This window comes from Guyparkeria sp. (assembly GCF_046540515.1).
Classification (GTDB): domain Bacteria; phylum Pseudomonadota; class Gammaproteobacteria; order Halothiobacillales; family Halothiobacillaceae; genus Guyparkeria.
Genome location: NZ_JBKHFB010000001.1, coordinates 1 through 57390, shown reverse-complemented (window position 1 = coordinate 57390; position 57390 = coordinate 1). Strand labels below are relative to the sequence as shown.

Annotated in this window: 49 protein-coding genes, 3 tRNA genes and 1 other RNA gene (1 of these 53 only partly in view); 14 read left to right on the top strand and 39 right to left on the bottom strand. The window is 67.4% G+C overall.

Going from position 1 to position 57390, the window contains the following annotated elements; genetic code table 11:
- From ACLFRM_RS00265 to rnpB, 7 genes are all read right to left on the bottom strand, one after another.
- Positions 1–258, bottom strand: the start of a protein-coding gene (locus ACLFRM_RS00265; RefSeq protein WP_410753560.1) for a UDP-N-acetylmuramoyl-tripeptide--D-alanyl-D-alanine ligase. It extends 1197 nt beyond the left edge of the window; 258 of the gene's 1455 nt are visible here — the first part of the coding sequence; the start codon lies at positions 256–258; its stop codon lies beyond the left edge, outside the window.
- Positions 255–1772, bottom strand: coding sequence for a UDP-N-acetylmuramoyl-L-alanyl-D-glutamate--2,6-diaminopimelate ligase (locus ACLFRM_RS00260; protein WP_410753559.1), 1518 nt, complete (start codon positions 1770–1772; stop codon positions 255–257). Before ACLFRM_RS00260 ends, ACLFRM_RS00265 begins: the two co-directional genes overlap by 4 nt.
- Before the next feature lies 1 nt (position 1773).
- A complete protein-coding gene (locus ACLFRM_RS00255; RefSeq protein WP_410753557.1) occupies positions 1774–3543 on the bottom strand; it encodes a peptidoglycan D,D-transpeptidase FtsI family protein in 1770 nt (589 codons plus the stop codon).
- The gene (gene ftsL / locus ACLFRM_RS00250) at positions 3540–3800 is read right to left on the bottom strand and encodes a cell division protein FtsL (protein WP_410753555.1); all 261 of its coding nucleotides are present in this window, start codon (positions 3798–3800) and stop codon (positions 3540–3542) included. The genes ACLFRM_RS00255 and ftsL overlap by 4 nt, the downstream gene beginning before the upstream one ends.
- Positions 3797–4720 carry a 16S rRNA (cytosine(1402)-N(4))-methyltransferase RsmH gene (gene rsmH / locus ACLFRM_RS00245; RefSeq protein ID WP_410753553.1) on the bottom strand — a complete coding sequence of 308 codons (924 nt, stop codon included), beginning with the start codon at positions 4718–4720 and terminating at the stop codon, positions 3797–3799. Before rsmH ends, ftsL begins: the two co-directional genes overlap by 4 nt.
- On the bottom strand, positions 4717–5169 hold the full coding sequence (gene mraZ, locus ACLFRM_RS00240; protein ID WP_410753551.1) for a division/cell wall cluster transcriptional repressor MraZ: 453 nt from the start codon (positions 5167–5169) through the stop codon (positions 4717–4719). Before mraZ ends, rsmH begins: the two co-directional genes overlap by 4 nt.
- Before the next feature lie 332 nt (positions 5170–5501).
- Positions 5502–5858: RNase P RNA component class A (rnpB, locus tag ACLFRM_RS00235), an RNA gene on the bottom strand.
- A gap of 131 nt (positions 5859–5989) precedes the next feature.
- Here rnpB and ACLFRM_RS00230 point away from each other — a divergent pair.
- Positions 5990–7162, top strand: a complete 1173-nt coding sequence (locus ACLFRM_RS00230) for a hypothetical protein (RefSeq protein WP_410753549.1) — start codon at positions 5990–5992, stop codon at positions 7160–7162.
- 96 nt (positions 7163–7258) lie between these two features.
- Here the strand turns inward: ACLFRM_RS00230 and ACLFRM_RS00225 are convergent, their stop codons facing one another.
- The 9 genes from ACLFRM_RS00225 to ACLFRM_RS00185 all read right to left on the bottom strand — a co-directional run bounded on the left by ACLFRM_RS00225 (position 7259) and on the right by ACLFRM_RS00185 (position 17078).
- Positions 7259–7582, bottom strand: a complete 324-nt coding sequence (locus ACLFRM_RS00225; RefSeq protein ID WP_410753548.1) for an H-NS family nucleoid-associated regulatory protein — start codon at positions 7580–7582, stop codon at positions 7259–7261.
- A 362-nt stretch (positions 7583–7944) separates the two neighbouring features.
- Complete coding sequence (locus ACLFRM_RS00220) at positions 7945–9663, bottom strand: flagellar hook-length control protein FliK (protein WP_410753546.1); 1719 nt, start codon at positions 9661–9663, stop codon at positions 7945–7947.
- On the bottom strand, positions 9660–10127 hold the full coding sequence (gene fliJ / locus ACLFRM_RS00215; protein ID WP_410753544.1) for a flagellar export protein FliJ: 468 nt from the start codon (positions 10125–10127) through the stop codon (positions 9660–9662). The genes ACLFRM_RS00220 and fliJ overlap by 4 nt, the downstream gene beginning before the upstream one ends.
- A gap of 14 nt (positions 10128–10141) precedes the next feature.
- Entirely contained in the window at positions 10142–11506 is a 1365-nt protein-coding gene (gene fliI, locus ACLFRM_RS00210) for a flagellar protein export ATPase FliI (RefSeq protein ID WP_410753542.1), read from the bottom strand.
- Positions 11499–12353 carry a FliH/SctL family protein gene (locus tag ACLFRM_RS00205; RefSeq protein ID WP_410753540.1) on the bottom strand — a complete coding sequence of 285 codons (855 nt, stop codon included), beginning with the start codon at positions 12351–12353 and terminating at the stop codon, positions 11499–11501. The genes fliI and ACLFRM_RS00205 overlap by 8 nt, the downstream gene beginning before the upstream one ends.
- Complete coding sequence (gene fliG, locus ACLFRM_RS00200) at positions 12340–13380, bottom strand: flagellar motor switch protein FliG (protein WP_410753539.1); 1041 nt, start codon at positions 13378–13380, stop codon at positions 12340–12342. Before fliG ends, ACLFRM_RS00205 begins: the two co-directional genes overlap by 14 nt.
- 6 nt (positions 13381–13386) lie before the next feature.
- Complete coding sequence (gene fliF / locus ACLFRM_RS00195; protein WP_410753537.1) at positions 13387–15102, bottom strand: flagellar basal-body MS-ring/collar protein FliF; 1716 nt, start codon at positions 15100–15102, stop codon at positions 13387–13389.
- A 120-nt stretch (positions 15103–15222) separates the two neighbouring features.
- A complete protein-coding gene (gene fliE, locus ACLFRM_RS00190; RefSeq protein ID WP_410753535.1) occupies positions 15223–15576 on the bottom strand; it encodes a flagellar hook-basal body complex protein FliE in 354 nt (117 codons plus the stop codon).
- A gap of 83 nt (positions 15577–15659) precedes the next feature.
- Positions 15660–17078, bottom strand: a complete 1419-nt coding sequence (locus ACLFRM_RS00185) for a sigma-54 interaction domain-containing protein (RefSeq protein ID WP_410753533.1) — start codon at positions 17076–17078, stop codon at positions 15660–15662.
- Between the two features lie 285 nt (positions 17079–17363).
- Between ACLFRM_RS00185 and ACLFRM_RS00180 the strand changes: the two genes are divergently transcribed.
- Positions 17364–18878 (top strand): flagellar hook-length control protein FliK, encoded by a 1515-nt coding sequence (locus tag ACLFRM_RS00180; RefSeq protein WP_410753531.1) that lies wholly within the window; start codon positions 17364–17366, stop codon positions 18876–18878.
- Positions 18875–19234, top strand: coding sequence for an EscU/YscU/HrcU family type III secretion system export apparatus switch protein (locus ACLFRM_RS00175; protein ID WP_410753529.1), 360 nt, complete (start codon positions 18875–18877; stop codon positions 19232–19234). The genes ACLFRM_RS00180 and ACLFRM_RS00175 overlap by 4 nt, the downstream gene beginning before the upstream one ends.
- A gap of 97 nt (positions 19235–19331) precedes the next feature.
- On the opposite strand, the gene ACLFRM_RS00170 is transcribed toward ACLFRM_RS00175, so the two are convergent.
- From ACLFRM_RS00170 to ACLFRM_RS00150, 5 genes are all read right to left on the bottom strand, one after another.
- Positions 19332–19407 (bottom strand) — tRNA-His (locus ACLFRM_RS00170).
- Between the two features lie 37 nt (positions 19408–19444).
- Positions 19445–19521, bottom strand: a tRNA-Arg gene (locus ACLFRM_RS00165).
- A gap of 18 nt (positions 19522–19539) precedes the next feature.
- A tRNA-Pro gene (locus ACLFRM_RS00160) sits at positions 19540–19616 on the bottom strand.
- A 160-nt stretch (positions 19617–19776) separates the two neighbouring features.
- Positions 19777–22068: a phosphoenolpyruvate--protein phosphotransferase gene (gene ptsP / locus ACLFRM_RS00155; protein ID WP_410753527.1), complete on the bottom strand. Its 2292-nt coding sequence runs from the start codon at positions 22066–22068 to the stop codon at positions 19777–19779.
- Positions 22058–22636 (bottom strand): RNA pyrophosphohydrolase, encoded by a 579-nt coding sequence (locus tag ACLFRM_RS00150; protein ID WP_410753525.1) that lies wholly within the window; start codon positions 22634–22636, stop codon positions 22058–22060. Before ACLFRM_RS00150 ends, ptsP begins: the two co-directional genes overlap by 11 nt.
- A gap of 402 nt (positions 22637–23038) precedes the next feature.
- Here ACLFRM_RS00150 and ACLFRM_RS00145 point away from each other — a divergent pair, with 402 nt between their 5' ends.
- Entirely contained in the window at positions 23039–23713 is a 675-nt protein-coding gene (locus ACLFRM_RS00145) for an HAD family hydrolase (RefSeq protein WP_410753523.1), read from the top strand.
- Positions 23714–23788: 75 nt separating this feature from the next.
- Here ACLFRM_RS00145 and dcd read toward each other — a convergent pair whose 3' ends face one another.
- Complete coding sequence (dcd, locus tag ACLFRM_RS00140; RefSeq protein WP_410753522.1) at positions 23789–24370, bottom strand: dCTP deaminase; 582 nt, start codon at positions 24368–24370, stop codon at positions 23789–23791.
- 286 nt (positions 24371–24656) lie between these two features.
- On the opposite strand from dcd, the gene ACLFRM_RS00135 reads away from it, so the two are divergent.
- Together ACLFRM_RS00135 and ACLFRM_RS00130 are read left to right on the top strand one after the other, a co-directional pair.
- Entirely contained in the window at positions 24657–25316 is a 660-nt protein-coding gene (locus tag ACLFRM_RS00135; RefSeq protein ID WP_410753520.1) for a DUF1134 domain-containing protein, read from the top strand.
- 168 nt (positions 25317–25484) lie between these two features.
- A complete protein-coding gene (locus tag ACLFRM_RS00130; RefSeq protein WP_410753518.1) occupies positions 25485–26078 on the top strand; it encodes a DUF3365 domain-containing protein in 594 nt (197 codons plus the stop codon).
- A gap of 90 nt (positions 26079–26168) precedes the next feature.
- Here ACLFRM_RS00130 and ACLFRM_RS00125 read toward each other — a convergent pair whose 3' ends face one another.
- From ACLFRM_RS00125 to ACLFRM_RS00090, 8 genes are all read right to left on the bottom strand, one after another.
- The gene (locus tag ACLFRM_RS00125; RefSeq protein ID WP_410753517.1) at positions 26169–28538 is read right to left on the bottom strand and encodes a mechanosensitive ion channel domain-containing protein; all 2370 of its coding nucleotides are present in this window, start codon (positions 28536–28538) and stop codon (positions 26169–26171) included.
- Between the two features lie 191 nt (positions 28539–28729).
- Complete coding sequence (gene uvrC, locus ACLFRM_RS00120; protein ID WP_410753516.1) at positions 28730–30571, bottom strand: excinuclease ABC subunit UvrC; 1842 nt, start codon at positions 30569–30571, stop codon at positions 28730–28732.
- Positions 30572–30587: 16 nt separating this feature from the next.
- Positions 30588–31214 (bottom strand): response regulator, encoded by a 627-nt coding sequence (locus tag ACLFRM_RS00115; protein ID WP_410753514.1) that lies wholly within the window; start codon positions 31212–31214, stop codon positions 30588–30590.
- A 163-nt stretch (positions 31215–31377) separates the two neighbouring features.
- Positions 31378–31845, bottom strand: a complete 468-nt coding sequence (locus ACLFRM_RS00110; RefSeq protein WP_410753512.1) for a CYTH domain-containing protein — start codon at positions 31843–31845, stop codon at positions 31378–31380.
- Between the two features lie 39 nt (positions 31846–31884).
- On the bottom strand, positions 31885–32859 hold the full coding sequence (locus ACLFRM_RS00105; RefSeq protein ID WP_410753510.1) for a beta-ketoacyl-ACP synthase III: 975 nt from the start codon (positions 32857–32859) through the stop codon (positions 31885–31887).
- Positions 32856–33878, bottom strand: a complete 1023-nt coding sequence (plsX, locus tag ACLFRM_RS00100; RefSeq protein WP_410753508.1) for a phosphate acyltransferase PlsX — start codon at positions 33876–33878, stop codon at positions 32856–32858. The genes ACLFRM_RS00105 and plsX overlap by 4 nt, the downstream gene beginning before the upstream one ends.
- 121 nt (positions 33879–33999) lie before the next feature.
- Positions 34000–34185, bottom strand: coding sequence for a 50S ribosomal protein L32 (gene rpmF, locus ACLFRM_RS00095; RefSeq protein WP_410753506.1), 186 nt, complete (start codon positions 34183–34185; stop codon positions 34000–34002).
- 90 nt (positions 34186–34275) lie between these two features.
- A complete protein-coding gene (locus ACLFRM_RS00090; protein WP_410753504.1) occupies positions 34276–34842 on the bottom strand; it encodes a YceD family protein in 567 nt (188 codons plus the stop codon).
- Between the two features lie 107 nt (positions 34843–34949).
- Between ACLFRM_RS00090 and ACLFRM_RS00085 the strand changes: the two genes are divergently transcribed.
- Complete coding sequence (locus tag ACLFRM_RS00085) at positions 34950–35543, top strand: Maf family protein (RefSeq protein ID WP_410753502.1); 594 nt, start codon at positions 34950–34952, stop codon at positions 35541–35543.
- A gap of 93 nt (positions 35544–35636) precedes the next feature.
- Positions 35637–36503, top strand: a complete 867-nt coding sequence (locus tag ACLFRM_RS00080) for an undecaprenyl-diphosphate phosphatase (RefSeq protein ID WP_410753500.1) — start codon at positions 35637–35639, stop codon at positions 36501–36503.
- Between the two features lie 45 nt (positions 36504–36548).
- On the opposite strand, the gene ACLFRM_RS00075 is transcribed toward ACLFRM_RS00080, so the two are convergent.
- From ACLFRM_RS00075 to parE, 5 genes are all read right to left on the bottom strand, one after another.
- Positions 36549–37319: an inositol monophosphatase family protein gene (locus ACLFRM_RS00075; RefSeq protein ID WP_410753498.1), complete on the bottom strand. Its 771-nt coding sequence runs from the start codon at positions 37317–37319 to the stop codon at positions 36549–36551.
- Positions 37320–37411: 92 nt separating this feature from the next.
- Positions 37412–38095 (bottom strand): zinc metallopeptidase, encoded by a 684-nt coding sequence (locus ACLFRM_RS00070; RefSeq protein ID WP_410753577.1) that lies wholly within the window; start codon positions 38093–38095, stop codon positions 37412–37414.
- Between the two features lie 5 nt (positions 38096–38100).
- Positions 38101–42021, bottom strand: coding sequence for a translocation/assembly module TamB domain-containing protein (locus ACLFRM_RS00065; RefSeq protein ID WP_410753497.1), 3921 nt, complete (start codon positions 42019–42021; stop codon positions 38101–38103).
- Positions 42021–43775 (bottom strand): autotransporter assembly complex protein TamA, encoded by a 1755-nt coding sequence (locus ACLFRM_RS00060; protein ID WP_410753495.1) that lies wholly within the window; start codon positions 43773–43775, stop codon positions 42021–42023. The genes ACLFRM_RS00065 and ACLFRM_RS00060 overlap by 1 nt, the downstream gene beginning before the upstream one ends.
- Positions 43776–43780: 5 nt before the next feature.
- A complete protein-coding gene (parE, locus tag ACLFRM_RS00055) occupies positions 43781–45685 on the bottom strand; it encodes a DNA topoisomerase IV subunit B (RefSeq protein WP_410753493.1) in 1905 nt (634 codons plus the stop codon).
- Between the two features lie 255 nt (positions 45686–45940).
- Between parE and trxA the strand changes: the two genes are divergently transcribed.
- The gene (gene trxA / locus ACLFRM_RS00050; RefSeq protein WP_410753491.1) at positions 45941–46804 is read left to right on the top strand and encodes a thioredoxin; all 864 of its coding nucleotides are present in this window, start codon (positions 45941–45943) and stop codon (positions 46802–46804) included.
- A gap of 386 nt (positions 46805–47190) precedes the next feature.
- Positions 47191–48081, top strand: coding sequence for a cation diffusion facilitator family transporter (locus ACLFRM_RS00045; protein ID WP_410753489.1), 891 nt, complete (start codon positions 47191–47193; stop codon positions 48079–48081).
- 15 nt (positions 48082–48096) lie between these two features.
- On the opposite strand, the gene ACLFRM_RS00040 is transcribed toward ACLFRM_RS00045, so the two are convergent.
- On the bottom strand, positions 48097–48612 hold the full coding sequence (locus ACLFRM_RS00040) for a GlcG/HbpS family heme-binding protein (protein WP_410753488.1): 516 nt from the start codon (positions 48610–48612) through the stop codon (positions 48097–48099).
- Positions 48613–48685: 73 nt separating this feature from the next.
- Between ACLFRM_RS00040 and ACLFRM_RS00035 the strand changes: the two genes are divergently transcribed.
- The 3 genes from ACLFRM_RS00035 to ACLFRM_RS00025 all read left to right on the top strand — a co-directional run bounded on the left by ACLFRM_RS00035 (position 48686) and on the right by ACLFRM_RS00025 (position 52992).
- Positions 48686–50563 (top strand): DUF294 nucleotidyltransferase-like domain-containing protein, encoded by a 1878-nt coding sequence (locus ACLFRM_RS00035; protein WP_410753486.1) that lies wholly within the window; start codon positions 48686–48688, stop codon positions 50561–50563.
- A gap of 382 nt (positions 50564–50945) precedes the next feature.
- Entirely contained in the window at positions 50946–51206 is a 261-nt protein-coding gene (locus ACLFRM_RS00030; RefSeq protein WP_410753484.1) for a DUF4212 domain-containing protein, read from the top strand.
- A 22-nt stretch (positions 51207–51228) separates the two neighbouring features.
- Complete coding sequence (locus tag ACLFRM_RS00025) at positions 51229–52992, top strand: sodium:solute symporter family protein (protein WP_410753482.1); 1764 nt, start codon at positions 51229–51231, stop codon at positions 52990–52992.
- Positions 52993–53094: 102 nt separating this feature from the next.
- Here the strand turns inward: ACLFRM_RS00025 and ACLFRM_RS00020 are convergent, their stop codons facing one another.
- Positions 53095–53397 carry a hypothetical protein gene (locus tag ACLFRM_RS00020; protein WP_410753481.1) on the bottom strand — a complete coding sequence of 101 codons (303 nt, stop codon included), beginning with the start codon at positions 53395–53397 and terminating at the stop codon, positions 53095–53097.
- Between the two features lie 236 nt (positions 53398–53633).
- Between ACLFRM_RS00020 and ACLFRM_RS00015 the strand changes: the two genes are divergently transcribed.
- Positions 53634–55160 carry a leucyl aminopeptidase gene (locus tag ACLFRM_RS00015; RefSeq protein WP_410753480.1) on the top strand — a complete coding sequence of 509 codons (1527 nt, stop codon included), beginning with the start codon at positions 53634–53636 and terminating at the stop codon, positions 55158–55160.
- Between the two features lie 114 nt (positions 55161–55274).
- Here ACLFRM_RS00015 and ACLFRM_RS00010 read toward each other — a convergent pair whose 3' ends face one another.
- Positions 55275–55796: a MarR family winged helix-turn-helix transcriptional regulator gene (locus ACLFRM_RS00010; RefSeq protein WP_410753478.1), complete on the bottom strand. Its 522-nt coding sequence runs from the start codon at positions 55794–55796 to the stop codon at positions 55275–55277.
- Between the two features lie 228 nt (positions 55797–56024).
- Positions 56025–57026 carry an RNA polymerase sigma factor RpoS gene (gene rpoS, locus ACLFRM_RS00005; RefSeq protein WP_410753476.1) on the bottom strand — a complete coding sequence of 334 codons (1002 nt, stop codon included), beginning with the start codon at positions 57024–57026 and terminating at the stop codon, positions 56025–56027.
- Between the last annotated feature and the right edge of the window lie 364 nt (positions 57027–57390).

Sequence of the window (57390 nt, the reverse complement as noted above, 5' to 3'; positions counted from 1 at the left end):
GTCGTCGACGATGACCTGAGGCAGGGCGCAATCCGCCTGTTCGCGCTCGACCAGCGCGGCTACCGCTCCCTGTCGGGCCGCCTGGTCGATAAAGTCATGGGCATCGAAGTTCGGCCCTTTCAGGGCGACGAACAGGCGCCCACCCAAGTCGGCTCGGCTGTCGGTGCCCACGCCGGCTACCGGCAGTGAGCCATCGGCATCCGCGACCAGGCGCCCCTCGGCCCAGCGGACAATCTGGTCGAGCGTGGCCCGGATCATGGCCCCACCTCCCGTGCCTGCTCGCGAACCACCTGGCGATCGTCGAAGGGCCGAATCTCGTCGCCGACCTCCTGGCCGGTCTCGTGGCCCTTGCCCGCCACCAGCAGGCAGTCGCCCGGCCGCCCCTCGGCCAGCCGGCGAATGCCGGTGGCGATGGCCTCGTGACGGTCGATCAGCCGGTCGGCCGCGTCGGGTGCGCTCATGCCGGAGACGATGGCGTCGATGATCGCCTCGGGCGATTCGCTGCGTGGATTGTCACTGGTGACGATCACCCAGTCGGCCAGTCGCTCGGCCACCTCGCCCATCAAGGGGCGCTTGCCGGTATCGCGATCACCGCCGCAGCCGAAGACCACCCCGAGACGGGCGCCCTCGGGCAGCCCCTCGCGCAGACTGGTCAAGACGTTCTCGAGCGCGTCGGCGGTGTGCGCGTAGTCGATCACCACGGTCATGCCGCGCCCGACCGTGACGGTTTCCATGCGTCCCGGCGGGGTCTTGAGTCGCCCGACACGACCGGCAAGCTCGTCGAGCGTTTCACCCACCACCAGGCGCGCGGCCAAGGCGGCGAGCAGGTTCTCGGCGTTGAACCGGCCGGCGAGCGCCGCCTCGAGTTCGGCGCGTTCGCCTAAACCGCTCACGGTCAGGTGCATGCGACCGCCCTCCGGGGCACCGATCCGACCGCTCAGGCAGGGGCGGCAGTCGGGCAGGCTCACGGCCGGGGTCAGCGAGAAACACAGGGTGCGGGGCGCGTCCGGGCGGGCGGCGAGTGTCGCGAGCATCCGCTCGCTGGCCGGCTGGTCGGCGTTCAGCACCGCCTGGCGCAGGCTCGGCAAGGCGAACAGTCGGGCCTTGGCCCCGAGATAGGCCTCGATGTCGCCGTGATAGTCGAAATGATCCCGACCGAGGTTGGTGAACACCCCGGTACGAATGGGCAGCCCTTCCACCCGGCCTTGGGTCAGCGCATGCGAGGAGACCTCCATGACGATCTCGCGCGCGCCCTCGCGAACCAGCTCGCCGATCCGATGCCAGTTCTCGATCAGCCCGGGCGTGGTGTTGGTCGTGGCCCGATAGGCCGACCGCGCCGACCACAGCCCCCAGCCCAGCGTACCGATCACGCCGACCGGGTTGCCGTCGAGGCCGATCAGCCCGGCGATAAGGTGGCTGACGGTGGTCTTGCCGTTGGTGCCGGTGACCGCGGTGATCGCCACCGCCTCGTGTCCCCAGCCGTGGGCCTGGCGGATGGCGTCGGCGATCGCCTCTTCGGGCCGGTCGAGCAGGACCACGCCCTCGGCCGGGGTCAGCCGCCCGCCGATGACCGCCGCGGCACCCCGTGCCAGGGCGTCGGCGACGAAACGATCGGCATCATGCGACTGGGTCTCGCGGGCATAGAAGATGGTGCCGGCATCGAGCTCGCGGCTGTCGTCGCTGATCGCCCACACGCGCCGGTCCGGGGCACCGGCATGGCGCAGGACGGGAACCTCCCGCAGGCCGATTTCGGGAAAGGTCATACGCGCCATGTCAGCCGGCCTCCCGAGTGCGGGTGGAGTTGGCCACGGTGGACGGCAGCTCGCCGGCGATCTGCCCGGCGGGCAGTTCGGGCAGGTTGTCCGGGCGGATGTTGAGCATGCGCAAGGCGCCGCTCATCACGCGCTGGAACACGGGCGCGGCGACGTCGCCGGCGTAGACCTTCCCGGCGTTGGGCCGATGCAGGACCACCACCAGGGCCAGCCGCGGATCGCTCGCCGGGGCCAGCCCGGCAAAGACCGTGTTGTAGTCGGTGCGGGAATAGCCGCCCTTGCCGAGCTGCCGCACGGTGCCGGTCTTGCCGGCGACCTGGAAGCCGGTCACGGCGGCCTCGGGCGCAGTGCCGGTCGGCGAGACCACCGAACGCAACATGCCGACCACGCGGTCGGCCACCTCGGGATCGAACACCGGCCGGGTCTCGGGCGGCTCGTCTTGCCGCAGCAGGCTGGGGGCGACGTACTGCCCGCCGTTGGCCAGCGCGACATAGGCACTCGTCAACTGCAGTGGCGTCACCGCAAGACCGTATCCGTAGCTGTGCGCGGCCGTGTCGGCTACCCGCCAGTCGCGCCACAGGCTGAGCGACCCGCCGGCCTCGCCGGGGAACCCAACCCCCGTGATCTGGCCGAAACCCAACCCCCGGTAGGTGTTCCAGAGGGTCTGGGCGCCGAGGTCCTCGGCCAGCATGCTGGCCCCCACGTTGCTGGATTTCTCCAGCAGGCCGGTCATGTCCAGCGTGCCGTAGTTGCGGTGGTCGTGGATGGTGAAACCGCCCACGCGGCGGTAGCCCGGCGCGGTATCGAGCGTGTCCGAGGGCTGCCAGCGACCGCTGGACAGGGCGGCGGCCACGGTGAAGGGCTTGACCGCCGATCCCGGCTCGAACTGGTCGACCACCGCGTGGTTGCGGGTGACGCTCGGATCGATGGCGGCACGATTGTTGGGATTGAACGAGGGCGCGCTAGCCATGGCCAGCACCTCGCCGGTGGCGACGTTCATCAATGTCGCCGACCCGGCCAGCGCGTCGTGCTCTTCGAGCGCACGCGACAACTCGCGGTAGGCGAGGTACTGCAGACGACGATCGATGGACAACGCCAGGTCCTGACCCGGGCGCGCGGCCTGAATGACGCCAAGATCGACGATCTCGCGACCATCGCCATCCTTGAGGATGCGTCGCTTGCCCGGGGTGCCGGCGAGCAGCTGATCGAAACTCAGCTCGATACCGGCAAGCCCCTCGTCGTCGATGTTGGAAAACCCCAGCAGCGGGGCGGTGACGTCGGCGGTCGGATAGAAGCGCTTGTACTCGCGCTTGAGGCCCACGCCCGGCAGCTTGGCCTGGCGGACCGCCTGGGCCAGGCTCGGGCGCACCTGGCGGGCGACGTACAGGAAACGACGCGAACCGTACTCGCGCACCCGACGCTGCAACTCGGCGGCCGGCTGCCCGAGGATCCGGGCCAGCCGATCGATCGCCTCGGGATGGGCGGCAATCATCTTCGGGTCGATCCAGACCGCGTGCATGGCCACGCTGATCGCCAGCGGTTCGCCGTGACGGTCGGTGATCATGCCGCGATGGGCGGCGATCGTCTGGACGCGCTCGTGGCGATCACCGCCCTGCTCGGCGTAGAAATCTCGCTCGGTAACCTGCAACTGCACCGCACGGCCCAGCAGGACCACGGCGGCAAGAGCGAACACCATCAACACGACGCCGGCGCGCCAACGCACACCGAGCCAGGCGGCCCACCGGGTGATGACTGCCCAGGCCGCCTTCATCGGAACACCACCGTGATCTGGTCTTCATTCGGCGGGAGCATGCCGAGCTCCTCGGTGGCGATGCGCTCGATCCGACCCTGGGCGGTCAGGGTGCCCTCCTCGAGCTGCAACTCCGCGTAGGTGCCTTCAAGGCGTTCGACACCGTCGCGAGCCACCGCGAGCTGCTGGGTCAGGCGCCGATCCTCGGCCACCAGGACGACCACCGCCAGCGCGCTGGCCACCGCGAATGCCGACAGGAAGACGTTGAGCGCCCTCATGCCGCCCGCTCCGCGACTCGCATGATCGCGCTGCGCGCCCGCGGGTTCCTGGCGGTTTCCTCACGATTGGCCCGGATGGCCTTGCCGACCTTCTTCAGCGCCACCTTGCCGACCGGGTTGCCGAAGAAATCCTTGCCGGCGGTGCTGTGATCACGGATGAACCGCTTGACGATGCGATCCTCGAGAGAATGGAAACTGATCACCACCAGCCGGCCGCCAGGCGCGAGATACGCAAGGGCCTGCTCGAGCGCCTGGGTGATCTCGTCGAGCTCCTTGTTGATGTACAGGCGGATGGCCTGGAAGGTGCGCGTGGCCGGGTGCTTGTTGGGATCGCGCTTCGGGATGGCGGCGACCACGCAGTCGACCAGCTCGCTCGTGCGCGTCAGGGGGGCCTGCTCGCGGCGGGCGACGATACCGGCGGCAATCCGGCGGGCGAAGCGCTCCTCGCCCAGGCGGAACAGCACGTCACGGATTTCCTCTTCCTCGGCAACCGCCAGCCAGTCGGCCGCCGATGGCCCCTGGCTCTGATCCATCCGCATGTCCAGCGGACCGTCGAATCGGAAGGAAAAGCCGCGCTCGGCCTGGTCGAGCTGCGGCGAGGACACGCCCAGATCGAACATCACGCCATTGACCGGCTGGTCGACGCCGTGCGCGGCCAGGGCCTCGCCCCAGCCGGAGAATGCCGACTTGATAAAGGAGAAGCGCGGGTCCTCGGCGGCCAGCCGGGCGGCGTACTCGGCCGCCTCGGCATCACGATCGAAACTCACCAGGCGCCCCTGGGGCGACAGTCTGGCGAGAATCGCACGACTGTGGCCACCTCGGCCGAAGGTGCCATCGACGTAGGTGCCGGCCGGGTCGATGACCAGGCAGTCGACCGCCTCGTCGCGCAATACCGTGTCATGGGCGGCATCGACCGTCATAAGGACAGGGTCTCCAGGGCACTGGGCAACTGGTCGTCCTCGTCCGACTGGTCGAGGAATTCCTCGGTCATCTGGTTCCACAGCGGCTGCGACCAGAGCTCGAGCTTCTTGCCCTGCCCGACCAGCACGGCCGGCTTCTCCAGCTTCGCGTGGGCGCGCAGTGCGGGGGGAATGACGATGCGTCCGGCGGAATCGAATTCCACCTGAGTGGCGTGACCGATCAGCATCCGCTTGATGCGGTTGGCGGTCTTGTTGAACGACGGCAGGGCATCGATCTGCTTCTCGATCTCGAGCCAGGTCGCCAGCGGGTAGATAAGGAGGCAGTGCTCCTGGGTATCGATGGTGAGGATCAGCTGGTTGTCATCCTGGGCAAACGCCTCCCGGTGACGCGTGGGCATGGCCAGGCGTCCTTTGGCGTCGAGATTCAGGTTGGTGATGCCCCGGAACACTTTTTCCCACTTTTTCCCACTTTTCTACACCTGCGCGCACTATAGCCCCACCCATCTGGGCGATCAAGAAATAGCCGGGATTTTTCTTTTGACCACAAGGAGTTAGCCAACAAACAATGGGAAAGTGTGGATGTGTTTTCAGATAAAAACAGAGGGTTACCGCGCATAGATAACAAAGCGCACGAGGATACGCGGGGCCGCATCCCGGCCGCACTCGAGTGCCGGTGGGGGAAAGTGGGGGAAAATACGGGTGCGCGCGGAAGGATCGAGCATTACCGCCGTGCCGACGGGTCCCAGGGAAACGGGAGCCGTTCCGTCGGCAACAGGAAATGGGGTGGAGTCAGCCGGTAAGCCGGGTTCTGTCGTGGATTGCCATTCATCTGGGCGCGACGTCACCGTCGCGCTCGAGCAGCCTACCCGGGAACAGCGCGGGCCACGCCATCGTTCCCCTATTTGGCCTTGCTCCCGGTGGGGTTTACCGTGCCACGACGTGTTGCCACGCGTGCGGTGCGCTCTTACCGCACCCTTTCACCCTTACCTGTGCCACCTCGCGGTGGCCATCGGCGGTCTACTCTCTGCTGCACTTTCCGTCGGCTCGCGCCGCCCAGGCGTTACCTGGCACCGTGCCCTGTGGAGCCCGGACTTTCCTCGACGTTCACGAGGAACGCCGCGACAATCTGGCCAACTCCGGCGGCGGAGTATAAAGAAACGAGAGGCCGTGTCGAGACGAGCGTGATTCGCACCCCGTCATTGGACGGGGAGTCGGGTAGACTTCGACCGTCACAACCGTTCCGATCACACTCCCGTCTCGAGCCCAACCATGCCCGAATCGCTCCCCTCGTCCCTCGACACCCTGCACGCCCAGATGGCCGAACCGGCCGCCAGCGCCGTCGACTGCGACCGGGCGCGCGCCGTGATCGACTGGTACTACCGGAATGCCTGGCAAACCGACACGCTCGACCGCGAGGAACTGCCCTGGCTGCTCGACTGGATGCGCCACTGCCACGATCCGCGCCGCTTCGAGATCGGCGACGCCCTCGCGGTGAGCCTGATCGGGGAGGGCCGGCTCGAGGAGGCAACTGCGCTGGCCGAGGCACTGCTGGCCGAATCCCGGGACCCGGGGCTCACTCACACCCTGGCCCTCGCTCTGGCCGCCCGCGGCCAGAGCGGCGAGGCAATCGGGCGCCTTCGCGAGCTCGTCGACCACCCGGAGTTCTCGATGCTTCCGGCCGAGATCGCCGTCCAGGCGCAACTGGATCTGGCCACCCTGCTACGCCAGCAGGGCAGCCTGTTCAAGGCGATCCGGCCGCTCACCGAGGCGGTGGAGACCGCGGCGCGCTGCGACGATCCGGTCTGGCTGGAACAGGCGGCCGACATGCTGATCGAGCAACTGGTGGAACAAGGGGGAGCCGAGGAGGCACTCGAGATCCTCTCGCCCCACCTGGACACCGGCGGCGAGCCACGCCTCGGGCTATGGCGACGGGTACTCGACGGCCTGGGCGACCACCTGAGGCCCGAGATGCGTGAACGCGGCATGGCCCTGATGATCGAGGCCGGCGACTATCGCACCGTACTCAACCGTCTGGTCGACGAGGCCGGCCACGATCCGGACCGGTTGCTGCTGGCCTTCACGGCGGCCCTCGCCCTGCGGGCCCCGGCCGAGGTGACCTGCCCGCTGGCCGCCCGTTTGCTGGCTAGCGAGGAGACGCGCCGGGCGGAAGGGGCGCCGCTGATCGCCGCCGCCTCGGTGGCCGTGGCCGAGAGCCAGGAGGAGAAGAGCGCCTCCCAGGCCAAGTGGCATCGGGACGGTGTGGTCCAGCTGATCAGCGTCGCCAAGCACCACGGCATTCCGGAGGGAGATGTCCGCGACTGGGCGGAGAAGGAAGGGCTTTATCACGAACACGGCGTAATCGATCGGGCCGCCCGATACTGTCTGGGAAAAATCGCCCAGCCCCCCGAATGGCTGATCCGTCGACTGCAACCGTCGACCTGATATCACGCAAAACAAAAAGGCCTTGCCACGCGACAAGGCCTTTTGGATACATCCGACAGTGCCGTTCGTGAACCGAACGGCAATCCGAGGTTACCGTCAGATACGGAAGTCCTCGAGCTTCTTGCCCTTATTGAGCTCGTCGACCAGCCAATTGGGGCGCTTGCCTCGGCCCGACCAGGTCTGAGACGGGTTGGCCGGATTCATGTACTTGGCCGGCAGTTTCTTGCCCGCCTGCTTGCTGCCCTTTTCCACGCCGAAGATATCGGCCACGGTGGTGTTGAGCTCGCTCGCCAACGCCTCGGCTTCGCGGCGCAGCTCCATCACGCGTTGCTTGCTCCGCTCACGCAGGGCCTGCTCGGCGTCATTGACCAGTTTCTTCAGTTCCTCGGCGGAAAGGTTCTTTACGTCGAATTGGCTCATCTGGATAACTACCCCTTTAATCAGGAATGGGCGAAATGGAAATCACTAGAATCGGCATACTTTGCCATGAAAGCCGCGCTTTCCCTGGCCCGGACCAATGCCCAGAAAATCTAGCCCATTAACACAGGCCGGTCAATACCGACGACATAATCACCGGCGTCCCAAAACCAATCCGGCTGAGTTCCTTCCGGTCTCCCCTAGCGAAATCGAGAAAACCGACAAAAAACGAGAACCCGAGTCACTCGTTTGCCGGAATGCGGGAATGTATTGGCGGATTCGCCACGAATCACGCGACCGGAGAACGCGAAAAGGGGCCGCCCGGGCGGCCCCTTTGAAAAACGCAGGCAGGCGCTGAAATGCGGTCAGGCAAACAGGTCGAGGACCAGGCGGCCTTCCTCCGTGGTGTCCCCACCATCGCTCCCGTCGGCAGCCAGGGCGATCTGCTCACCCCCACTGGAGTCGGCGCCACCACCGGCGCCGCCGGCACTGCCCTGGCCGCCCTCGTCGGCATCGGCCAGCTGCTGACCGAAATCGCTCTCCTGGCCGAGGCCGACCTCGACCTCGCTATCGGCAAGCCCGGCTTCCTGCAACCATTCCTTCAGGCGGGGCAACTGCTGCTCGAGCAGCCCCTGCGCGGTGGCATTGGTCGCCGTCAGCGCGATACGCGTCTCGTCGCCCTGGGTCTCGATCGCGATCTTCAGCGGTCCCAGATCGGCTGGCCGCAACTCGATGTTCGCTCGGGAAACCCCCTTGCCCACCATCCACTGGATCTGCTGACCCAGCTGCGCGGGCATCTGCGGATTGGGCGCGCCCGTCGCTGGCTGACCTGTGAAGATCCCGGTTGACGGGCTGCTGCCGGAGAGCGGTGCTGACGGGCTGCCACCGACCCCGGTCGCGGCAGCCGACCCGCCCGCCGGGAGCGAATCCGGCTCGCCTCGCCCGACCGCCTGGCCCTCCAGGCCGTTGAGCACCGACCAGCGCGTCAGCGAAGCGCGCTCGAGCGCGGGCGACTCCCGGCCAGTCAGCCCCAGCGCAGCACTGACCGGCCCACCGGACCAGTCGGCATCGCGACCGGCATCGGCGGCCGCCACACCACCCAGGCGCGCCGACTCGGCATTCCCTCCCGAACGTCGCCCCGTCTCGGCAAAGCGCCAGTTGCCGTCCCGGACCGACTCCTCGCCACGTGCACCCGCGCCCCGGGCTGCCTGCGCGGTCTGGGCAAGCTGGGCCTCGCCACCCGCGGCCGACTGGGCCCGCTGCAGGGCCTGCTCCAGTGCCTGCAGTTGCCCCGGCAGTCCGGCTGGCATCGCCGAACGCCCCGCTCCGCCTTCACGACGGGCCTCGAGCACGCTCTCACGCAGGCTCGACAGGCGCTCGGTCAACTCGGTGAGCGACAAGGCCACTTGCGGTTGCCCTGACTCGACCGATTGCTCCAGACCGGAAAGGGCCTCGGTCAGGGCCTCGACCTCGTCACGCAAGGCCGTGATCGTCTCGGCGAGTTCGCCGTTCGACGACTCGCTGACATCGCCCCATGCAGACGACTCCAGACCCGGCCAGTCGTCAACGGCAGCGCGATCCGTCTTCCCCTGAACCGGCCCCCGGCCCATTTCATCACCCGCATCCCAGTCCCCGGCCTTGCCGGCCATCTCCTCGAGGCGGACGAGGCGACCTTCGATGTCGTCGGAAAGATCGTCCAGTGCCGAACGCAGGGCATCCATCCCCTCCAACTCGGCCTCCCCGAGCAACGATTCGCCGGCCGCCCCACCGTCACCGGACTTGCCACCGAGGGCCTCGCGCAACTGGGCCAGTTGCTCGGCCAACCCCGCCAGCGCCTCGGCAAGCTCCTCGCCCCCCTGATCAAGCTGGCCAAGCTGACCGGCTATCGACGACCGGGACACGGGCATCTCGCCGGCCTTGCCGTCAGTGGGAAAGCGGCCCTGAGCCGAGGCCATCAGTCGGGCGAATTCCTCACGCGCTCCACCGCCAAGGCCGGCGGGCAGTCGCCCCGCCTTGCCCTCGCCTGCGCCCAGCAGGCGACCGAGGCCCTCGATCGCCGCCTTGCCTTCACCGATCTGACTCATCGCACACCCCCTGTTCCGCCCCCGTGCGCGGCCTTGGCCGCGCCATGCTGATCCATCACCTGCTGCTCGGCCCGATCGGCCCGCCGCCGGATCGAGTCGCGGTAACGCTGACTCAGACGGTCGACCGATTCGTTGCGCGCATGCGCCTCGCGGGCGTCGTTCGCCCGTTTGTTCAGCCGCTCTTCGAGATCGTGGACCACCTTGCGCTGATGCTCGATGGTCTCCTCGATCCGAGCCATGAACTGGCGGTAGTTCTGCAACGCGAAGGCGCGATTACGTCCCTCGGCGGCGAAGCCCAGGTTATTGGTGTATTCGGTGAAGTAGCCTTCCAGGTCCGCCAGGCGCTGGCGCTGGGCGTCGAGCTCGCGCTGCGCCTCGCGACGACGACGGCTGGCGAGATCCGCCTGATGGCCCATCACCCGCCCGGCGTTGCCCAGGGATTTCAATCGCTGCGTGTCACTCATGCCCGTTTACCCCGTCAATCCGAATGCAGCAGGTCGACCAGCGCGTCGATGCTCGAGGCCATGTCGGCCGGTTCGTCCATCGGTTGCGACAGGAACGCCTCGAGATCGGGCTGGATGTCGATCACCCGGTCGAGACGCGCGTCCTGACCACGGCGGTAGGCGCCGACCGCGATCAGGTCGCGGTTCTCGCGGTAGGTGGACGCCAACTCCTTGAATCGTCTCATCAAGGATAGATGATCCGGGTCGACCAGCTTTGGCATCAGCCGGGAAATCGACGCCTCGACGTCGATCGCGGGGAAGCGGCCCCGCTCGGCGATCTCGCGCGAGAGCACGATGTGCCCGTCGAGGATCGCGCGGGCGGCGTCGGCCACCGGGTCGTTCAGGTCGTCGCCCTCGACCAGCACCGTGTAGAACGCGGTCAGACTTCCCTGGCGGTTCTCGCTGTTGCCGGCCCGCTCCACCAGCTTGGGCAGGTGGGCGAACACAGACGGGGGGTAACCCTTGGTCGCCGGCGGCTCGCCGATCGCCAGCCCGATCTCGCGCTGGGCCTGGGCGTAGCGGGTCAGCGAATCCATCAGGAGCAGCACGTCGAAGCCCTGGTCGCGGAAATGCTCGGCGATCGAGCTGGCGAGGTTCGCCCCGTGCAGGCGCATCAGCGCGGAACTGTCGGCCGGTGCGGCCACCACGACCGCCCGCTGGCGGGCCTCGTCATCCAGGATCTCGCTGACGAACTCGGCCACCTCGCGGCCCCGCTCGCCGACCAGCCCCACCACGATGATCTGGGCCCGCGTGTAGCGGGTCATCATGCCGAGCAGCACACTCTTGCCCACGCCCGAGCCGGCAAAGATGCCCATGCGCTGCCCACGGCCGACCGTCATCAGCGCGTTGATCGCCCGCACGCCCACGTCGAGCGGCTCGGTGATCTCGCGTCGCTTCAAGGGGTTTATCGGTCGCCCCTGCAGGTTGACCGAGGCATCGCCGGTAAGGCGATCGCCATCGTCGATCGGCCGGCCGCGGGCATCGAGGACCCGGCCGAGCAGTTGTTCGCCCATCGGCACACGGCTGGCCGCACCCAGATTCTTCACCCGGCAGCCCGGACCGACCCCCTGCGTGGTCTCCAGCGGCATCAGGTAGGTCGCCTCCTCGGCGAACCCGACCACCTCGGCCTCGAAGCGCCGCCCCTGCGGGTCGGTTACCTCGCACTGGTCCCCGATGAGCGCCGAGAGTCCACGCGCCTCCAGCGCCAGGCCCACGACCCGGACGATCCGGCCCTCGGAGGCCGCCGCCGGGGCGTCGACGCGCGCGGTCGTGCCCATCAGGCGTCGCGCCCAGTTCAGGGACACATCCATGGTGGGATCGCGCAAGCCGGGATCAGTCATCGCCGCGCTCCTCGGCCGGGGGTTCATCGCGTTCCGGGGTCGAGCTGGCCGCTGGCGCCGACTCGCCCCTGGGGCTCGCCGGCTGGTCGGATGGAGCAGCCTCGTCGGGCCGGTCGCCCTGCGCCGTCGCCCGGGCCGCCCGGGCCGTGTCGCTCGCGGGGACCGGCTGCTCCGGTCCCGGATAGACCCGACCGATCAGGTGATCCAGGGTCGCCGCCCAGCGGTTGGCCAGGCTGGCATCCACGCGCGCATCGCCCGATTCGACCACCACGCCACCGGCACTGACCGTTGCATCGGCACGCAGGTCGATCGACTCGAAACGCGGGTCGTCCAGGATCTCGTGCAGGGCCGACTCATCGGCCGGGGCACACCGCAGGGTCACCGAGCGCACCGACACCGGCAGGGCCGACAGGGCCTCGCGGGCGATCGCCGGCAGCCCGCTGTTGTCCACCTGCACCTCGCGGGCCACCATCACCCGGGCGATCTGGGTAGCCAGCGCCGTGAGCTGCTCGGTGACCTCGTCGTCGAGCAGCGCCAATGGCCGCTCCAGGTGCGAAAGCCAGCCGCGCAGCCGGTTCTCGATCGCCTCGATCTCTTCCCGGGCGGCGGCCATGCCCTCCCGGTAGCCCGCGTCGCGTCCCTTCTGCAGTCCCGCCTCGTAACCGCGCGTCTCGGCCTCGGCACGGGCCTTGGCGAGCTCCTCGGCGGTGGCCGGGTCGAGCTCGTCGGCCGACTCCTCGGCCGGCTCGACACTGAAATCCGGCAGTTCCCAGGCGTCCACCAGTTCCTGCCAGTCGTTGGCCTCGAGCGGACGGGTGAGCGTCGGGGCGTCGTCAGATGAACTCATCGCCACCTCCGCCACCCAGGGCAATCTTGCCTTCGTCGGCCAGCGCACGGGCCACCTGCAGGATCTCCTTCTGCGCAGCCTCCACATCGGCCAGACGTGTCGGGCCGAGGGTCTCGAGATCGTCGCGCATCATCTCGGCGGCACGCCGGGACATGTTGCCGAAGATCTTTTCCTTGAGCTCCGAATCGGCGCCCTTCATCGCCAGCAGCAACTTGTCGGCCGGCACCTCGCGCAGCAGGATCTGCAGGCTGCGGTCCTCGACGTCAACCAGGTTGGCGAAGACGAACATCAGGTCCTCGATCTGGGTGCCCAGCTCCTCGTCGGTCTCCTTGACGCGTCCCATCAGCTCCTCTTCGACGTTGGACTCGAGGAAGTTCATGATGCCGGCCGCGATCTTGACGCCACCGACCTTGGAGGACTTGCCGCCCTGGGTGCCGGAAGCCTGGCGCTCCATGATGTCGTCGAGCTCCTCGAGGGCCTGCGGCGAGACCCCCTCGAGATGCGCGATGCGCAGCACGATGTCGGTGCGGGTGTTCTCGGGCAGCATCTGCAGGATCTCGGCGGCCTGGTCGCTTTCCAGGTGCGAGAGCACGATGGCGATGATCTGCGGGTGTTCGTAACGGATGATCTCGGCGATCGAACGCGCATCCATCCACTTGAGGAACTCGAGGTTGCGCCGATTGCCCTGCGACGAGATCCGCTCGAGTAGGCCGGCGGCCTTGTCCTCGCCCAACGCGCGAGTCAGCACGTTGCGGATGTAGTCGTTCGAGCCCAGTGCCAGACCGGTCTGGTTCTCCAGGTCGTCGGAAAACTCGTCCAGCGCGGCTTGGATCTGCGGGCGGGTGACGGTTTTCAGCACGGCCATCGCCTGGCCGATCTTCTGCACCTCGCGTGGGTCGAGGTGAGCGAAGATATGCGCCGCGGACTCCTCGCCCAGCGCCATCATCAGGATGGCGGCCTTTTCCGGTCCCTTCAGGCCGGCCAGCGGGCTTTCCTGCGGGAGATTGGTATCGAGTGCCTGGGCCATGGGAAATCAGTTCTCCTCGTGGGTCCACTGCTTGATCACGGCCGCGACCGCCTTGGGATCGTGATTCACGCTCTTGCGCAACTGGCGCAGCTTGTCAGTGTAGCTGGCATTGCCGATCAGCTCGGGCACGTTGGAGAGGTCATCCTCGTCGTATGCCTCACCCTCCGACTGGGCACGGCGCTCGTCCGGGTACTGCGTCGGCATAGTGTACTGCGAGCCCTGCTGCCCCGACTGATCGGTGAGCTCGGTCGAGGAGGCGACACGTTCGCGACGACTCTCGGCAAGCATCTTGAGGAGGGGGCGGGCCACCAAGAGGAAGACCAGCAGCATCGCAAGGCCGATGCCGGCGTTCTTCAACGTGGCCCAGAACCAGCCCTGTTCCCAGACCGGCGTGGTAACCGGCTCGATGTCCTGGTCGACGAACGGGAAGGTGCTCAGGGTGACCTCGTCGCCACGCGCGTCGTCGATACCGACGGACTGGGCCACCAGCGCACGCATCTGCTCGAGGCGCTCGGCGCGCTCCTCGGCAGCGGCCTCGGCGGCCTCCTCGTTCTCGTCCTCGGCTGCGTCACCGCCGCCGGTCGCGTTCTCGTCGAGCAGGACGGCGACATTGAGCTTCTCGATCTTGCCACTGGCGAACTGGGTGTGTTCGATATTGCGATCGACGTTGTAGTTACGCGTCTCGTTGCGGTCGCTGTCGATCGGCGTCTGCGCCAGCGTCTGGAACTCCTCGACGCTCAGGTCCTGCGGGGGCACCAGGCCACCCTCGCCCCCATCCGGATTGACCTCGCCACCGCCTGGCGGCTGGTTGGCGATCGCGCCCGGCACACCCACGATGCCCTCGCCTCCACCCAGCGAACGGATGGTTTCATTGATCTGCTCGCTCAGCAGGACACCCTCGTCCGGTCCATAGGTCTGACTGGTTCCCTCGCGGCGTGAAAAATCGATCTCCGCAGAGACCTGGGCCCGAACGCGGTCCGAGCCCACGATCGGTGCGAGCAGCGATTCGATCCGGCGGGCGTAGGCCTGCTCAAGATTCTGACGGTACTGGAACTGGCGGCTGGTCAGCCCCATGCCGGCGGCATCGTCACCATCGTTGGTCAGAAGGTTGCCGCCCTGGTCCACCACGCTTACGTTCTCGGGGGAAAGGTCGTTGATACTCGAGGCAACCAGGTGGACGATGCCATTGACCTGGCCTCGACCGAGGTTGCTGCCCCCCTTGATGTCGACCACCACCGAGGCAGTCGGTGTCTCACGATCACGCACGAACACCGACTTCTCGGGCTGGGCGATGTGCACGCGCGCGGCACGGATGGCACCGATCGTCTGAATGGAGCGGGCCAGCTCGGTCTCGATCGCCCGGCGATAGCGCGCTTGCTCCATGAATTGGCTGGTACCCAGCGACTGATCCTCGTTGAGCATTTCCAGGCCCACGCCATCACTGCCCGGCAACCCTTGCTGCGCCATCAGCATGCGGATCTCGGGCAGTCGATCCGCGCCCACCATCACCGTGCCGTCGTCGGCCAGCTCGTAGGGTTCGCCCGCGGCCTTGAGCGCTTCGACCACCTCGGCGGAGGACTGGGCGTCCAGAGACTGATAGAGCGGCACCATCGACTTGCCGCTACCCCAGAGGAAGAAACCGACCATGAACGAAATCACCGCCGCCAGTGCGATCAGCAGGAGCAACTGCCGGAAACTTGACGACTGCGTGAACGCATCCATCTGGCGGATCCAGCGGGGGCTCTCGCCGCTTCCGGTCGGGGTGGTGGTGATAGCTGAACCTTGGGCCATGACGTTACGTCCGAATCAGGGAAACACGGGTGACGGGAGTGGAACGCGGCATTAAAGCGGCATGTTCATGACCTTCTCGTAGGCCTGAACCAATCGGTTGCGTACCTGCAGGGTCGCCTCGAAGGCCACGGAAGATCGCTGCGAGGCGAGCATGACCTCGGTGAGCGTCACGTTGTCGTCGCCCGCCTGGAGCCGGTTCCTGAGATCAGCGGCCGTCTGCTGGGACTCGTTGACCTGGCCGACCGCCTGGGTGAGCGCATCGGCGAAACTGCTGCGCTCGACCTCATTGACGCCCTGCGCCGCGGGATTGACGGCCTCCGGACCGGCCGGCCGCTGGGTCGCCTGGGTGCGCAGCTGCTGCATCTGGGAAAGGATCTGGTCGACGGACATGTCGTTGCCGCTCATGGACCCACCTCGTTGACTGTCGCGAATTGACGTGCGCAGTCACTTGCACGAGGTGTGCCAAATCCAGGCCAGCCACTCGGCGGTCAGCCGATCTGGTACTTGCGCATCTTCTCGACCAGCGTGGTACGACGGATGCCGAGCAGCCGCGCGGCGCGGGCGACCACGGCATCGGCCTGAGACAGGGCGGCCTGGATCCAGGCCTGCTCGATCGCCTCGAGCTGCCCTTTCAACGAAATGCCGTCCTCCGGCAGGGTCAGATCGCAGTCCTCGACCTCCTCGGGGGTAAGCGGCAATCGCGGCCCGAGATTCTCTGTCAGCGACCAGATGCTGCGCGGGTCCGGATCAAGGCGCTCGGCGGCGACTTGATCCGGTTCGTGGCTTGCGTTGGGTGCCGTTTCGAGCTCTGCCGGACCGAGATGCTGCAGGTGGGCGGGCAGATCCGAGATGCGGGCCGGGCGGTCTGCCGCGAGGATGCCGATGCGCTCGAGCACGTTGGCCAGTTCGCGCACGTTGCCGGGCCAGTCATGTTGCTTGAGCGTCGAGACGACGGCGTCGGTCAGTTCCGGGGCTGGACGCCCGTCGCGACGCAATCGCTCGACCAACGCAGTGGCGATCTCCGGCAGGTCGTCCCGCAGTGCGCGCAGCGGCTGGGTCTGGATCGGGAAGACGTTGAGGCGGTAGTAGAGATCCTGGCGGAACTTGCCCTCATCGACCATCGAGAGCAGGTCGCGGTGAGTGGCCGCCACGATCCGCACGTCGGCATCGAACGACATGCTGCCACCGACGCGTTCGAACTTGCGCTCCTGGAGCACTCGCAGGATCTTGACCTGCATGGAGAACGGCATGTCGCCGATCTCGTCGAGGAAGATGGTGCCACCCTGGGCGAGTTCGAAGCGCCCCTTGCGTTGGGTGATCGCCCCGGTAAAGGCGCCCTTTTCATGACCGAACAGCTCGGACTCCAGCAATTCGCCCGGAATCGCGCCGCAGTTGACCGGCACGAACGGTTTGTCGGCGCGATCGGACAGCATGTGGATCATGCGCGCGACCACCTCCTTGCCCGTGCCGGTCTCGCCCAGGATCAGCACGGTGGCATCCGTCGGCGCGACCTGGGCCACCTCGTGGCGCACGGCCTCCAGCGCCGGACTGCGACCGATCAGCCCCCGATTCTCCTGCCGCAGGCGCTCGCCGTGCCAGCGGCTCTTCATGGGCGCGATCACCGCTTGCAGCGTCTCCAGCGGTACCGGCCAGGGCAACTGGGCCTGCGGCCGAACGGACGGACTGGCATCCATCTCCCCCAGCAGGATCCACGGGACGGACTCCCTCCGTCGACCCGCCCCGTCCATGCCGTCGGTGGAGAACGTCAGGCGACACAGGGGGGAATTCGTTTCGCACGAATCCGGGCCTACACAGGTATCGAAGCCGAGCAGCATCAATTGCTCGTTGAGCAATGACGCCTCGGGGGCCTCGCTGTCGATCCAGCACAGGGGTTGCGGCCGCGGCATGCGTTTCTCCTGGGGGCGTGGCCGTCGGTGTCCACGCCGATTCTTGTTGTTTCTCGCTCGCATTTCCGAGCAAACTGTGGTCACCCCGGCGACACGGACCTGTCGAGGCGGTCAATGGAATCACGGAGCCAAAAGGTTTCTCGGAATCGCCGTGAAAACTAGCGTGACCCTCGAGACATGTCAAAACATTGTCACTCGTGGTGAATTCCCGTGAGCCCGCCTGTGGCTTGTGAGCGACATCGGCCCGCCCTACCATCGATGCCAACCGCCCCGACCGGAGCACATATGAAGATTCTCAAGGTCGAACAGCCCGGTCAGACGACCACCAGCGGGCCGGTCCTGCGCCTGCAGACCGGCCAGCGGCTTGCCGCGATCTCGCTGTCGGACGCCCGGCCCGGCGAGCGAGCCACCCTTTCGGTCGCCGGCGGGCAATTGCAGGTCACCACACATCACCCCCTCAAGGCCGGCCAGGCCATCGACCTGGAGGTGATCCGTCTGGGCGAACAGGTCCATCTGCGCCCCCTCGGCCCACCGCCGGACCCTCGTCAGCTCGACCAGGCCCAGCTCACGCGCAACCTGCTACAGGCCTTGGCACGGCTGGGCACGGCGGGCACCGGCTCGACCCCGTCGTCCGCCAATTCACCACCGGCCGCCAACCCGGGGAGGGCGTCCGCCCCTGCGACGGGCACGCCCACTCCCGGCGCGACGTCCTCCGGTGCGGTGGTCACAGCACCTGGCGGCCGACAACCGCCTGCTCCAACGCCAGCCGGGCCGCCCAATCCGACGACGCCTCCCGGCCCGGCCGCGGCCACCGCGAACTCAATCCCGGCCGCCATCCTCCAGGGGGCTCGACCGGGCGGCGGGACCGCGGCGACCGAATCGCTGATGCGCGCGGCGCTGACCCAGGTCGGCTCGGCGACAATGCAGCCGGGGCAAACAGCGCCACCGACCACCGCGCAATCGGCGGCGGCTGCCGCCACGCCACCGCTGGCGGCGACGACCGCCTCGGCGGTGCCTCCGGGGCTCAACGGGCTGCTGCCGCTGCTCTCCGCGTTACGCGAGCCGCGGCTGATCCAGGGGCTGGTCGCCGGCTGGCTCGCGACGGCGGACAACCCGGCCCGACCGCCGAACCCGCTGGCCGGCGTGGGCGGCCCCATGCCGGCACCGACCGGCCAGGGACTGACCGAGACCCCGCTGGGCAGCCTCCTGCAACAGGCCGCCCGGAGTCTGCGCGCCCAGCCCGACCTCGCGCCGCGCGACCCGGCCGCCCGCCAGGCCACACTCGAATTCATGCAGCGGATCGGCGAACAGGTCGAGCGCAGCCAGCTGGCAACCGCCCTGTCGCAGGGTGCCGCGGGAGCCGCAGCCGGCACGCAGACCGGCCCCACCCAGCCCACCTGGTTGCTGGAGATCCCCCTGCAACTGGCCAACGAGGCCCACTCGTTGCGCCTGGGCATTCGCGAGGAGGACACATCGGGCGAAACACGTAACGGCGGTGGGCGCTGGCGCATCGATCTGGCGATGGAATGGCCCCGTCTCGGTCCCCTGCACGCCGCCCTGATCATGCAGGGCGACCGCATCGACGTCGACCTGTTCGCCGATCGCCCCGATTCGGTCGCCCTGCTCGAGACCACGCGCCCGACGCTTGCCCGGGCACTGACCGATGCCGGCCTCACGCCGGGTCGGCTGGGCGCCTACCCGGGGCCCGCACCGGCCAGCGCACGCGCCCGGCTCGAACCCGACACCGCGAGTGCGGCAGGCGACTCGGCTCCGGACGGTTTTCTGAGTGAGCAGGCATGAGCGATTCGAACGACTCGAACCGCCGCTCGTCGGCGCCGCGACGCGCCATCGCGCTGGCCTACGACGGCACCGACGTGCCGCAGGTGGTGGCGACCGGGCAGGACGAGCTGGCCCGACGCATCATCGAGGTGGCTCGCGAGGCCGACGTGCCGGCGGTGGAAGACCCGATGCTCGCCCGGGCCCTGGCCGAGATCGACCTGGGCGAACGCATCCCGGAACAACTGTTCCGCGCGGTCGCCGAGGTGCTGAGCTACGCGCTCTACGTCAATGACCGGCACGAGGAGGTACTTCGCCGGGCCCGAGAGCGGGTGGACGAACGCAGCCGGAGCCACGGAAAGGAACAAGGCGAGGACTGATGCACGCCCGACAGGCCGCCACCGACCACTGACGAATCAGGCAACGACTGGACACGAAAAGGCCCGCCGTGGGAGGCGGGCCTTTTCGTGGCTATGGTGGGGTGACTGATGGGATTCGAACCCACGACCACCGGAATCACAATCCGGGGCTCTACCAACTGAGCTACAGTCACCATCGAAAGGTTTTCACCGTTCATCCTGGTGCGCTTATGGCGCGCCCGGCAGGACTCGAACCCGCAACCCTCGGCTTAGAAGGCCGATGCTCTATCCGGTTGAGCTACAGGCGCAAGTTTCGGCTTGTTCACTGGTCGGAGTGGAGGGATTCGAACCCCCGACCACCTGGTCCCAAACCAGGTGCGCTACCAGACTGCGCTACACTCCGTTCGCCGTCATCGCGCAACACGCGCCTCGTCCGCCGGAGCGGTTCGACCCGTGCCGGTGACGAAGGTGCGCCATGATAGGCATCGGCCGGGGTCAAGTCAATCGCCCCCAGCGGCTCCGTCAGGGCGAGCCAGCCTGATCCCCTTGCGACGTTGCCGAAGTCAGTAACGACCGGCGCGAATCAAGCCGCCCAAACCACGGTCGTCCAGTGCCTGGTTGAGCAGTGTCCGTATTTCGGCCGGTCGCTCGCAACGCATCGCCTGATCGACCAGCGCCTCGGCATCGGCATGCGAGAAGCTGCGGATCACCCACTTGATCCGCGGCAATGACCCGGCGCTCATCGAGAGCGAGTGGATACCCATCCCCAGCAACAGCACGGCGCCCAGCGGGTCGCCGGACAACTCCCCGCAGACGGCCACCTCGCAATCCTGACGTGCGCCGGCGGTACAGACATCGCGAACCGCGGCGAGCACCGCCGGGTGCAGGGCGTCGTACCGCGAGGCGACCCGTTCGTTGTTGCGATCGATCGCCAGCAGGTACTGGGTCAGGTCGTTGGTGCCGATGGAGAGAAAATCGCAGCGGCTGGCCAGCGCGTCGGCCTGGTAGACCGCCGAAGGCACCTCGATCATCACGCCGATCTTCGGCCGCTCGATCTCGCCGATTTCCTCGGAGACCTCGTCGAACGCCTGGGCGATGTACGCCAGCGACTGATCGACCTCGTCCACCGCGGAGATCATCGGAAGCAGGATGTGCAGGTTGTTCAGCCCCGCCGAGGCCTTGAGCATCGCGCGGATCTGGGTGAGGAAGATCTCCGGATGATCGAGTACCAGCCGGATGCCCCGCCAGCCGAGAAACGGGTTGTCCTCACGGATCGGGAAGTACGACAGCGGCTTGTCGCCACCCACGTCGAGCGTCCTCAGCACCACGGGCTTGCCGGCGAAGGTCTCGAGCGCCTCGCGGTAGATGTGGGCCTGCTCCTCCTCGCCGGGAAACTGCTTGCGGATCTGGAACGGCACCTCGGTGCGATACAGGCCGATACCCTCGGCACCGACGGTCAGCGACGGCGCCATGTCGGAAAGCAGGCCGATATTGACGTGCATGGCGACACGCACGCCATCGGAGGTCAGCGCCGGCTCGTCGCGCAGGGCGGCGAGCTCCTCGGTCAGCTCTGCCTCCTCACGGGCCAGCCGCTGCATCTCCTCGCGCAGCGAGCCCCGCGGTCGGACCATCACCAGACCGCGGTAGCCGTCGACCACCACCTCCTTGTTGCGCAGCCGCGAGATCGGCAGATCGGAGACGCCCATCGCCGCCGGCACGCCCAGCGCCCGGGCGAGGATCGCAAGATGCGAGGAGCCCGAGCCGGTCGACGAGACGATACCCACCAGCCGCTCGGTGGGCACTTCGGCCAGGTGCGAGGCGGACAGGTCGTTGCCGACCAGCACGATCTGATCGGGCCACTCGGTCGGCTCGGCGCTCTCGGCGTGCAGTTTCTGCAGCACCCGGTTGCCCAGATCGCGGATGTCCTGGGCACGCTCGCGCAGGTAGGCGTCGCTCATCTGCTCGAACACGGCCGCGTGTTCGGCGATCGCATCGCGCAACGCCGCCCCCGCCCACTGGCCGGCGCGGATGTGCTGCTCGATCGCCTCGACCAGCGACCCCCCCGACAGCATGCGGATGTAGGCGTCGAACAGCAGGTTCTCTTCCTCGCTGCCCGAGGCCCGCGAGAAATCGATCTTGAGCTGCTCGAATTCCTGGCGAACCGCCTCGATCGCGGAATCGAGCACCCCCAGCTCGTGGTCGATGTCCTCGACCACGCGATCCTCGACCATCTCCAGCGACTGGCCGTCGGCCACCACGACCGCAGTGCCGAACACCACCCCGGGCGAGCCGGGCAACCCGCGCGCCGAGAAGGCCGAGTCGAAAGCGCCGGGCTCGTTGCCGGTGCGCATCAGCTCACCGCTGGCGCGTGCATGGCGAATGGCCGAGGCAAGCTGGGTAGCCAGGGTGACGACGAAGGATTCCTGGTCATCGGAGAACCGACGCCGCTCGCGGGCCTGCACCACCAGCACGCCCAGCACGTCGCCGCGGTGGATGATCGGCACGCCGAGAAAGCCGTGATAGGGCTCCTCGCCGATATCGGTGACGAACTTGAAGGCCGGGTGCGTCGAGGCATCCTCGAGGTTGATCACCTCGGCGCGACGCGCGACCAGCCCGACCAGCCCCTCGTCCATGGCGAGCGAGACCTGGCCCACCATCGACTTGTTCAGACCCTCGGTGGCCTGCAGCACCAGGCTGGGCTCGACCGCCTCGGCCTCGTCACCACCCAGCACGTAGACCGAGCAGACCGAGACGTCGAGCGCCGACTGCACCCGACGGGCGATCAGGTCGAGCGCGGCCCGCAGATCGGCGGACTTGGATACCTCGGTGACGATCTGACGCAGTTCATCGAGCATCGCGGTTCCCCGCCGCGGCCAGGTCGGCCGATGGTGCCTGCCCGACACGCCGCTCGAGCTGCTCCGGCAGACAGTCGTCCGGGCACTCGGCGGGCACGCTCTCGAGGAAGGGCGCCAACTGGTGGAGGGCCTGGAAATAGACGGTGCGCTTGAAGTAGATCACCTCGGGCAGGATCGACCAGAAAGGCCGCCACTCCCAGCCGTCGAACTCCGGCTTGTGGGAGGCGTTGAGGTCAAAGGCGCTTTCCTCGGCGCGCAGGCGCAGGAGAAACCATTTCTGCTTCTGACCGATGCAGACCGGTTGGACGTGACGCCGGACCATGTTGCGCGGCAGGCGGTAGCGCAGCCAACCTCGGGTCCAGGCCATTACCGAGACATGCTCGGGCAGCAGGCCCACCTCCTCGCGCAGCTCGCGATACATTGCCTCCAGCGGCCGCTCCTCGGCATTGATGCCGCCTTGCGGAAACTGCCATGAACGATGACCGACCCGCTTGCCCCAGAAGACCTCGCCTCGCTGGTTGCACACGATGATGCCGACATTGGGTCGAAAGCCGCTACGGTCAATCACGATTCCACTCTTGCAAAAGTCAGTCGGTATAAATGGCGGGACACGCGGCCCCGCAGGGGTGACGGCGTGCCGCACGCCGGCCGATGACCGTCACCCAAGTGTCATTGATTCTTTCATAAAACCCCGGGGCGATAAACCGACGCCTGCGGCAATCCCGGCAGGCGCCGCGCGCCGGGCACGACAACCGAACCAGTCGGCCATAGTGAGCGGCAAGACCCGGCCGGACGATCTTGCTGGCGCCTTCTCGCCGCATGGACACCCTCCAGCCAGGGCGGCTGGAAACGCCCCGGGTCAACAACCGGCCGGTATGGGGTATCATGCGCGCCCGTCGACCCGGCCAAGGCCGGAGTCAAACGCGATCATGACGGCAGGCCCAGCGGCCCTGTCGCCAGGAGGCCTTTCGTGAAACTCGCCATCTTCGACCTCGACAACACCCTGCTCGCCGGTGACTCCGATCACGCCTGGGGGGCCTTCATGACCGAACACGGCATTGTCGACGCCGAAGATTACGCCCGGCACAACGACGAGTTCCTGCGTCACTACCAGCAGGGCACGCTCGATATCGATGCCTACCTGCGTTTCGCGCTCGCGCCCCTGGCCGAGCACCCGGCCGAGGACCTCGATACCTGGCGCGCCGAGTTCATCGAGAGGGACATCCGGCCGCTGATCACACCGGCGGCCCGCGAGCTGGTCGAATCCCACCGGCGTCGGGGCCACACCCTGATGCTGATCACGGCGACCAATGCCTTCGTCACCGGGCCGATCGCCGAACTGTTCGGCATCCCCCATCTGCTGGCCACCGAACCCGAGCGACGCAATGGCCGCTACACCGGGCGCTACACGGGCACGCCGACCTTCCAGCACGGCAAGATCCTGGCACTCGAGGAGTGGCTGGAGACCCAGCAGGCGCGTCCGGAGGAGACCTGGTTCTACTCGGATTCGCGCAACGACCTGCCGCTGCTCGAGCAGGTCGACTACCCGGTGGCGGTCGATCCCGACCCGGTGCTGCGTCGCGAGGCCGAGGCACGCGGCTGGCCGGTGCTGGCGCTCAACGTGGTCGAGGAGACGGCGGAGTAGAACGAAAACCGCCCCCGGCGTCGTCGTGCCGGGGGCGGGGGGAACGGACCGGCTCTGGCCGACGCTCGGGGGCGATCAGGCCGTCGGCAGGGTGACGCCGCGCTGGCCCTGGTACTTGCCGCCACGGTCCTTGTAGGACGTCTCGCAGACCTCGTCGGACTCCAGGAACAGCATCTGCGCCACGCCCTCGTTGGCGTAGATCTTCGCCGGCAGCGGCGTGGTGTTGGAGAACTCGAGGGTCACGTGGCCTTCCCACTCGGGCTCGAGCGGGGTGACGTTGACGATGATCCCGCAGCGGGCGTAGGTCGACTTGCCCAGGCAGATGGTCAACACGTTGCGCGGAATGCGGAAGTACTCGACCGTGTGCGCCAGGGCAAACGAGTTCGGCGGGATGATGCAGACGTCGGAATGCACGTCGACGAAGCTGCGCTCGTCGAAGGCCTTGGGATCGACGATCGTGGTGTTGATATTGGTGAACACCTTGAAGTGATTCGAGCAACGCACGTCGTAGCCGTAGCTCGAGGTGCCGTAGGACACCATCGGCTCGATCTTGCCGTCTGGACCCGGCATGCTGCGCACCTGGCCGGCCTCGAACGGCTCGATCATGCCCTGCTCCTCGGCCATGCGACAGATCCAGCGATCGGACTTGATACTCATTCGGTCATCCCGTTGAAAAGACGGTGCCGTCGGGCCTACCCGCGGCAAAGCGCGTATGCTTGCGACAAAACAGCAGGTTGTCAACCGGATGGCCGGAGATCAGGCCCGCGCAACTTTTGCCGGGTGCATGGGTCTGCTTAGGGAACCTCTGCACGAATCCGATGCCGTTCGGCGCATGCGGACGACGAACGGCTCGCAAGGCCGGGGTAACATCCGATTGGTACACCCCTCCCTAAAGCCATCCATTCAACACGCCGTTTCACTCTGAACAAGGGACTTTCGAAACATGCAAGGCTCCATTCCCGACCTCACCGGCTTTTCCCTCCCGCGGTTCGGCTTCCGAACGATGCCCCTGCTCGCGGCACTGGCAATGGCCCTGCTCCTGGGTGGCTGCGCCAGCGCGCCGGCCAGCCAGGACGGAGACAGCGACCAGTCGAGCGAACAGGGCTCCAACGATCAGGACGAGGGCTACGACAAGTACGAGACCACCCAGGAGGCGGTCGACTTCCTGGGCGGCTCGGCCGAGGGCATCGCCCGCGCGGTCGACCGCGCCTTTGACGACTACGGTCGGCCCAACGCGATCATCAAGGGCGAGGAAGGCGGTGGTGCCATCGTGGTCGGGCTGCGCTACGGCAAGGGCGAGTTCATGGCAAAGTCCGGCGAAAAGCAGACCGTTTACTGGCAGGGCCCGTCGGTCGGCTGGGACTTCGGCGGCGATGCCGGCCGGGTGTTCATGCTGGTCTACAACCTGCCGCGCCCCGACCTGATCTTCCAGCGATTCGCCGGGGTCAACGGGTCGGCCTTCGTCGTCGGGGGGGTCGGCATGCAATATCTGCGCAGCCAGTCGATCGTGGTCGCGCCGATCCGCGTCGGGGTCGGCCTGCGACTGGGCGCCGGCGTGGGCTACATGCAGTTCACCCAGGGCAAGTCCTACAACCCGTTCTGACCGGGCTCGACCTCGATCACGACACCTCTCCACGCCGGCCTCACACGAGGGCGGCGTTTTTGTTGGCCGACACCCTTCCGTCTTGCAAGGACCCCGGGGGTCTAATATAAGCTTGGTGCTTACCCGGATAGTCGTTATTTATCCATTGGCACACCCAGGGAGTCACCGATGACAAAGCCAACCGTACGCATCCCCTCACTGCTGGCCGCCACCGCGCTTGGCCTTGCCTCGATGTCGGCGCACGCCAACGCCAACGAGGAGGCCGTGAAGGCGCAGCTCCAAGACTACAAGGCAACCATGCAGACCTTCGGCAAGACGCTCAAGGGCGAGCTTCAGGCCGCCATGAAGGAAGGCGGCCCGATGGCCGCCGTGCAGATCTGCAACGAACGCGCCCCGGAGATCGCCGCCGACCTGAGCGAAGAGAGCGGCTTCACGCTTCGCCGGACCAGCCTCAAGCCACGCGCGACCGAACCCACTGACTGGGAGCGAGCGGTCATGCAGGATTTCGAGAAGCGCAAGGCCGACGGCACGCCGATCGACGAGATTGCCTGGCACGAGGTCAAGAAGGTCGACGGGGAGAAGCAGCTGCGATTCATGAAGGCGATCGGCACCGAAGGCGTCTGCCTCAACTGCCACGGCCAGGACGTCGACCCGAAGCTCAAGGCGGAAATCGATCGCCTGTATCCCGACGACCAGGCTACCGGCTACGCGAAAGGCGACATTCGAGGTGCCTTCTCCATCACGGCCGAACTGGACGACTGACGCCCGGCTTCTTCAGCGCCTTCCAGAACGAAGCCCCGACGTGGCGACCACGGCGGGGCTTTTTCGTGTCCATCCGAAACAGTGGACGAATCAGTCTTCCGGCAGGTCGACGTCGTCCTTGTCCGGCACGTTGCCGCTCGATCGATCGGGCTTCCTGCCGCGCCGCTTGTTGCGAACGGATTCGGTCTCGAAATCCTCGACCGCCTCCTCGCCTTTCAGCAGACGCAGGTTGGCCGGCGGCGCCTCGCCGTCCTTGTCCACGCCGAAATACAACGTGGTGTGCGGGAACGGAATCTCGATACCGGCCTTGTCGAAGTAAATCTTCACCAGGCGGTTGTAGGCCCGACCGACCGCCCATTGCTTGCCCGGTGTGGTCTTGATCATCACGCGGATATTCACCGAGTTGTCCGCCAGCGCGACCACACCGGGGATATCGACCGGCTCGAGGATGCAATCCTTCCAGTCGGGATCGGCGGCCAGTTCGTCGAACGCTGCCTTGAGTTGTGCGATCGCATCGTCGACATTCTCGCGATAGGCGATGCCGTACTCTCCCTTGTGGAAGGCGTACTCGCGCATGTAGTTCGAGACGATATCCACCGACGAGAACGGGACGACATGCACGGTCCCCGACAGATCCCGGATCGAGACCGAGCGGATCGACAGCCGCTCGGCCGTCCCGGTCACGCCGGCGACGGTGATCACGTCACCGGTGTTGATAGCGTTCTCGATCTGGATGAACACCCCGGTGATCACGTCCTGGACCATCTTCTGCGCGCCGAACCCGATCGCCAGGCCCAGCACGCCGGCGCCGGCCAGCAGCGGGCCGATGTTCACGCCCAGCTCCGAGAGAATGATCATCGCCGTGATGGTGACCAGGGCAATGGCGATCGCGTTGCGGAACAGCGACAGCAACGTCTGTAGCCGCGCCGAGGGGATACCGGCATCGCTGTTGAGCTTCGCCTCGATCAATCCGGTCGCCACCAGCCAGACGATCAAGGCGATGATCAGCACGATGGAGATGTCGATCACCGCCGCGAGCATCCAGCGGCCGCTGTCGCTGCCCATCCAGGCGAACATGTCGGCCAGATTCCAGACCGTCAACACACCGAAAAACGCCACGATGCCGATGACGACCCGAAGGATCCGCAGGATCAGCGGTACGTAGGTGTTCAGACGCAGCTGCAGGGTCGGCATGCGATGAAGCAGCCGCTCGGGCACGCGCACCCCGCGACCGATCCACTGGGTCAGCATGGCGGCGACGAAGATGGCCGCGCCGACGATGATCACGGTTTTGACGGTCGCGAGGGCCACGAACGGCAGCGAGTCGCTCGGCCGGGTGACCGCCACCACGAACACGCCGGTCGCATAGATCATTGCCAGCCAATGCCAGCTCACCGCCAGCAGGCGCAAGGCCCAGGACGATACCGCCAGCCGGCTGCGGTCGGCGCGCACCAGGAGCGCATCACTCACCATGCCGCGGGCCTTCCACAGACGGCTCCATGTGTAGGCGAGCGCCAGCACGGCCACGCCCCATCCCACCGCACTGGCGAGATCATCACGGTCGGCCAGCTCGATCACCGGCACCAGGAAGATGCCGGCATAGCCCGTGAGCCAGATCACACGCGACAGCCAACCGGCCCAGAAGCGGGAATCCTCCCTAGACAGGCGAAACAGGCGCAGGGCGGGCGTGGCCGGCGCGAACGCCGTCCCGACCAACAGCCGGGTTACCTCGACCAGGATGAATGCCTGCAGCGCGAGCCCCAGCACGGCACCGGCCGTCTTGTTCCCGTCGGCCAGCCACCACACGCTGGCCTGGGCGGCGATGTAGGCCAGCGCCAGCAGCGCCAGGCCCAGAGCGAAGCTGGCCAGCGCCGCCGCGCCGGTACGGAACAAGCGGTGCCGCGAGGTGGCCGACTGCGCGAAGGCGTCCAGGCGTCGCCAGGCACCACCCAGAAGCCACCGGCCGATCGCCAGCACCAGGTAGGCGATCAGCAGCGCGGCCACCACTCGCCAGGCCAACTGGCCGACCGCGACCCAGTCGATGTCGACCCCGCCGGCGGCGAGACGCGACGCCGCTCCTGCCATGTCCTGCATGGTACCCGAGACCACGCCCACCAGGCCGGAGGCGATGCCGTCGGAGATCCCTGAGGCGTCCGCGTCCTGAGCGGATTCGTTCCCGGCCGCCCCGTCCTGCCGGTCGCCTGATGAGAGCCGCTCGAGCTCGGCGATCAGCTCGTCCCGCTTGGCCGGGTCCTTGAGCAGCTCGAGCAGGCCCGCGTAGGGGCCGTCGGCCCCGGAGGACTGACCGGACTCCGCGCTCGAGCCGCCCCCCGACGACGCGCCATCCTGCTGGGCAAGACCGGGCACCGTGAAGAGAAGCAGGAGCGAGACCAGGAGGGCGCGCCAGGCCGGCACGCAAAAAGCACGACAGCGAGCGGGTTCGGCGGGAGGTGCGGGCATGGAAGGTGTCTCCGGCGTGGGTCGGTGGTCGACGGTCGATAAGGAAACACTGCACGATTCGTGCGTTCATCGAATCGTGCAGTGTTTCCATAATCAGGTCATGACCGGGCGCAAGCCTAGCAAAGGATCTCCCCGACGGCCGGAAACCCGGAATCAGGCGCACGTTCTGGTGGACGGACGTGCCCGCGGGCTCACGCCGTCCCTCCCTCGTGGAACCACTCGTGGATGCGAGTGGCGAGCGCGGGCGAGATCCCGGGCACCTTTGCCAGCTCGGCGACGCTCGCCCCCCTGAGCCCACGGATGCCGCCGAAGTGCTTCAGCAATGCCTGGCGGCGCTTGCCGCCCACCCCGGGAATGCGTTCCAGGTCGGACTGGGTGCGGGCCTTCTGCCGGCGGGCACGATGGCCGGTGATCGCGAAACGGTGCGCCTCGTCGCGAACCTGCTGGATCAGGTGCAGGGCCGGGTCGTGCGGGCCGAGGTGGTCCTCGGTGTACAGCCCCGGCGCACCGGCCAGCGGCTGGATCAGCGTTTCCTCGCCGGGACGACGCTCCGGCCCCTTGGCGACCCCGATCACCCGAACCCGGTCGGTCAGCTCGCGCTCGGCCAGCACGTCGATCGCCTGGGCGAGTTGACCCTTGCCGCCGTCGATCAGCAGCACGTCCGGCAGCACGCCGGACTCGCGCACGGCCCGATCGAAACGCCTTGTGAGAGCCTGATGCATGGCGGCGTAGTCGTCGCCCGGCGCGATGCCCTCGATGTGGTAACGGCGGTACTGGTCCTTGCGCGGACCCTCCGGACCGAAGACCACGCAGGAGGCTACCGTCAATTCGCCCTGGGTGTGGGAGATATCGAAACACTCGATCCGCTCGATCCGGTCCATGGCGAGCCATTCGCCCAGCGCCTCGAAACGACGCGTGAGACCCCGGCGGCTGACCAGCCGCTCGTTGAGCGCGATCCGGGCGTTCTCGCGCGTGTCCTCCAGCCAGGCCCGCGCCTTGCCACGTCGAGGCACCAGCAATTCGACGCGATGGCCGGCCTGCTCGGCGAACACCCCGGCCAGCCACTCGGCATCCTCCGGCAGGTAGTCGCAAAGGATGCGCCGTGGCAGGTCGCGGTCGCTGTAGTACAGACCCAGAAAGCCGCTGATCACCTCCGCCGGGGCGGCGTCGGCCGGCACGTCCGGGAAGAAATGCCGGGTACCCAGGTGCCGACCATCGCGGATGGTGGCCACGCCAACGGCGGTGGTGCCCTGCTCGCTGATCTGGGCGACGACGTCGGCGTCTCCGGACATGCCGGTAATGCCCTGCTGCTGGCTGACCGCGCGCAGCATGCCGATCTGGTCGCGCAGGGCGGCGGCCTGCTCGAAATCGAGTTCGACGGCCGCCTTTTCCATGCGCGCGACCAGATCGTCGATCAGTTTCTGGCTGCGCCCGGAGAGGAACGCCATGGTGTCCTCGACGTCCTGGCGATACTCGGCCTCGTCGACGTAGTCCACGCAGGGCGCCTTGCAGCGTTCGATCTGGTACTGGAGGCAGGGGCGCGAACGGTTCCTGAACACGCTGTCCTCGCACTGGCGGACCTTGAAGACCTTCTCGAGCAGGTTGAGGGTCTCGCGTACGGCGCCGGCGGAAGGGTACGGTCCGAAATACCGCCCGGGGCGCTTGCGCGAGCCGCGGTGATAGGCCAGGCGCGGGAAGCGGTCGTTGGTCGAGACGTAGATCCAGGGATAGCTCTTGTCGTCGCGCAACAGGACGTTGTAGCGCGGCCGATGGGCCTTGATCAGGTTGCTCTCCAGGAGCAGCGCCTCGGCCTCGGTCTGGGTGGTGGTGATCTCGACGTCCGCGACCTGCTCGACCAGACGACGGGTCTTGATCGCCGCGGGCGTGCCACGGAAATAGCTGGAAAGTCGATTCTTGAGGTTACGTGCCTTGCCGACGTAGAGGATCTCGCCGTCGGCATCCAGCATGCGGTAGACGCCGGGACGCTCGGTCACGCGGGCCAGAAAGGCCTTGGCATCAAACCGGTCGGTCATCAAAACGGGAGGAAGATCAGGCGGACAGGACCGTGCGACCGGCCTTGACCGCCAACCGCAGCAGGTCGATGTCGGTACTGACCCCGAGCTTCTCGTGGATGCGGGCGCGGTAGGTGCTGATCGTCTTGGGGCTGACGCAGAGCGCCTCGGCGATCAGGGTATTGTTCTTGCCGTCGAGGATCATGCGCAGCACCTGCTGCTCGCGGCCGGACAGCACCTCGAAGGGATCGTCCTCGGATCGGCCGTTCTGCAGGGCGATCTCCTGGGCGATGCGACTGGAGACGTAACGCTTGCCCTCGGCGGCCTTGCGGATGGCGCTGATCAACTCGTCCGGGTCGGCATCCTTGGTGACGTAGGCGTGCACGCCGCAGTCGAGCACCTGACGCGCCAGGCTGACGTCGGCCTCGGCCGTCAGGGCGACCAGCCCGAGACTCGGGTGGACCTGGTGAGCGCGCTTGAGGCACTCGTAGCCGCCCATGCCCGGCATGTGGATGTCGCAGAGAATCGCGTCAATGCCCCCGGTGCGCACCTTCTCGAGGGCCCGCTCGCCACTGTCGGCCTCGGCGACCACTTCGATGTCCGACACGCCGCCGACCAGGTGACTGATCGCGGCGCGGACCATCGTGTGATCATCAACAATCATGACCCGAATCATCGGCAACCCTTCGTCTTGGTGCGAACAAGCCTGCGTCGGCTACTCACCGTGTCCACTGCCCTGCAGACAGCAGGCCCGTCAGCCTTGACCCTGCTTCCGCCCGGCCCCGAAAAACTCGTCCCAAGCCACCAGCGCGCATCCAGCCGGCAATTTACCACTGACTGTAAGGATTTTTAACCAGCGAGACGTTGTAGTACCTGGCATCATCCGACACCTCGTCGCCCAACCAGTCCGGTCGGTGGAACGGCTGGTCCACGGACTCGAGCTCCACCTCGGCGACGACCAGGCCGTCGTTCTCGCCGTGAAACTCGTCGATCTCCCACAGGTGCTCGCCGTAGGTGACGAAATGCCGGGTCTTGTCGATCACCGGTCCGGTGGTCAGGTGGTCGAGCATCCGCTCGGCGTCGGTCAACGGGATTTCGTACTCGAACTCGTCGCGGGAGATACCGAGCGTGCGGCTCTTGATGTTCAGCCATGCCCGCGAGCCGGCGATGCGCGCTCGCACCGACACCGGCCCCTGGTCGTTCAGATACCCCTGAACCATGCGCTCGGAGCGCTCGATCTGGTGGCGCCAGGCATCACTGGCCAACAGGAACTTGCGTTCGATTTCCTTGGCCATGCACGTCTCCGGGTAGTGGATTGAAACTCGGTGGGGCGTTCAGTAGCGCAGCAGCGCGGACCCCCAGGTGAACCCGCCACCGAAGGCCTCGGTGAGGATGACATCGCCACGCTTGATGCGCCCGTCACGCACCGCCACGTCCAGCGCCAGCGGCACCGAGGCCGCCGAGGTGTTGCCGTGCCGGTCGACGGTCACCACCACACGGTCCATCGACATGCCCAGCTTGCGCGCCGTGGCCTGGATGATGCGAACGTTCGCCTGGTGCGGGACCAGCCAGTCGATGTCGCTCGGCTTCATGCCGGCGGCCTCGACCGTCTGGTCAGCGATACGCCCCAGGGTGTTGACCGCCATGCGGAACACCTCGTTGCCCCGCATCTCGATGAAGGCGGTGCCGTCGGCCAGCCGTTCAGGGTCGGTGGTCGCCGGATCGGGCTTGGCGGTGGTCAGCAGCGACTCGTAACTGCCGTCGGCGTGGATGTCGGTGCGGATGATGCCGGGCTCGTCCGAGGCCTCCAGCACCACCGCCCCGGCCCCGTCGGCAAACAGCACGCAGGTATTGCGATCGGACCAGTTGACGATCCGCGAGAGGGTCTCGGCACCGACGACCAGGGCGCAGCGGGCCGAACCCGTCTTGATGAACTTGTCGGCCACCGACAGCGCGTAGACGAAACCGGTGCAGACCGCCTGCACGTCGAAGGCCGGCGAGCCGTGGATGCCGAGCTTCTGCTGCAGCAGGCAGGCGGTCGAGGGAAAGGTGCGATCGGGCGTGGTGGTCGCGACGATGATCAGGTCGACCTCCTCGGGCACGCGGCCGGCGGCTTCCAGGGCGCGGCGCGCCGCCGGTTCGGCCAGGTCGGAGGTGAGCTGGCCCTCGGCGGCGATGTGGCGTTGCTCGATGCCGGTACGCTCGCGAATCCAGCTGTCGGAGGTATCCACGATCTGCTCGAGATCGTGATTGGTCATGATGCGTTCCGGCAGGTAGCTGCCGGTGCCGGTGATGCGCGCGTACGTCATGCCTGGCCGCGCTCCTGTAGCAGGGTCTCCAGACGCTGGTCGATGCGCCGCGGCACATCCTTCTCGATCTCGCGCAGCGCGACATCCAGCGCGTTGGCGAAGGCGTCCACATTCGCCCCGCCGTGACTCTTGATCACGATGCCCTGCAGGCCCAGCAGGCTCGCACCGTTGTAGCGGCCCGGGTCGACCCGCTTCTTCAGTCGCGCCAGCACCGGCATCGCCATCAGCGCGGCGAGCCGCGAGAACAGGCCCCGCTTGAATTCCTGGCGCAGGAAATGACTGATCATCTTGGCCACGCCCTCGCTGCTCTTGAGCGCGACGTTGCCGACAAAGCCGTCGCAGACCACCACGTCCACGCCGCCCTTGTAGATGTCATCGCCCTCGACGAAGCCGATGTAGTTGACCGGCCCGGCCTCGAGCCGCTCTGCTGCACCCTTGACGGTGTCATTGCCCTTGATCGCCTCGGCGCCGACGTTGAGCAGGCCGACACGTGGCGAGGGGTTGTCGTCGAAGGCCTCGACCAGTACCGAACCCATCACTGCGAACTGGAACAGGTGCTCGGCGTCGCAGTCGACGTTCGCCCCCAGGTCGAGCACGTGGGTGTGGCCGGACTCGTTCGGCAGCGCAGTGCAGATCGCCGGGCGCTCGATACCCGGCAGGGTCTTCAAGACGAACTTGGCGGTCGCCATCAGGGCACCGGTATTGCCGGCACTGACCGCCGCCTGGGCGCGACCATCCTTGACCAGGTCGATCGCCAGTCGCATCGAGGAGGATTTCTTGGTCCGCAACGCGATCGCCGGCGATTCGTCCATCGCCACCACCTGGTCGGCATGGACGATCTCGATCCGATCCCGCTCGATCCCGACCTGATCGGCCAGGTGCCGCTCGATGGAGGCCTGGTCGCCGACCAGCAGCAGCCCGGCCGACGGATGGCGCGACAGGAAACGGGCGGCGGCACGAACCGTGACCTCCGGTCCGTGATCACCGCCCATCACGTCAATTGCGATCTGGCTGGTCATCGATGCCCCTTACCCGCGGGAAGCCCCCACACGACGGCACTGCCCAAGTCCCCGGCAAGGCGGCGCGGACAGGCCGTGCCGCCCGACAGGCGGGCGCCACGCGGACCTTCGGCGAAGGAAATCAGGCGTTGTCGCCCGACTTGGTAACCACGCGGCGGCCACGGTAGAAACCGTCCGGGGTGACGTGGTGACGGCGATGGGTCTCGCCGCTGGTCGGGTCGATGGACAGCTGCGCGTTCTTCAGGCTGTCGTGGGCGCGGCGAGAGTCGCGCTTCGCGCGGCTGACCTTGTTCTGCTGTACGGCCATGGTTTTCTACCTCCAAAATGATCAAGACGCGCCTGGGCGCGCCTGCTTGCTTTCATTCCGTCCCGGCGGCACTGCCGCCATGACACGAATTCAGTCTTTCCCGCCGGATCCCTTCTTCAGCGCAGCCAGCGCGGCGAAGGGATTGTCCTCGCCCTCGTCGACGGGCTCGGCGATCTTTCCGGACTCGTAGGGCCGATCGGACGAAATCACCCCGCAGGGACGATCGTGCACCGGCATCAGGGGCACCGCCATCAGCAGCTCGTCCTCGATCAGCTCGAGCAGCTTGATCCGCCCCTCGCGCCCGAGGATCACCGCCTCGGCGTCCGTCTCGACATGCTCGGCCTGCTCCTCGCTGAACACGAAACTCAGCCGGGAGCGAGAGGAGACCGACTGCACTACCGTCTCGCGGCAGCGAGCGCAATCGAGCGCGAGCGATGCCTCGATCGACAACTCGGCGGCCAGCGGATGCACCCCCTGCCCCTCGAAGAATCGAAGCCGATAGGCGAGTCGGCCGGCCTCCGGCGCCATGTCGCGACAACGCGGCAGCGCGGCGACCGGCACCTCGCCGCCCCACTCCTCGCCCGCCCGACAGGCGGCGCGCACGTCCAGCGGCACGCTCAGCTGCTTGACCTGGGTCTGGCTGTCGTCGGTCGACATCGGCACCATCCTGCGCCCGGCGAGACGCAACACGGCGCCACCAAAGCTTGCCAGCGGGAATCTTAATCCGCTAAGTTTACCGGCTTCTCACGCTTTCGCCAAACACTATGCCGCACCGCAAACCCAGCCTCGTCCTCGCCTCCGGCTCGGCTACCCGCCGCCAGCTGCTCGATCGGCTCCGGACCCCCTACATCGTCGATCCCGCCGACATCGACGAGACGATCGGCACCGGCGAACCGGCGGCGGACGCCTGTCGTCGCCTGGCGCATGCCAAGGCAGGCCGGGTCGCCGAGCGCCACCCATCGGCGGTGGTGCTGGGCTCCGATCAGCTCCTGGCTTGGGGGGGCGGCATCCTGGGCAAGCCCGGCGATGGCGCAACGGCCAGACGCCAGCTGGCCGAGATCGCCGGCGAGAGCATCGTCTTCCACGTCGCGGTCAGCGTGGCCTGCCCCGACGGGCGGTTTCTCGACTGGCACGAAACCGTCGAGGTGCGCATGCGCCCGCTTTCCGAGGAAGAAATCGCACGCTACGTCGAGATCGAGCAACCCTTCGACTGTGCCGGCAGCATGCGTTCGGAGGGACTGGGCGCCTGCCTGGTCGAGCACATGGACAACCGCGACCCGAGCGCCATCCTCGGCATGCCGCTGATCGCCACCGCGCGGCTGCTGCGCGAAGCGGGCATCGACCCCCTGAGCCACTGACCCGGGTCGTGGCCGGCTGTCGGGCCGACGGCATTTGACGCCCATGGCGCCTTGCAGTAGAAACAGCGCTTTCCCCATCCCGAGGATGTCACCGTGACACTGCTCATCGCCGCCCTGCTCGGCGTCATTCAGGGCATCTTCATGTTCCTGCCCGTCAGCTCGACCGCCCATCTCGTGCTCACCCAGCACTGGCTGATCGAGAAGGGCCATGACCTGCCGCCGCCGGACAGCGCCGAGATGATCCTGTTCGACCTGGTGGTGCATGTCGGCACCCTGGTCTCGATCGTGGTGGTGTTCTGGTCCAGCCTGTGGCGCTTCTCGCGCAACGCGGCGACCGGGGCCCTGCACTGGGCCTCGGCCGAGGGTCGGCACGAAGGCATGCCGCTGTATGTGCGCCTGTTCCTGCTGGGGATGCTGTCGGTGCTGGCCACTGCCGCGATCGGCTTCGGGCTCAAGGCCACCTTCGAACACGTGTTCGCCACGCCGGTGATGATCGCCTTCACCCTCACCCTGACCGGCATCCTGCTGTGGTGGACCGACAAGCTCAAACCGCGCCGCCGCGGCCTGAAGGGCATCAACGCCAAGGTGGCGACCGTCATCGGCGTGGCCCAGGGCTTCGCGCTGGTCCCGGGCCTGTCGCGCAGCGCGATGACCATCGTCTTCGCCCTGTTCACCGGCCTCAAGCGCCGCTGGGCCGCCGAATACAGCTTCTTCCTCGCCATACCGACCATCCTCGCGGCCACCCTGGTCCAGAGCCTGGAGGTCTGGGGCGAGTTCGGCCTCAACGGTCTGACCCTGATGGACCTGGCCGTCGGCTTCGTCGTCGCGGCGATCGTCGGGATCGTCTCGCTGAAGCTGGTGGTCTACTTCCTCTACCGCGCCCAGCTCAAGATCTTCTCGTTCTACGTCTGGTTCCTGGCCGCGGCCATCCTGATGGGCTGGATCGACCTGCCGGTCTGAATCCCACCTGACCGACCGTTACTCGCGAAACGTTCCAGCCAATCCTCAGAACCCCAGCCGCTTGCGGGCGATCTGGTGCAGAGCCGGCGTGGCGGCGGCACAGACGGTCGTGGTGTCCAGCCCCACGCCGTTGCCCTCGAGGTCGGTGAATACGCCGCCCGCCTCCTGGACGATCACCGACAGCGCGGCGATATCGAGCACGTTGACGTCGGACTCCACCACCAGGTCGATCGCCCCACGCGCCAGCAGGTGGTAGTGGTAGAAGTCGCCGTAGCCGCGGGTGCGGTTGACCTCCGCAACCAGCGTCGCCAGCCCGGCCCAGCCGACCGGTTGCTTGGCGAGCGTCACGAGATTGCCCACCGAAAGCGTCGCCTCGGAAAGGGTATCGATCTGACTGACCCGCGCGGCGCGGTCCATGAAGAACGCACCGCCACCCTTCTCGGCGTAGGCGTACTCGCCGAACACCGGCGCGCTCGACACGCCCAGGATGATCTCGTCGCCCTGCATCAGCGCGATCTGCGTGGAGAAGAACGGGTACTCGCGCACGAAGCTCTTGGTGCCGTCGATCGGGTCGACCAGCCAGGTGAACTCCGCCTCAGGACGCGTCTTGCCGGTCTCCTCCCCGTAGAAACCGTGATCCGGGAAGGCATCCAGGATCACCGCCTTGATGGCCTTCTCCGTCTCCACATCGGCCACGGTGACCGGCGTGGCGTCTTCCTTGATCTCGATCTCGACGTTCTGCTGCCAGTAGCGACGGACCACCGCCTCGGCGGCACGGGCGGCGGCGAGGGCGGTTTCGAGGTATTGGCTCTGCATTGCGCGCTTCCTGATTGTTCTGGATTCGGGGGCCGCTTTCGCGGCGCGGTGGGCGGCATTGTAACCGAGCCGCGGGTTCCTCTCTTCCCCTGCTACATCCGCATGCCGCGCAGCCAGCGGAAGACGTTGATCAGCGAGGACAGGGCCTGGGCGACGTAGGTCAATGCCGCGGCGCGCAGGATGCGGCGGGCGGGGCGGCGGTCGGTCTTCCTGAGGAAGCCGCCCTCCTGGAGCATGGGCAAGGCGCGATTGAAGCTGGCATCGAGCTCGGTGGGCAGGGTGGCCAGGTGGGCGAAGACGGGCACCGCCATGGTCATCACCCCGGCGGCGAACATCACCAGCCCGGCCAGCGGCCCCTTCTGGATCACCGAGACGACCGGGATGGCGACCAGGATCCAGCCGGCGATGCGTTGTGCCCACCGGGTACGCTCGACCACTTCCTGCCGACGCTGGAACGGCGGGTATTGCTCGGCATCCTGCAGGGCGTGACCCACCTCGTGGGCGGCCACCGTGATCGCGGTAAGCGAATGCCCGGAAAAGTGCGCCGGTGACAGACGCACCGCCCGGTCGGCGGGGTCGTAGTGGTCGCCGGCCTTGGTCTCCTCCACCTTGACGTATTCGAGATGATGGCGATCAAGCAGGTAGCGGGCCAGGTCGGCGCCGGAGAAGTCGAAGCGGTCGGCCGGTTCGCTGTGTCGCCGCATCACCTGCCCGACCCACCAGCCGGGCAGGTAGGAGAGCGCGGCCATCAGGCCCAGGACGATCAGCAGGCCGATACCCATCAGTCCTCCCGTCGTCCGGTGTCGATCTGGTAGATCAGGTCACCCGACTGCGACTCGGCACTGCTGGTCAGTTCCAAGTGCAGGAACCGGTTGATGCGGTAGCGCGTGATCACTTCCCCGACTCCATCGAATACCCCCACCGCGTAGCGGACCAGCAGATTCTCCCCGATGCGCTTGCCGACGCTCAAGCGCGTGCCGCTCACGTCGTCGCCCGAATCCAGCCCGATCTCGTCGAAGCCCAGGGTGGCGTTGACCTGCTGGGCCAGCGTGTCCCCCCCGCGAACACCCAGCCCCTTGATCGCTGCCATCAGCAACGAGCCGTCCCCCTCCGAACCATCGGAGAGCCGCCGCCCGGTCAGCAGCAGCGACAGCGCATCGCTCTGAGAGGTGGCCGGTTCCGAGAAGACCTCAGTCTCGGGATTCTCCAGCTCCCCCTGTATCGACAGGCCCACCACCGTGCGCTCGGCATCGTCGATCTGGCGACTGGCCACCACGTCCAGCCCCGGCGCACCCAGTGGCCCGTTGAAGATCAGCCGGCCGCGCTCGATACGCAGATCCTGGCCGTAGGCCTGGTAGCGACCGTCCTCGAGGCGCACCTCGCCGAAGCCGTCAACGGTCTGATCGGGCCGGATCCTCAGCTCCAGCCCTCCGGCCAGCCGGGTGGCGAAACCGTGGCCGCGCAGGCTGACATCGTCGCCCAGGACGACGTCGACGTCGCCCTCGATCGGGTAGGCGGAACCGGGGTCCGGCTCCTCCTCGCCGACGATCACCAGGTCTGGCGAGTTGCTGCGCGCACTTTCCGGCAGCTCCTCGATATTGGCGATCACCAGCGGCACGTGAATCGCGCCGTCCAGGCGCCCCCCGGACGGTGCAAGATCCAGTTGCAGGTCCGGGCGGGCATCGACGGTCATCGTCGGCAGGCGCAGCACCGGCACCGCCTCGCCGCCGACTTCCAGCGCCAGCCGCCAGTCGCCCGGGGCATCGAACCGCCCCTCGCCGCTCAGGGCCAGTTCACCACGAGTGCGCGAGGACTCGGTCTCGGTGATGCGCCGCTCCTGGAACACCGGCCGTGGTGGCGTGTCCGCCTCGCCGACCAGCGATCCCGCCAAGGTGATACCGCCGTCAGAAGCCAGCTCCGCGTCGATCCGGCCGTCGCGGTATTCGGTGCCGGCGGCAAAGGCGGCCAGGCCGAAATCGCGCAGCCGCAGGCTTGCGGCGACACGGGGATCCGCCCAGTCCCCGGTGACGGACGCCTGCCCGCGGAGATCGCCCGTGATGTCGCCCACCGGCAGGTTGGTCGGACCGACCAGGCTCTCGAACAGATCGACCAGGCGGGCGAGGTCGGCACGGGCCAGGTCGACGTCACCCTCGATCTGGCGATCCGCCAGGTCTGCACGGCCTGCGGCACTCAGGTCGAGCCAGTCCTCCAGACCGGCCTGAAGACCGCCCTCGACCTGCTCACCGTCGAGGCGTACCTCCAGCCGTGCCGGCCGGTAGGTGATCACCTCGAACTCGTCGTTGCTGGAGTCATCGGTAAAGGCATCCCCGGCCAGCCGGATCTCGCTGGCCGGCAGGTCGATCCCGATGTCGGCGCTCGGCACGCCGGCGGCAAGGCGGGCCGTGCCATCGACCTGCAGCCGACCCGGCAACTCGAGGGTTTCCGGGTCCGCCCCCGGCCACTGCTGCCAGAGCGCCATGAGCGACAGGTCCCCGCTGGCACGGGCATTCACCGTCTCGGGGTCGCGATCCGCGTCCAGGCACAATCGCCCGGTCTCGGACGCCGGCATCCCGGCACTGACCGGCCGCAGGCAGAAGGTTTCCAGTCGCTGACGTTGCGCATCGATGGTGAGGGTCGCCGGCTCGGCCAGCGCCCAGTCACCCACGTCGGGCCGGGAGAGATCGAGGCGATCCAGCCGTCCCTGCCACTGCGCGCCGTCCCAGCCGCCATCGGCGACCAGCCGGAGCCCGACCATCGCATCGGCGTCCATCCGCAACCGGTGGGCCTCGGGCGTGCCGTCGGCCCGAATGGACAGGCGGTCGATCAGTCTCTCCTCGGCACCGACGGCGCGCAGATCCGCCGCCTCGAGCGACAGCCGCAGGTCATCGTTCGCCTCCGGCCCGCCGATGCGGCCGTCGACGGCCAGTTCACCGAGCGAATGCCCGGCGAGCACCAGGGAGCGGGCCGTCAGTTCAAGCCGCCCGTGCGGGTCGAGCAACGGCCCGGCCAGGTCGACATCGGCATCGATCGCTCCGCGGGCAGCGTCCGTTCCAAGGGCGGCAAGGTCGACGCCCGGCACGCGCTCGACCATGTCCCAGGGCAGCGCGCCGAGATCCGGCACCGACAGTTGCAGCCGGCCGTCGTCGATCAGCCAATCGTCGAGTTCCGCGGCGGTCGCCAGTCGCCCGCCGGCCTCGAACCGCGCCCCCGGCATGCTCAGCTCGCCCCGTGACAGAGCGGCCTCGCCGTCGGCCAGGCGGCCTTGGGCGTCGAGCTGCAGGCGACGTGGCTCACCCTCGACGCCGGATTCGGCCAGCACCGCCCGCAGGGCCTCCAACTCGAGCCGGCTCTGCGCCAGCCAGTCCGCTGCCGACAGCGGTTGCTCCCAGTCCGGCAGGCGCCCGTGGACCCGGCCGTCGCTGGCGAAGACCAGCGCGGGCCGCTGCCCGTCGAGCAGCGCCGCGGCGACCGGCAGCGCCTCGATCCGCCAGTCGGCCTCGAAGCCACGCTCGGCATCGAGCCGGGCATCGAGCCGCAGATCGCCTCCCCCGGCGCGACCATCGACCCCGAGCGTGACCAGGTCCGAGGCAAGGTCGCCCTCGATGTCGATCGCCTCGAGCCGCTCTCCCGCCAGCTCGCCGTCCAGCCGGTCGATCGCCAGCCGCCCGGCAACCGGCAGCCACCCGTCGGCGCGCGAGACGTCGATCGAGACACCAAAATCGAGATCTCCCGGCAGGCCGGGGGTGATCCACGCGGGATCGACGGACTCGCCCCGCCCCGCGAGGCGAAGCGACCAGTCGGCCGCCAGCTGCGCCGCGCCGTCGAGCGCCAGCCGTCCCCCGAGCGCATCGATGACGAGGTTCGAGATGGCCAGGTCCGCGCCCTCCAGCGTCATCGCCCCGCAGGCGGCGGCCGGCTGGCCGTCGGCGCCGATCCAGTCCAGCGTCGGGCGCAGAGCGAGCCCCGCGAGCGCCTCCCCCTCGACGTCGACGTGGCCCGAAAGCCAGCCGGCGGGATGATCCATCAGAAGCTCGATCCTGCCGATCGCGGGCATCGAGCCGGCCAGTTCGACGGCGATCTCGCCCCGGCCGTCCAGCCGCACGGCATCGGGCATCTCGAGCGCGAGTTCGGCGAGATCGAGTTCGAGGCGGGGGCGATCGACCCGGGCATCCAGCAGGGCGGTGAGCTGCGCAGTCTCGACCCGCGTGTCCCGCTCGCCCTGGCGAATCACGACCGACTCGGCGCGCAGGGATTCGACCTCGACCAGCCAGGGCGGCAAGGGCAGGTCATCCGGGTCGAACGCACCGTCCGGCCCGCCCGCCGCGTCCTCCCCGGCCGGCGGCAGGTCGACGAGCATGTCCCGGACAAACAGGTCGGCCAGCCGCAGCTGCCCGCGCCAGAGCGCGCCCGGGTCGATCTCGAGCCGCAGTTCGGCCGCCTCGACGGCCGCCCCTTCCTGCGGCTGCCAGGCCAATCCTTCGAGCCGCAACCCACGCCAGGGTGTGCCCTCGACGTGCTCGACCGTCAACGCGGACAGGCGCTGCTCGGCCTGGTCGAACGACCACTGGACGCCGGACGACGTGCTCGTCAGCCACCACAGCGCCACGGCGGCCAGCATGAGCACCGTCAACGCCAGCCAGCCGCCGACCAGGACCAGTCGTCGCAACCAGACCAGAGCGGTGATCAGGGCACGACCGAGCATCAGAACGCCGCTCCCAGGCCGAGGTGCAGGCGCGGCAGGCCACCCGAACCGTCGAGCGGCTGGGCGACGTCCAGCCGCACCATGCCCACCGGCGAGCGCCAGCGCACCCCGACCCCCGCACCGGTCTTCAGATCGGCCTCCGGGTCGGTGTAGGCATTGCCGGTATCGACGAAGCCGGCCAGGTACCAGTCGTCACCGACCACGGGATGCATGGCCTCGAGGCTGCCGACGAGGAGATACTTGCCCCCGGTACGGGTGCCCTCCTCGTCACGCGGCGAGAGCGATTCGTAGTCGTAACCGCGCACGGAGCGGTCCCCGCCCGTGAAGAAGCGCAGGGAACGAGGGATCGAATCGAAGTCGTCGGTGCTGATCACGCCGGCCTCCGCCCGGCCGGCGAAGATCCAGCGTCCCAGGGAATGGTAGCCGCCGACCAGGCCCCGGGCGCGAACGAAGTTCGCGGCGGATAACACCGGCTCGGCCGCCCCTTGCAGCGAGACATCGAACACCACGCCCCGGGTCGGGAACAGGGGGTCGTCCAGCCCGTCGTAGCCCAGCCGACCGCCGACGACGGCAAAGCCCTGGGACTCGGCCGGATTGTCACCGTAGCGCGTGCGGTCGAGCAGGTATTCCGTGAACAGCGACCGCGTCCAGCGGTCCGTTTCGCGCACCCACTGCACCCCGCTCGCCGCTTCGGTGGTCACGATCGAGTTGTTGTCGTGCCGCGTGACCCGGGCGTAGATGTCGTAGCGCTCGCGAAGCGGATCGGCCGAACGGGGGATGCTGTAGCTGGTGTTCAGCCGCTGCTCGATGGCGGACAGCTGGGTCCGCGCGGCCCAGCGATGCCCGCGCTTGTTGACGTAGCGACGCTTGACGTTCGCGCCCACCCGCGGACCGACGTCGGTCGCGTAGCCGGCGCGCAACTCCCAGGAGGTGCGCGGACTCCGGCGGGCGACGACATCCACCGGCACTGCGAGATCCTCCCGCCGGTCCAGGTCGGGCCGGACCGAGACCGAATCGAAGTACTCGGCGCCACTCAAGTTCTGGTTGATCGACAGCAGGTTTCGGCTGGTATACGGCGCGCCCCGCTCCACGCCCGCCATTTTGCGCGCCAGTTCGGGGTTCAGGACCGTCTGCTCGATGTCCAGCTCGCCGAAGCGGTAGCGCCCCCCCGCCTCGAGCGCCAGGGCGATGTCGGCGGCCTGCTCCTCGGGATCGACCCGGATCTCGTGGCGGGAGAAGCGGGCATCGAGGTAGCCGAGACGCTGCACGCGGGTGAGCAGCCCGTCGCGCAAGGCATCGTAGGCCGCCTGGTCGAGCGGCGCACCGACTTCGGGGCGGTTCTCCTCGACGAAGCTGCGGACCGACTCGATCGACTCGATGCTGTCGGCCAGGTCGATCTCCACCGACCGGACCGTGGTGACGGGCCCTTTCTCGACATGCAGCGCCGGGTCGCGACAATCGTCGCGCACATCGATGCGTCCCTCGATACGCGCATTGAAGTAGCCATAGGCCTGCAGGGCCTCTTCGGCGGCGCGGGCCGCGGCATCCACATAGCGCCGGATCTGCGCGGTGCTGGCGTTGCAGGAGAAGGTCACCCGGGGAACCGACAGGCCGACGTTGGTGATCAGGTCGACCTCTTCCAGCCCGGTGAGCTGGAGATTCGGGGCAGCATGGGCGCCGGCGGGGGCCACGAACAGCCACCCGGCGAGCAGGCTGCGCCGGATGAGGTGCCCCCGGGCCGGCCAGTCCGCCATGGGAGCTATACCACCTCGGCGAGATCGCCGTTGCGTTCCAGCCAGGCGCGCCGGTCGGCGGCGCGCTTCTTGGCCAGCAGCATGTCGAAGACCTCGATGGTGTCGTCACCCTCCACCTTGAGCTGCACCAGCCGGCGCGTGGCCGGGGCAAGGGTCGATTCGCGCAGCTGCACCGGGTTCATCTCGCCCAGGCCCTTGAAGCGGGTCACCTGGATCTTGCCGCGACGCTTTTCCGCCTCGAGGCGATCGATGATGCCGTCGCGTTCGTGCTCGTCCAGCGCGTAGAAGGTCTCCTTGCCCATGTCGACGCGGTACAGCGGCGGCATGGCCACGAAGACATGCCCGGCATCCACCAGCGCCGGGAAGTGACGCAGGAACAGGGCCGAGAGCAAGGTGGCGATGTGCAGGCCGTCCGAGTCGGCGTCAGCCAGGATGCAGACCTTGCCGTAGCGCAGCTTGGAGAGATCGTTCGAGCCCGGCTCGAGGCCGAGAGCCACGGCGATATCGTGCACTTCCTGGCTTGCCAGCACCTGGCCGGGGTCGGTCTCCCAGGTGTTCAGGATCTTGCCGCGCAGGGGCATGATCGCCTGGAAGTCGCGGTCGCGGGCCTGCTTGGCCGAGCCGCCGGCCGAATCGCCCTCCACCAGGAACAGCTCGGTGCGCGAGAGGTCGGTGGAGGCGCAATCGGCCAGCTTTCCGGGCAGCGCCGGGCCGCTGGTCACGCGCTTGCGGGCGACCTTCTTCTCGCTCCTGATGCGGCTCTGCGCCGACTCGATCGCGATCGCGGCGATCCGCTCGCCGATGTCGGGATGCTGGTTGAGGTACAGCGACAGCGCGTCCTTGACCACGCCGCTGATGAAGGTCGCCGATTCGCGCGAGGACAGGCGTTCCTTGGTCTGGCCGGCGAACTGCGGGTCGTGCAGCTTGGCCGAGAGCACGAAGCGCACCCGGTCGAAGACATCCTCCGGCGAGAGGCGCACGCCGCGGGGCAAGAGGCTGCGGAACTCGCAGAACTCGCGGATCGCCTCTGTCAGCCCCTGGCGCAGGCCGTTGACGTGCGTGCCGCCCTGCAGGGTAGGGATCAGGTTGACGTAGCTTTCGGTGAGCCCCTCGCCCGGCTCGGTCGCCCAGACCACCGCCCAGGCGACTTCCTGCGCGCGCCCGCCGTCGGGTGCCTTCATGTGGCCGACGAATCCCTCGGCGGGAAGCACCTCCTGGTCGGCCACGCTCTCGAGCAGGTAGTCGCGCAGCCCGTCGGCGTAGCACCAGTCCTCGCGCTCGCCCGAGGCCTGGTCGGTGAGGCTGACCTTGAGCCCCGGGCAGAGCACGGCCTTGGCGCGCAGCACGTGACGCAGGCGGGCCATGTTGAAGCGTGGCTGGTCGAAGTAGCTGATATCCGGCCAGAAGGTCAGCGTGGTGCCGGTGTTGCGCTTGCCGACCGTGTCGATCACCTCCAGGGGCCGGGTGACCTCGCCGTGGGCGAACTCGATCCGGTGCAGCTTGCCGTCGCGCTTGATATCCACGACCAGCCGGTCGGAGAGCGCATTGACCACCGACACGCCCACGCCGTGCAGGCCGCCGGAGAACTGGTAGGACTTGTCGGAAAACTTGCCGCCGGCGTGCAGGCGGGTGAGGATCAGCTCCACCCCGGAGATACCGTGCTCGGGATGGATGTCCACCGGCATGCCGCGCCCGTCGTCGGAGACCGTCAGCGCGCCGTCCTCGTGGACGACCACGTCGATCGCGCTCGCGTGGCCGCTGATCGCCTCGTCGACGCTGTTGTCGATCACCTCCTGGGCCAGGTGGTTGGGCCGGGTGGTATCGGTGTACATGCCCGGGCGCTTCCTGACCGGATCGAGGCCGGTGAGCACCTCGATCGAGCCGGCGGTGTAATCGGATCGTTCAGCCATAGATCAACCGTGCATTCCCTAAGATTGTCGGTGCCGCGGGGGCCCACTGGATCACCGGCGCGGCGCTGGGAGCCGGCCGTCGCGGCCCGCCGCAAAGTGTACACGCCCGCCCGGGGCCTGACACCGGCGCGGTGGCCGATGAGGCCCACCCGGGCTCGGCCACGCCCCAACCATGCAGACCCTCTCTTGAAAATCCGCCCGGCCACCACCATGTCGAGGCGCAGCCGAACCAACACCCACGAGGATCATCCGACCATGAGCGACAGCGCGCACGTCTATTCCGTCACCGCCCAGACATTCCACGACCAGGTGGTGGAAGCCTCCCGGGAGACACCGGTGCTGGTCGACTTCTGGGCGGAATGGTGCGGCCCCTGCCGCCAGTTGATGCCGCTTCTCTCGCAGATCGTCGAGGGCATGGACGGCCAGGTGAAACTGGCCAAGATCGACACCGAGGCCGAGCAGGAACTCGCCCAGCAGTTCGGCGTGCGCAGCCTGCCCACGGTCATGATGTTCGTCGGCGGGCGTCCGGTCGATCAGTTCCAGGGCGCGTTGCCCGAGGGGCAGATTCGCGAGTTCATCGGTCGCCACGTGCTCTCCGAGATCGACAAGCTGCGCCGCGAGGCCCAGCAGGTGCGTGCTGCCGGGGCCATCGAGCAGGCCCTGGACATGCTCAAGCAGGCCAACCAGCAGGAGCCGGGCAACGTCGAGGTGCTGCTCGACATCGCCGACGTGATCGCCGAGCAGGGCGACCTCGACCAGGCCTGGGAAATCCTCGAATCACTGCCGGTCGACGCAGCCACGCGCGACGACGTCAAGTCGTTCAAGGCCCGTATCGGCATGGCGCGATCGGCCCAGTCCGGCCCGCCCGAGGACGAGCTGCGCGCCCGCATCGAGAAAGACCCGAAGGATTGCGAGGCCCGCGAGGCGCTGGCCGCCAAGCTCGCCATGCGCAACGACATCGAGGAGGCGATGGAGCAGTATTACCAGATGATGCTGCGCGACCGTTCCTACAACGACGATGCCGGCCGGCGCGGCCTGATCGACCTGTTCGAGCTGCTCGGTGCCGAACACCCGCTCACCCGCCAGTACCGCCGCAAGATGTTCGGCCTGCTGCACTAAACCACCCCTGCCGAAGGCGTGCTTCAAGCGCCCTTCGAGCTACCAGGTGACGACGGCGCCACTGCTCTCTGTGGGAGATTCTATGCCTCCGAACAAGCGAGCCACGCCCGCGAAGGCCGCGTCCGCGGCCGCCCCGTTCCCACCAACCACCCTGCCGACCGACGCCGGAACACGCGCCGTTGGCGCGTTTCGCTTGCAGGGCAAGCTCCCACAATGGCTGCGCTTCGTCTGTGGAGGGTCTGCCGGCGAGGCGAGGCCCTACCCGCTTTTCGCGTTCGACCTCGAGCCGCGTGATCTGACCTCTCATCTCTGACTTCTGGCCTCTTCAGACAACCCCGTCACGGGCCGCTCTGCCCGACGGCACGGCCGCCTGCTAAGGTTCAGCCATGCACGCCCATCACCACCACGATGCCACCGATGCCGCCGGCCGGGCGCTGGGGATCGGCATTGTTCTCAACCTGGCCTTCGTCATCGTCGAGGCGGTGGCCGGAGTGCTCGGGCACTCGATGGCCCTGCTGGCCGACGCGGCGCACAACCTTGGCGACGTGCTGGGGCTGGTGCTGGCCTGGGGTGCCAACCGCCTGACCCGCCGCGTCGCCTCGCGCCAGTTCAGCTACGGATTGGGCAGCAGCACCCTGCTCGCCGCATTGATCAACGGCGTGACGCTGGCACTGGTCTCGCTGTGGATCCTGTGGGAGGCGGGCATGCGGCTGGCCGACCCGCCGGCGGTGCACGGGGCGCTCGTCATCGGGGTGGCGCTGGCCGGCGTGGTGGTCAACACCGCCACCGCCTGGCTGCTGCTCTCGGGACAGAAGCATGACCTCAACCTGCGCGGCGCCTTCCTGCACATGGCCGCCGACGCGGCCGTCTCGGTTGCCGTCGCCATCTCCGGCCTGATCGTGCTGCTCACCGGATTCGCGCTGGTCGATCCGCTGCTGAGCATTCTCGTCAGCCTGGTCATCCTGGTCCCGGCGCTCGGTCTCGTGCGCCGCTCGCTGCAACTGGTCATGCACGGGGTGCCGGAAGAGGTCGATCTCGACCAGGTCGGGCGGCATCTCGCCGCCATGCCCGGCGTGACCGACTACCACCACCTGCACGTCTGGGCCCTGTCCACGCGTCAGACGGCCCTGAGCGTGCACCTGGTCATGCCCGAGCCGCCCGTCGAGGGCGACACGTTCCTGCGCGAGCTGCAGAACGACCTCCGGGAGCGCTTCGGCATCGACCACGCCACGGTACAGATCGAGCGCGGCGAGTTCCCCTGCCCCATCGACGGCTGACGTCGACCGGCCTCGTCAACGCAGTTGCAAGCGGTCGTAGTGCACCTCGAGCGCCTCCCGGGCGCAGTCGGCATCCTTGTCCCCACCCGGGGCACCACTGACCCCCAGCGCACCGATGGTCGAACCGGCCGATTCGATCGCCACCGCCCCGTCGAGCACGAGGATGCCGTCGACGTGGTTCATCTCCATCCGGATGTCCTCGCGGTTGGCGCGAAACGCCCCCGAATCGATCCCGGCCAGGATCACGGCCCGGGCCTTGTCCGTGGCGATCTGGCGAGTGAACCGCGGGGCATGGGTAGCGCGCATCATCACCTGCGGATCGCCCGACGGGTCGACCACCACCGCGGTGACCGCGTAGCCGTTCTCCGTGCAGGCGGCCACCGCCTCCTCGGCGATGGCCGCGGCCAGCCCCATCCCGATCCGGTCGCTGGTGACCACGTCGCCGGCGCCATCGGCGTTCTCCGCCGCCACCGCGCTGCTGCACAGAATCAATGCCGGCGCCAGCAGGCGGCCAATCGACACTCCCCTCATGGCAAAACCTCCGCTATGGTTGTGACATTCATGCCCGTTCGAGCATAGCCGTCCAACCACCCCCGGAGTCACCATGGGCGATCCCGATCCGACCGAAGCCACCCGCGAGGCCCTCGCTGCCTTGCGCGAGATCGCGCCGTTCGACCGCATCGACCCGGAGATCCTGAGCCGGTCGATCCCCGCGGCACGCATCCGTCGCCTCGCGCAGGGCGAAGTGCTGCTCGAGCCGCGCATGGGGCCGCCCGACACGTTTTTCGTGCTGCTTTCCGGCCGGGTGGACGGCCTGGTCGACGGCTCCGACGGCCACCCGGTCTGGTCGCTGGGACGTGGTGACAGCTTTCCCCTGGGGGCGCTAATGGAGCGCCGGCCAGTCAGCACCCGCCAGGTGGTCGCCGAGCCGGGGCAGGCCGTGGCGCTGCCCAAGGCTGCCTTCGAGGCGCTGCGGCGCGAGAGCGAGGCCTTCGACGATTTCTGCACCCGTCGGATCGGCCACCTGCTGACCCGCGGGCCGGTGGCCGAGGAAATTGACGGTGGCGCCGGGGGATCGGGCGCTCTGCTCGACCCGAGCACGCCGATTCGCGCCCGGATGGACGCCCGCACGCTGGTGCTCGAAGGCGACACCCCGCTTGCCGAGGCGGCGCGCGCACTCGAATCCCACGGCGGCGAGGCCATGCTGGTACGCCTACCCGACGGCTTCGGTATCGCCACGCTGCGCGACCTGGCCTTCCGCGGCCTGAACCGGCCGGTGGAAACCACGCTTGCCGAGATCGCCACCCGCGACCCGGTCGGCATCGACGCGGACACTTCGGTGCTCGAGGCGGCGGTGAGCCTGGCCGAACACGGCTTTCATCACCTGCTGGTGACCGAAACGGGCCACGACGAGCCGCTGGGCGTGCTCGACGAGGGCGCGCTCTACCGGGTGAATGCCATGACCCCGGGCCTGTTGCACCAGCGGATCAGCCGCGCCCGCGACGTCGAGGCGCTGGCAGGCATCCGCCAGGAGGTACCCGGCATCGTCGGTGCGCTGCTCGAATCCGGATCGGGGTTCGCCCCGATCAGCCGCATCGTGTCCGGGATAAACGACGCGATCACCCGGCGGGTTATCGGGTTGACCTTCGAGGATGCGCCCCTGCCGGCCGAGCTGGAATGGTGCTGGCTCACCTTCGGCAGCGAGGCCCGCTCGGAGCAGACCCTGGCGACCGACCAGGACAACGGACTGGTCTTCGCCGGGCCTATCGATCCGCAGGACGCCCGCGGTCACCTGCTGCCGCTGGCCCGCCGCGTCAACGAGGCGCTCGACGAGCTGGGCTACCCGCTATGCCCGGGCAATATCATGGCCGGGAATCCGGACCTGTGCCTCTCGCTCGACGAATGGGGCAAGCGCTTTCGCGGCTGGATCGACCAGGGCACGCCCGAACACCTGCTCAAGGCGACCATCTTCTTCGACGCACGCGGCCTGTCCGGCAGCGACCCGTTGTTCGAGCGATGGACGAGCGCCTGGCGCGAACCGGCACGGAAGAACAGCCGCTTCCGCCGCCAGCTTGCCGCCAACGCCCTGCGAAACCAGCCGCCGCTGACCCTGTTCGGCGGCTTTCGCACCCGCACGCGTGGCAGCCAGCGGGGGATCGACATCAAGCTCGATGGGGCCACGCCGTTCGTCGACGCCGCCCGGATCGAGGCGCTGGCTCAGGGCGCGGGGGCCACGCGCACCGACCAGCGTCTGGCCCTGGTGCCCGAGCGCGCCCTGCCGGCCGACGACCTGACCGCGGCCTACGACTTCATCCAGCGACTACGACTGCGCCACCAGTACGGACAGATCCAGCGCGGCGAGTCCCCCGACAACCTGATCGATCCGGACCGACTCGACGGGCTGACCCAGCGACTTCTCAAGGAATCCTTCCGCATCGCCCGCAAGCTCCAACGGCACCTCGAGATTGCCTACCAGCTCTAACGCCCACGCCCCGGAGCGGGCCGTCACTCCTCGGCCCGTTGGCAACGACCGCCAACCCGCATCGCGCCGGGGACGGCCGGGCCAGCGTCACCCGCCCCAACGGCACCGGGTTTGCCTATGCCCCATCACGAAAACTGAGGTTCCCTTTTGACCCGCGGTTCCAGTAGGCTTAGCGTGCGCCGGGGTCCAGGCATGGTGCGTGCCGTTGCGCCGCCACGCCCGGGGCCTGGCTGGCTGGGAAGGCCTGCACCAATCCGATACCGCTCTGCGCGCCTTGATCACGAACGGCACGACGAGCCAGAGCGAGATCGCATTCGTGCAGGCGTTCCCTGAAAGGAAGACATAAAACGTTCGGATTCAACCGAAACTCGAGGAGCCACTTATGGAGCAACGTTCCAATCGCGCCGATTACTGGCGCGCCAACCTGAAGGTACTGTTCGGCTGTCTGGTCGTCTGGTTCCTGGTGTCCTACGTATTCGGCATCCTGCTGGTCGATACGCTCAACCAGTTCTCGCTGGGCGGTTACCCGCTGGGCTTCTGGTTCGCGCAGCAAGGCTCGATCTTCACCTTCGTGGTGCTGATCTTCTTCTACGCCTGGCGCATGAACGCCATCGACAAGAAATTCGGCGTCGCCGAAGACTAAATAACGCAGGAGCCCAAGACACATGGATCTTCAGACACTGATCTACCTGGTGGTTGGCGCCACCTTCTTGCTTTACTTCGTTCTCGCGATCGTCGCCCGGGCGGGCACCACCAGCGAGTTCTACGTCGCCGGCAAGGGGATCAACCCCGTCGCCAACGGCATGGCCACCGCCGCCGACTGGATGTCCGCCGCGTCGTTCATCTCGATGGCTGGCCTGATCGCCTTCAACGGCTATTCGGCCTCGGCGTATCTCATGGGCTGGACCGGCGGCTACGTGCTGCTGGCGATGCTGCTCGCTCCGTACCTGCGCAAGTTCGGCAAGTTCACGGTGCCGGAATTCATCGGTGACCGCTTCTACTCGAACACCGCGCGCGTCATCGCCGTCATCGCCCTGCTGGTCATCTCGCTGACCTACGTCATCGGTCAGATGAAGGGCGTCGGCGTGGCCTTCTCGCGCTTCCTCGAGACCTCAGTGGAAGTCGGCCTGTTTGCGGGCATGGGCATCGTGTTCGTCTACGCGGTTCTCGGCGGCATGAAGGGCATCACCTACACGCAGATCGCGCAGTACGTGATCATGATCTTCGCCTACACCGTGCCGGCCGTATTCATCTCACTGCAGCTGACCGGCCACTTCCTGCCACAAACGGGCACCGGCGCCGAACTGGCCGACGGTTCCAATCAGTACCTGCTGCAGAAGCTGGACATGGTCCTGGTCGATCTGGGCTTTGCCGAGTACACCGCCACGCCGGACCTGATGAACACCTTCCTGCTGACGCTGGCACTGATGATCGGTACCGCCGGTCTGCCACACGTCCTGGTGCGCTTCTTCACCGTCCCGCGCGTGCGTGACGCCCGCAAGTCCGCCGGCTGGACCCTGCTGTTCATCGCGATCCTCTACACCACCGCCCCGGCTGTCGGCGCGATGGCCATGTGGAACACGTTGAAGACCGTGCAGGACACCGACCAGATCGGCGCCGAGGACGGCAACCTGCTCTACGCCGAGCGTCCGGAGTGGTTCAAGAGCTGGGAGACCACCGGCCTGCTGTCCTGGGAAGACAAGAACGGCGACGGCCGCATCCAGTACTACAACGACGCCAACGAAGACTTCGCCGCCATGGCGGAGGAAGAGTACGGCTGGGAAGGCAACGAGCTGACCGTCGACCGCGACATCATGGTGTTGGCCAACCCGGAAATCGCCAACCTGCCGAACTGGGTCATCGCCCTGATCGCCGCCGGTGGTATCGCGGCCGCCCTGTCGACCGCCGCAGGCCTCCTGCTTGCGATTTCCTCGGCGATCTCGCATGACCTCTTGAAGGGCGTGATCAAACCGGACATCTCCGAGAAGGGCGAGCTGATGGCCGGTCGGATCGCGATGACGGTGGCGATCGTCGTTGCCGGCTACCTGGGCCTGAACCCGCCGGGCTTCGCCGCCCAGGTCGTGGCACTGGCCTTCGGTCTCGCGGCGAGTTCCCTGTTCCCGGCGCTGATGATGGGCATCTTCTCCAAGCGCATGAACAAGCAGGGTGCCATCGCCGGCATGCTGGCCGGGCTGACCATCACCCTGCTGTACATCTTCTGGTACAAGGGCTGGTTCTTCATCCCGGGCACCAACATGCTGCCGGACAACGCCGAGAACTGGCTGTTCGGCATCAATCCGACCTCGTTCGGTGCCATCGGCGCGGGCGTGAACTTCATCGTGGCGATCATCGTCGCGAAGATGACCACCCCGCCGCCGGCGGAGATCCAGGAGCTGGTCGAGGACGTCCGCGTCCCGCGCGCCTCCTGATCCAGAGCCCGCCGACCGGCACCGCCGGTCGGCCCCAAACGACAAAACCCCGGCAAGCCCGGGGTTTTTTTCGTCTGGCGTGAGCGAATCGGCTTCGGTCGATCAGCGCCCGCCGGCGATGACCCAGCCGGTGATCCCGGCGAACATCAGGATCACGCCAGCCGGTGCGAGCATCAACAGATTCATGAACTGGCGCTTGTCTTCCTCGCTGGTGAAGACGATCGGTCCAAGGCCACCCACCACCCCGACGGTCGACAGGATCGCGCCGACGATCAGCATCGCCTTCGATATCCGCGCAAAGCCGGGCTGGCGCGATGGCGCCTCGAAGCGATAGGGGTCACCGATACCCGGCTCGAACTCTTCCTCGGGGGGATTGGCGGGTTTCTTTTCGGAAGGATCAGTCATCGTGGCACCCTGGCGCAGCGGTTACGGACCGGTCGCGCAAGCAGGACCGCTTGCCTCGACCGCATGGGTAAAAGGGAAATCCTAGCAGGGGCGGCGCGAACCACCGAGCCCCGCGGGCGGCCGCCAGCTTTTTGCTAGACTGCCTCGGTAAACCGCCCGCCGCCCCGCGGCGGGCCGGACACCTGCCGTCATGCCGCAAGCCCCGCGAACGCTGACCAAGAACGAGGAAAAATATCGTGCTCGAATTCTCCGTAAAGAGTGGCGCCCCGGAAAAGCAACGCACCGCCTGCCTGATCGTCGGCGTGTTCGAATCCCGCCGCCTGACGACCGCGGCCGAGACGATCGACCAGGTCAGTGACGGCTTCATCACGGCCATCACTCGCCGCGGCGACATGGACGGTGAACTGGGCGACACCCTGCTTCTGCACGGTGTCCCCAACATCCAGGCCGACCGGGTCCTGCTGGTCGGTTTGGGCAAGGAACGCGAGCTGGACACCCGCGGGCTGGTGAAGGCGACCCGGGCGGCCGTGGAGGCACTCCATCACCGCGGCACGGCCGAATGCGTCAGCCACCTGTCCGAGATCGACGTCCGCGGCATCAGCATGGAGCAGGTGCTGCGCCAGAGCATCGTGGCCATCGACGATGCCCTGTACCGCTTCGACGAGCTCAAGACCGACCGGGACCTGGGCCCGCGGCGTCCGCTGCGCAAGGTCACCTTCATCCTGCCGACTCGACGTGAGCTGATGGAGGCCGAACGCTACGTCCGCGAGGCCACCGCCATCAGCAACGGCATGCGCATGGCCAAGAACCTGGCCAACATGCCGGGCAACCTGCTCACGCCCACGACCATGGCCGAGTACGCCCGCAAGATGACCGAGACCCACCTGCACCTGTCGGTGGAGGTGCTCGATGCCTCGCGAATGGAATCGCTGGGCATGAACGCCCTGCTCGCGGTGGCCAAGGGCAGCAGCGAGCCACCGAAGATGATCGTGATGGAACACATGGGCGCGGATGCCGACACTCCGCCGATCGTGCTGGTCGGCAAGGGTGTGACCTTCGACACCGGCGGGATCTCGCTCAAGCCCGGCCCGGACATGGACCAGATGAAATTCGACATGGGCGGCGCGGCCGCGACCATCGGCGTCATGTCGGCAGTCGCCGAGATGCAGCTGCCGATCAATGTGGTCGGCCTCGTGCCCACGGTCGAGAACATGCCCGACGGCGCGGCATTGAAGCCCGGCGATGTGATCCGCAGCATGTCGGGGCAGACCATCGAGGTACTCAACACCGATGCCGAGGGGCGCCTGATTCTCTGTGACGCCCTGACCTACGCAGCGCGCTACAAGCCGGCGGCGATCGTCGACATTGCCACTCTCACCGGGGCCTGCATCATCGCGCTGGGCCGCCACCCCAGCGGGCTGTTGTCCAACCACGATGCCCTGGCAAAGGAACTGCTGCGTGCCGGCGAGGTGGCCAACGACCGCGCCTGGCAACTGCCCTTGTGGGACGAGTACCAGGACCAGTTGAAGAGCAACTTCGCCGACATGGCCAACATCGGCGGACGCGAGGGCGGCAGCATCACCGCGGCGGCCTTCCTGTCGCGTTTCGTCAAGGAACACCACTGGGCACATCTCGATATCGCCGGCACGGCATGGAAGACCGGCGATGCCAAGGGCGCGACCGGGCGACCGGTACCGCTGCTCGCCGAGTTCCTGATGCAACGCGCCCGCCAACAGCAGGAAGACAACGGGGGCGCTGCCTGATCTCACGTGAAGACCCGGCACGAATTCAAAACACCCCCGGCATGGCTCGATCCATGACCGGGGGTGTTTTCTGGATGGCCGATCATGCGTCCGGCGGACGCATCAGGAAGGCACTCAGCCTTCGGAAGCCACCCGAGCGAGGTTGCGTCGGCGCTGCTGGCGCTTCTTCTCCGGCAGGTTGTCGAACAGGCGATCACGCAGGGCGATGAAGAACCGCTCGACGTCCGGGATGCCCACCCCCGGCACGTCGACCTCCGCGAAGGTACGGGCATAGAGCTTCTCCGCGCTGGCCCGGATCTCGTCGATCAGCGGCAGGGCCCGCTCGGTCAGGCGGATGATCTTGCAACGACGATCCGTGCCGCATTGCACCCGCTCGACCCATTCGTCACGCGACAGCCGGTCGATCATCGCCACCAGTGACGGCCCCTCGATGCCGAGTTCCTCGGCCAGTTCCGACTGGATCAGCCCTTCCGGGTACAGCGACAGGATGGCCATGGTGCGCCATTTGGCCTGGCTCAGCCCGTGGTGGGCGAGCTCATGATCGAGCAGCTGGCGCCATAGCTGATCGACGCGATGCAGCAACACCGGCACTCGATCCTCGGCGCAGATGTCGAATTCCGTTTTCGTATCGGTCATGCGGGAGCCCTCGATTGCCTCACCAACCGGATTCGGTCGGCATGAAGCCGCATTTTGCCAGCGCCACCACTCACGTCCAACTATTAGCCAGCACATCTATTCACCTGAAATGATGCAATCACCGAACCCGCCGCGCGCCACAAAAAGACCGCCCACTACCCAATAGGCAGGGGCGGTCAGTGGCAACCAGGGTTACCGGGCACCGCAGGGATCAGGGGCGAGCGGGAATCACTCGCTGAAGATGACGTCAGCCGTCACTCCTTCGCTGGCGGCGAACTGCTTGAGACGACGCACTGCCTCGAGCTGGATCTGGCGGACCCGTTCGCGGGTGCAGCCGAGTAGCCTGCCGACCTGCTCGAGCGTAGCCGGCTCATGACCGCGCAGCCCATAACGGCGCATCAGCACCTCGCGCTGCTTGCCCTCGAGCTTGTCGATCAGGCGGTCGAGCAGCTGCATGACGCCGTCGTCCTGCAGCTCGTCCTCGGGCAGCTGGCTGTTCTCGTCCGGGACCATGTCCAGCAGCGAGAACTCTCCATCACCCTTGAGCGGGCTGTCGAACGAGGATTCACGCTCGTTGTAGGACATCACCTTGAGCACGTCCTTGACCGGCTTGTCCAGATGCTCGGCAATCTGCTCGGGACGGACGTCGCCATTCTGGTTCTGGGCGATCTTGCGTGCGGCCCGGTTGTACGAATGCACCTCCTTGACCACGTGCACCGGCAGGCGCACGGTGCGCGCCTGGTTCATCAGGGCGCGCTCGATGGTCTGACGGATCCACCAGGTCGCGTAGGTGGAGAACCGGAATCCGCGCTCGGGATCGAACTTCTCCACCGCCCGCATCAGACCGAGGTTGCCCTCCTCGATCAGGTCGAGCAGGTCAAGACCGCGGTTGATGTAGCGACGAGCAAGCTTGATCACCAGGCGGAGGTTGCAGACGATCATCTTCTGCCGCGCCCACTCCTCGCCCGCCTGGGCACGGCGGGCTAAATCCACCTCCTCGGCCGGTGTCAGCAGGCGCTCGGTCTCGACGTCCTTGAGATACAGGCGAACCGGATCGGGGGCCTCGGAATCGCTCACGTTGAAGTTGCGCGCGAACTCGGAAGATTCGGACCCACCGGACTTGTGCCCCTGGCGAGGGTTGACCTCGGTCTCGGCCGGGGCGGCGGCCAGCTCGTCCACCTTGGCGGGATCGACCTGGGTAATGCTGTCGTTGACGATTGCCTGTGCCATGTCCTGTCCCTCGCTTGGTTGCGACTGTCGTTGAGTCAATCTGTGTACAACCTTTGCACAATGAACTGGGGCGATCAATCCCCAAGGAATCGAATAAAACAACATTTCAGTTTCGAAATGTTGATGCTAACCCCCGAGATGCACCCAGATGGTGCCAATGCAAGTCGCGAGCGGCCGTCAATGTATCGCCTATTTGTACAAAACATGTACACACCATGTCGTTGCCGACCTTGTTCATTGTTTCGATCACGCCCTCCTGATTGCGACATGCGAATTCACAGGAAGTTTTTAAGCGCGCAGCCGTCAGCCACGGCATGGCTCGCCGGGAATCCGGTAGTGGTAGAGGCAGCTGGCGAGAGAACGG

Coding starts and splice junctions, on each gene's coding strand:
- ACLFRM_RS00260 (WP_410753559.1), bottom strand. CDS start 1,772: ATGGCGCGTATGACCTTTCCCGAAATCGGCCTGCGGGAGGTTCCCGTC.
- ACLFRM_RS00255 (WP_410753557.1), bottom strand. CDS start 3,543: ATGAAGGCGGCCTGGGCAGTCATCACCCGGTGGGCCGCCTGGCTCGGT.
- ftsL (WP_410753555.1), bottom strand. CDS start 3,800: ATGAGGGCGCTCAACGTCTTCCTGTCGGCATTCGCGGTGGCCAGCGCG.
- rsmH (WP_410753553.1), bottom strand. CDS start 4,720: ATGACGGTCGATGCCGCCCATGACACGGTATTGCGCGACGAGGCGGTC.
- ACLFRM_RS00230 (WP_410753549.1), top strand. CDS start 5,990: ATGCCCGAATCGCTCCCCTCGTCCCTCGACACCCTGCACGCCCAGATG.
- ACLFRM_RS00225 (WP_410753548.1), bottom strand. CDS start 7,582: ATGAGCCAATTCGACGTAAAGAACCTTTCCGCCGAGGAACTGAAGAAA.
- ACLFRM_RS00220 (WP_410753546.1), bottom strand. CDS start 9,663: ATGAGTCAGATCGGTGAAGGCAAGGCGGCGATCGAGGGCCTCGGTCGC.
- fliJ (WP_410753544.1), bottom strand. CDS start 10,127: ATGAGTGACACGCAGCGATTGAAATCCCTGGGCAACGCCGGGCGGGTG.
- fliI (WP_410753542.1), bottom strand. CDS start 11,506: ATGACTGATCCCGGCTTGCGCGATCCCACCATGGATGTGTCCCTGAAC.
- ACLFRM_RS00205 (WP_410753540.1), bottom strand. CDS start 12,353: ATGAGTTCATCTGACGACGCCCCGACGCTCACCCGTCCGCTCGAGGCC.
- fliG (WP_410753539.1), bottom strand. CDS start 13,380: ATGGCCCAGGCACTCGATACCAATCTCCCGCAGGAAAGCCCGCTGGCC.
- fliF (WP_410753537.1), bottom strand. CDS start 15,102: ATGGATGCGTTCACGCAGTCGTCAAGTTTCCGGCAGTTGCTCCTGCTG.
- fliE (WP_410753535.1), bottom strand. CDS start 15,576: ATGAGCGGCAACGACATGTCCGTCGACCAGATCCTTTCCCAGATGCAG.
- ACLFRM_RS00185 (WP_410753533.1), bottom strand. CDS start 17,078: ATGCCGCGGCCGCAACCCCTGTGCTGGATCGACAGCGAGGCCCCCGAG.
- ACLFRM_RS00180 (WP_410753531.1), top strand. CDS start 17,364: ATGAAGATTCTCAAGGTCGAACAGCCCGGTCAGACGACCACCAGCGGG.
- ACLFRM_RS00175 (WP_410753529.1), top strand. CDS start 18,875: ATGAGCGATTCGAACGACTCGAACCGCCGCTCGTCGGCGCCGCGACGC.
- ptsP (WP_410753527.1), bottom strand. CDS start 22,068: ATGCTCGATGAACTGCGTCAGATCGTCACCGAGGTATCCAAGTCCGCC.
- dcd (WP_410753522.1), bottom strand. CDS start 24,370: ATGAGTATCAAGTCCGATCGCTGGATCTGTCGCATGGCCGAGGAGCAG.
- ACLFRM_RS00135 (WP_410753520.1), top strand. CDS start 24,657: ATGCAAGGCTCCATTCCCGACCTCACCGGCTTTTCCCTCCCGCGGTTC.
- ACLFRM_RS00130 (WP_410753518.1), top strand. CDS start 25,485: ATGACAAAGCCAACCGTACGCATCCCCTCACTGCTGGCCGCCACCGCG.
- ACLFRM_RS00125 (WP_410753517.1), bottom strand. CDS start 28,538: ATGCCCGCACCTCCCGCCGAACCCGCTCGCTGTCGTGCTTTTTGCGTG.
- uvrC (WP_410753516.1), bottom strand. CDS start 30,571: ATGACCGACCGGTTTGATGCCAAGGCCTTTCTGGCCCGCGTGACCGAG.
- ACLFRM_RS00115 (WP_410753514.1), bottom strand. CDS start 31,214: ATGATTGTTGATGATCACACGATGGTCCGCGCCGCGATCAGTCACCTG.
- ACLFRM_RS00110 (WP_410753512.1), bottom strand. CDS start 31,845: ATGGCCAAGGAAATCGAACGCAAGTTCCTGTTGGCCAGTGATGCCTGG.
- ACLFRM_RS00105 (WP_410753510.1), bottom strand. CDS start 32,859: ATGACGTACGCGCGCATCACCGGCACCGGCAGCTACCTGCCGGAACGC.
- plsX (WP_410753508.1), bottom strand. CDS start 33,878: ATGACCAGCCAGATCGCAATTGACGTGATGGGCGGTGATCACGGACCG.
- rpmF (WP_410753506.1), bottom strand. CDS start 34,185: ATGGCCGTACAGCAGAACAAGGTCAGCCGCGCGAAGCGCGACTCTCGC.
- ACLFRM_RS00090 (WP_410753504.1), bottom strand. CDS start 34,842: ATGTCGACCGACGACAGCCAGACCCAGGTCAAGCAGCTGAGCGTGCCG.
- ACLFRM_RS00085 (WP_410753502.1), top strand. CDS start 34,950: ATGCCGCACCGCAAACCCAGCCTCGTCCTCGCCTCCGGCTCGGCTACC.
- ACLFRM_RS00075 (WP_410753498.1), bottom strand. CDS start 37,319: ATGCAGAGCCAATACCTCGAAACCGCCCTCGCCGCCGCCCGTGCCGCC.
- ACLFRM_RS00065 (WP_410753497.1), bottom strand. CDS start 42,021: ATGCTCGGTCGTGCCCTGATCACCGCTCTGGTCTGGTTGCGACGACTG.
- ACLFRM_RS00060 (WP_410753495.1), bottom strand. CDS start 43,775: ATGGCGGACTGGCCGGCCCGGGGGCACCTCATCCGGCGCAGCCTGCTC.
- parE (WP_410753493.1), bottom strand. CDS start 45,685: ATGGCTGAACGATCCGATTACACCGCCGGCTCGATCGAGGTGCTCACC.
- trxA (WP_410753491.1), top strand. CDS start 45,941: ATGAGCGACAGCGCGCACGTCTATTCCGTCACCGCCCAGACATTCCAC.
- ACLFRM_RS00045 (WP_410753489.1), top strand. CDS start 47,191: ATGCACGCCCATCACCACCACGATGCCACCGATGCCGCCGGCCGGGCG.
- ACLFRM_RS00040 (WP_410753488.1), bottom strand. CDS start 48,612: ATGAGGGGAGTGTCGATTGGCCGCCTGCTGGCGCCGGCATTGATTCTG.
- ACLFRM_RS00035 (WP_410753486.1), top strand. CDS start 48,686: ATGGGCGATCCCGATCCGACCGAAGCCACCCGCGAGGCCCTCGCTGCC.
- ACLFRM_RS00030 (WP_410753484.1), top strand. CDS start 50,946: ATGGAGCAACGTTCCAATCGCGCCGATTACTGGCGCGCCAACCTGAAG.
- ACLFRM_RS00025 (WP_410753482.1), top strand. CDS start 51,229: ATGGATCTTCAGACACTGATCTACCTGGTGGTTGGCGCCACCTTCTTG.
- ACLFRM_RS00020 (WP_410753481.1), bottom strand. CDS start 53,397: ATGACTGATCCTTCCGAAAAGAAACCCGCCAATCCCCCCGAGGAAGAG.
- ACLFRM_RS00010 (WP_410753478.1), bottom strand. CDS start 55,796: ATGACCGATACGAAAACGGAATTCGACATCTGCGCCGAGGATCGAGTG.
- rpoS (WP_410753476.1), bottom strand. CDS start 57,026: ATGGCACAGGCAATCGTCAACGACAGCATTACCCAGGTCGATCCCGCC.